Source organism: Herpetosiphon sp. NSE202, assembly GCF_042688385.1.
GTDB lineage: Bacteria > Chloroflexota > Chloroflexia > Chloroflexales > Herpetosiphonaceae > Herpetosiphon.
In genome coordinates, this window is the sequence record NZ_JBHUPY010000012.1 from 173,014 (window position 1) to 230,109 (window position 57,096).

Below are 57,096 nucleotides of genomic sequence, written 5' to 3' on the forward strand. Positions count from 1 at the left end.
GCCCCATGTTGGCTCAAGCGTCAGCTGAAGTTGCCCATGCAGCACCCGCGTTGCACCTCCATTCAAGCGATCTTCAAGCAGGCTACCTTCGCCAAATGACACTGCAAATTGACAGCTTTGAGCTGTACTGGCTGCATTCAAGGCCACCACCAGCGTTTGTTCTTTCGTCCAGCGCACAAACACCAGTTGCTCAGCCTGAACATACAATTGAGCATATTCACCATGACGCAGCGCTGAATATTCGTGGCGCAGCTGGTTAAAGCGCCGAATTGCTGGTAGCAGATCAGGTTGATTCGCAAGCACCAAATCTGGTTGGGGCAAAGCAGGCCGCAACGCCTGATCGCTCGTAGCGGTCTTTTGGCCAAGCAAAGCCCATTCGCTGCCATAATAGAGCGAGGGAATCCCAGGCATTGTGTAGAGCAACAAATGCAATGGATACAGCTGCGCAGGATTATGTAATGTACTCGCAATTCGATCCACGTCATGATTATCAACAAAGTTATACAACGGCGCAGCCCGATAGATACCACCAGCGCCAAATTGGCGATTAAGGCTGTAAGCAATTTCAAAATAATTACGATCATTCAAGCTTGAATATAAGCCCTTGTAGGCTTCATAATTGGTCACGCTATCGAGCATTCCTGCATTCGCCCATTGACGATAATCGCCATGCACAACCTCGCCAATCAGCAGAAAATCGCTGCGTAGGTTTTTGCAATGGCGGGCGAGTTCGGCCAAAAAGCCATGCTCGATCTGATCAGCAGCATCGAGCCGCAAACCATCAATCGCAAATTGCTCAACCCACAACCTGACTGCTTGAAAAAGATATGCCCGCACAGCATCATTATGCAAATTCAACTTAACTAAATCGTAGTGGCCATGCCAACCGTGATAGCCAAAGCCATCGCCATAAGGGCTACGTTGGCTAAAATCTAAGCCAGCAAACCAATCGGCATAGGCTGAATCGCGACCATGGGCTTGCACATCGCGAAAGGCCCAAAAATTGCGGCCAACATGGTTAAAAACTCCATCAAGCAGCACTCGAATGCCAGCGTTGTGCAAAGCAACAATTAACTGCTGCAAATCGTAGTTCGTGCCCAGCCGCCGATCGACGCTGAAATAATCGATCGTATCGTAGCCATGGGCGCTTGATTCAAACACCGGCCCAAGATACAGCAGATTGATGCCCAAGCTTTGTAGATGCTCAATCCAGCCATGAAGTTGATTCAGCCGCGCAACTGGCGTGCTGGTTTGATCGTTGTGGGTTGGTGCGCCACAAAGCCCCAAGGGATAGATATGATAGGCTTGTGCGTCGTTGGCCCATGGGTGCATACATCCTCCTATATACCGATCGGTATAGAACGTTAGCTAAAAAATTAGGAATAAATGCCATATGAAAATTGCTGCACGGCCTGATGGATGATTTGCGGCGTTGCCTGAACAGCACCACTTAAGCACAGGCCGATGTAGGTATTGATTGTGCCGAGCAAGGTTGCTGCATAGACCCGTTGGCGACCGCGCATATTGCCGTGAAAGCTGCTTGCACGCACGAAAAAACTTTCGAGCAAGGCCTGTTGCTGGGCTGAACTAACCGCGACAATCTGAAAGGCTTCGTTATCGGGCAAGCTAAACCACATCGCCAATTGCATGCGATAGAGCAATGGCTCGGCTTGAGCAAAATCAAAATAAAGCTGAAAAATTGCTGCCAAACTGGCGGGCACATCGTTAGCATGGCTCGTAGCCTGGGCTAATCGATCAATTAGTGGTTGAAGCCGCTCGTTGATTAATGCCTCTAGTAGGCCCCGTTTGCTGCCAAAATAGTGATACAGGGTTGGTTTGGTAATCCCTGCTTGCTCAACAATTTCTTGCACGCCGATTGCATCGTAGCCGCGTTGGGCAAATAAATGCAGCGCTTGTTCGAGCAGTTTAGCTCGATTATCCATAACGACCTTTCTCTATACCGATAAGTATAGAGAAAGGCGTTGAAGTTGTCAAGCCCTTACCATTCGCTGGTGTAAGAGACATCCTCAATTGACCATTGTTGGGCAGCATCAAGGCTTACCTTGCACGACCAAAGGAGTTCAAAGGTGGCGTTGCCACCAGAGTTGTTAAAGCGTGAAGTAACGGTAGAAACCAGCTCCCAGGCGTTTTCGCTTAGAGCATTTAAACGCACCAGATCAGGGGCAAATTCAATTAAAACATAGTCAGTAGCCTTGGCTTGAACCACTTGCTGACATTCGGCAAGTGGTAGTTGATCGATTGTTGGCAGCTCGGGCGTTGTTGGCAATTCTGGCGTTGGCACAATTTGGGTTGCGGTTGCCAAGGCAACCTCGGTTGGCACAACTTGGGTTGCGGTTGCCAAAACAACATCGGTTGGCACGAATGGCGAAGCAGTTGCCAGCGATAATGGCTTAACCGATGGTTCGGGCGTAGCGGTCGGAAACGGAATCACGCTTGGTAAAGGCGTAGCGGTCGGAAATGGGATCACAGTTGGCGTAATGCCAATTTGCAATGGGTTGCTACAACCTACAAACACAATTGTAAACAGACCAATTAACCAACGTTGGTTGCGCATACATTCTCTCCAAATGACAGTTGCCAATGGTGTAATCGTCGCAGAATTTGGGGCTGAATGAATGATGCGCAGCTGATGCAACAATCAAAATCGCCTAAAACCAGCGTGCTATAATCGAAAAGGATTTTCCTATCTGTTGCATGCCAGCAGACCAATGAGGTTGATTTGGATGAGTTATCAAGCAAAAGAGAGCCGCTATGCGACGATGCGCTACAATCGCAGTGGCAAAAGTGGTCTAAAATTATCGGTGGTGGCGTTGGGGCTGTGGCATAATTTTGGTGGCGTTGATGTGTATGAACATGCGCGCTCGATGGTGCTGCACGCCTTTGATCATGGAATTACCCATTTTGATTTGGCCAATAACTATGGGCCGCCGCCAGGCTCGGCTGAAGAGAATTTTGGCCGCATGCTCAAACACGATCTCAAACCCTATCGCGATGAAATCGTGATTTCGACCAAAGCTGGTTATTATATGTGGGCTGGCCCGTATGGCGATTGGGGTTCGCGCAAATATTTGGTTTCGAGCATCGACCAAAGCTTGAAGCGCATGGGCTTGGAGTATGTTGATATTTTCTATCATCATCGCCCAGACCCAGAAACGCCGCTTGAAGAAACCATGCAAGCGCTCGACCATATTGTGCGCAGTGGCAAGGCGCTGTATGTGGGGCTTTCGAATTATTCAGCTGAGCAAACCGCCGCCGCTAGTGCAATTTTGCGCCAACTAGGCACGCCCTGCCTGATTCACCAGCCATCGTACAATATGTTTAATCGTTGGGTTGAGGATGGGTTGTTGGCAACCTTGGCCGATCAAGGCATTGGCTGTATTGCCTTTTCGCCATTGGCCCAAGGATTGTTGACTGATCGCTATTTGCAGGGCATTCCTGGTGATTCGCGGGCCGCCAAAGCTCACGGGTTTCTCAAGCCAGCCCATATTACCGATAGTGCCTTAGCCAAAGTTGCCAAATTGAATGATTTGGCCCAAAACCGCGGCCAAACTCTCGCCCAAATGGCCTTGGCATGGGTGCTGCGCCACCCAACCATGACCTCGGTGCTGATTGGAGCCAGCAGAATTGCCCAAATCGACGATGCACTTAGCGCCTTGACTTGGTTAAGCTTCAGTGATGAGGAATTAACGACGATTGAAACTGTTTTGGCTGAGTAGGATTCCCTCACCCTCCAGCCCTCTTCTTACAAGGGTCGGTTTAAAAAAGCGTGGTGAGTAAACGTCCCCTCACCCCCCAGCCCCCTCTCCCACGAAAACGCGGGCGAGGGGGAGCACCAGCTTTTAGCGACGAATTGGGCAAGAACTAGGTATTAAAGCCCCGCGCCCGCTAAGCAGGCGAGGGGCTAACTTTCACCGATTCAAGTTGCCTCGTGGGTCTTATTCAGCTTGCCACAAAGCTGGCACAGCCTTAGGAGTCCACGTTGATAACGAAGTGTGGGATTGCAAACAGCGATAGATGCGCCCGTTGTAGCTCACTCGTTGACCAACCGTATACGCTCGCATATTGCCATCCCAGGCTGGAACGCCGCTTGGGGTGGCCGTTGCAGGTTGGGGAGTTGCGGTGGCTGGGCGTGGCGTGGCCGTTGCTGGGCGTGGCGTGGCCGTCGCTGGACGAGGTGTAGCCGTTGCTGGACGAGGTGTCGCGGTGGCTGGCCGTGGGGTCGCGGTGGCTGGGCGTGGCGTGGCCGTCGCGGGTCGTGGCGTAGCGGTTGGGCTAACGCCAGTGCGGCTTGGCGACCAATAGTTACCCGACATCAGCAGCAAACATTGCAAGGTCACTGTATCTTCAAAATAATCTTGGTGATTGCTACGCACTGCATCATACACCCGATTGAGCCATTGCTGGCTGCTTGGCACGGTCATCGCTGCAACCCCAAATGGCGCTGCAAAGAAGGTGCTGAAATAGCCACTATCGGGCAATGCCGTACCATTGAGCGTATAGCCAGCCCGAATATTACTTGCCGTACCACCAGTCGATTGCTCGATCCAGCGTGAGATTTTTTGGGCTTGGCGCAACGACGCTGCATCGCCAAAGACGACTGCATCGGCTCCTAAGCGCCAAGGCACACGCCCAGAGTTGTAGAAGTAATTGCCATCATTTTCGCTTTCCAAGAAGTTGGCAGGCGATGGCTTAGGTGTGGTATTGGCCTGCACCACAAAATCGGGCAGCAAGCCAGTATTCGGGCTATATTGGGCTTGAATACTATCAACAATGCCTTGGGTTTTGCTCAGCACTGTATCCCATGTGGTATTGCCAGTAAAAGCGCGATAATCGCGGAAGTGACTGGGCATAAAATCCGAAGGCCGTGGCGTGTATTGGCTATGCGGGCTGCCATTAGGCGAAACCCAATCGCCCAACATTGGCAAGCGGCTGCTTGGACCAATTGTCGATTCTAAAACGCCTGCCAAAACAGTATTGGCAGCGCTGGCATAATTGATGCGACCACTACTGCCCCACTGAGCATCAGCCAAAATCAGGCCATAGCCAATATCAGCATCGCCATCGAAAGCACTATCGTTGCCAGAGCCATCGCTGGGAATTCGCCAGCCCATCAGGCGCGAATCGATATTGCTTGGATTGGTACGCGAAAATTCCCATAAGCCATCAAAAATCGTTTGGGCTTCGGGATCATAGCCCGCCATCAAGGCCATAATCACCATGCCATAGCCTTGACCTTCGGAAACCGTTACATTCGGCGCACTGCTACCAAAGCTAATTCGATAGTAGGGATTGCCAGCGCTGCTCGTGCCAGCTCGCACTACATAGCGGCTTTTCCAAACATCATAAAAGGCTTTAACATCGCTATCAAGTTGGGCTTGGGTGCGATGATTCGGCTTAATCGTGCCGCTCGCATATTGCGTATGCTGAGGAAAAGGCCGCCGTGGCGTGGCAGCTGCATACGATGCCTTGCTAGTAAAGAGCGGCACAACAACTGCACAGATGGCCAAAATTAAAATGACCCGTAGCATTAAGCGAGAACCGAAAAAAGAGCGTTTATCGTTATTCATTACCTACCTCCAAGTTGCTGGAAAGTTATTCCAATGAACTTAGTAAGCAATCTAGCATAGGCCAGCAACTAAAGTCAAGAGATTTATTAATAAATATTTATTATTCTCATTATTGATCGAACTGGAAGTAGGCTGTCGGCAGCAAGCCTGAGGCTTTAATCAATCTTCTGATGGATAGGCGACTGCATAATCAGGCCTATACTAGCCCAAGCTTTAGCCTAGAAGGAGCAACCACCGTGTTAAAAGGTAAATTAGTAACGCTACGCGCGATTGAACGTGAAGATAGTAAAGCCCTGCATGCCTTAGAGAAAAACGTCGAGTTAGTGATTTTTGGCGATGGCACATGGTCGCCAACGCCCTTGGCCAGCTTCGAAAAACGCTTCGAAAAATATCTTGAACGTGACGAAAAAAACCAATTTATTATTGAAGTCGATGGGGTCGTGATTGGCTCGCTTGGCCTGCATCATAGCGATCGGGTTGCGCAATGTAGCGAATTTGGCATTGGCATCTATCACCCCGATTATGTTGGCAAAGGCTATGGAAGCGATGCGATTCAAGTTATGCTACGCTGGGCCTTCCGCATTCAAAATTATCGTCGCATCTGGCTGACGACTGGTGGCAACAACGCCCGCGCAATCGCTGCCTATGAAAAATGTGGCTTTGTGCATGAAGGCCGCTTGCGCGAGCATGTCTTTGAAAATGGCCGCTTTGTCGATCTGGTTCAAATGGGCATGTTGCGCAGCGAGTGGGAAGCAAATCAAAAAGGATGAAGGATGAATGGCGCTAGGCCATTGGCTATCGGAAGCATCATTTGGCTATGGGCATTGGGCAAGGAAGAACATAATCATACCCATCTGGGCTAATCTGTGGCAAAAAACATAGCCTTCGTGCGCTTCGCGGTTACAACCCCTGTGTAGCTCGGGTTTTAACGCAGAGGCGCAGAGAAGATATGGCTATTGGCTATTGGCTTTGGATCATGTCAATTCCAATTATTTCCGAAAGCCCACAGCCAATAGCCTGATTTCCTTCGCGATCTTCGTGGATCAATATAGATAAGGATACCAAGCATGTTAAAAGGTAAATTAGTCACCCTGCGTGCGATTGAGCGCGAAGATAGCAAGGCATTGTACGAACTAGAAAAGAATGTTGAACTCGTGCTGCATGGCAATGGCACGTGGTCGCCCATGCCCTTGGCCAGCTTCGAAAAACGCTTCGAAAAACACCTTGAGATTACTGAAAAATTGTGGTTTGTGATTGAAGTTGAGGGCGTGGTGATTGGCTCAATCGGCTTGCACCACACCGATCAAGTGAGCCGCACCAGCGAATTTGGTATCGCCGTCTATCACCCCGATTATGTTGGCAAAGGCTATGGCAGCGATGCAATTCAGGTTCTGTTACGATGGGCTTTCCGCATCCAAAATTATCGCCGTATTTGGCTCATGACCGATAGCAATAATCCCCGCGCAATCGCTGCCTATGAAAAATGTGGCTTTGTGCACGAAGGCCGCTTGCGCGAGCATGTGTTCAACAATGGCCAGTATGTCGATGTGCTGCAAATGGGCATGTTGCGCACAGAGTGGGAAGCCAAGCAAAAGGATGAGGGATGAAGGCTATAGGCTATGGGCTTTTGGAAACATAATTCAAATAATCTGTGGCTAAAGGAATGACCGTTCGTGCAATTCGTGCAATTCGTGGCTAAAACTACATCCTTCGCGATCTTCGCGCTCTTGGCGGTTACAACGCAAGCGGCATCCTAAATTGTCCGATAGCCAAAAGCCTATAGCCTAATAGCGCTTCGTGTCCTTCGCGCACTTCGCGGTTGCCTTGCTAGCCACAAAAGTTAACACAACGCTGCTAATTATGATCTTGCAATGCAACAATCGCTCGCGTACCATACGTCATAGCAGTATCAGCAACCAATCAACTTCAGCACAATTGCCATAAAACTCGGAATTGGATTTGCCGAAAGGATCGGGCTATGGAATGTTTTGAGTGTGGTCAACCAGTTAATCTCAGTTTGCGTTATTGTTTACATTGTGGCGTAGACCTTGAGGCAATGTATGCGGCTCCACCAACCATGCCGATGGATCGACTTCCCCCAATGCCGTTGTTTATGCAAGCAGCGCCTCAGCCAGTGGTTGCGGTTGCGGCCCGAGTGCAGCCAATCAGTCAGCCCCAAATCAACTTCCAATTACCAGTGATCGAGCAATTGCGTGCCAATATCAAAGACCCTAATTTCCTGATGCAAGCAATTTATTTTGTATTTATTGGCTTCTGGAGCAGCCAAATGTGGTTGGCGGCAACCTGGATTTGTGCCTTGTTTGGATTAAATATTAGCCAGCCGATGCTGAACTATTTGCCAACAATTACCTTTTTGAGCATACCCCATACCGACGGGCTGATTACCAGCCTGCGCAAGGAATTGCCACGTGGGCTATGTTTGCTGTATGGCATTTGCGTTGGCTGGTATCTCAGCATGCTGTGGATGCAGCTGATCTGGCTAGCAACCGTGAGTGTGGTTGGCTTGCCATTGGCCCAAAAAATGGGGCGCGTATTGCCCAGCGTGATGTGGCTCAAGCCCTTGCCGAAGCTAGACTAAGCGATTCGAACGCCAGATTGTATTGACGACTTCAAGCACGCTGCGCTCACGCGGAAAACTGATCTGCTCTAGGGCATCGGGCAATAAAAACCACTTGGCATCATCGATTTCTGAAAGTTGCGGTTTAAGATAGCCGCCTGTACAGCGAAATAGAAAAAACTCAACCCATTTATGCACAAAATGGCTCTCAACCCGAAACCAATATTGAATTGCCGAAAGCGAGCAGACGATTTCGCCCCGTAAGCCAGTTTCTTCGTTGATTTCACGGCGAGCTGCTTGGGCAAAGGTCTCGCGGCCTTCACGATGGCCTTTTGGCAACCCCCAGCGTGTGCTGTTGTGCGTCGCAATCAGTACAACCTCTGGCACATCATCCATCCAGCGATAGCAAACACCACCGGCTGAATAAGCAATACGACTTTTGCGACTCTGGCTCATTCATGCCTCCATCAGGTATCACGATGCGAGCCGCCCAAGGGCCGCCCGCATCATTAATTCAACACTCCTACGAATGCTGAACAAGTATTCGATTATGCTTGCTTCATCATATCACGAGACAGCGTGATCCTCGGCAAGCAGCATCAAATTGCTTGGGATACCCAATCCCTAGCGCGCAGAACGCCGTTTGAAGAAATAGGCCAAACCTGCGAGTGCTAAGGCTGCCAAAGCGCTTTTTTTATGTCGTACCATAATCGTTACTCCTTATAATCAAATAAAATCCTACAACTGTATAAGCAGGATATATGCCATGTTTTTGTTACAATAGACAGCAGTCTTTGTTACTGGGAGAACAACCATGGCCCGTGATCGTTTGTTAGCTGGGGGCGCAATTTGGACGCTTGACCCAACAGTGGGCGTGGCCGAGGCCATTGCTTTGCGCGATGGCAAGGTCGTGGCGGTTGGCACGAATGCCGAGGTTCGGGCTGCTCTTCACGCCGATTATGAGTATATCGATTTGGCTGGGCGTAGCATTATTCCTGGCATTTGCGATGCCCATATTCACTTGCTTTGGAGCGCCCTGCTGGCCGATCAAATCGATTTGCAAGAAGTAGCCTCGTTTGATCAAGCGCTTGAGATTATTCGCCAGCACGCCCAACGCTTGCCCGCCGACGCATGGGTGCTTGGCTCTGGCTGGGATCATAGCCTGTGGCAGCGCGATTGGCCAACCGCCAGCGAGCTTGATCAGGTGACTGGTGGTCGTCCAGCCTTTATTACGCGTAAGGATTTGCACTCGGCTTGGGTTAATAACGCAGCACTTAATCGCGCCAACATCAGCAAATTCAGCAGCGATCCCGATGGCGGGAGCATTGGCCGCGATGCTGCTGGTGAGCCAAATGGCATGCTGTTTGAAAATGGCCAATTGGCGGTCAAAGCCTGTATTCCTGAGCCAAGCGCTGCCCAAAAAGAGGCCAGTATTCAAGCCTTTATCAAACGCATGCACCAACGCGGCATCACCAGTATCCACGTGCCCGAAGGCCCAGATTGTTTTGCTGCGGTGCAAACCCTGTATGGGCGGGGTGCGCTCGAAATGCGGATTTTGCACCATTTGCGCATGGATTTGCTTGAGCATGCGGTTGCGATGGGGCTTAAATCGGGATTGGGCGATGCTTGGTTGCGTTTTGGCAACTTGAAAATATTTAGTGATGGCTCGCTTGGCTCCGCCACTGCGCATATGCTTGAACCATTTGATAATTTACCAGCTAATGCCCCGCATCCATATGGCATTCCGATGCACGATCGCGAGGAGCTTTTTGCCACGATCGATCGGGCGATTGCCAATGATATTAGCGTGATTGTCCATGCTATCGGCGATGCTGCCAACCGCACGGTGCTCGATGCCATTGAGACGGCGCTCAAAGCCAATCCTGAAAGCTTGCAGCCCAGCCTTGGCAAGGGTGTGCTGGCAGCTCGCATTCCCAATCGGATTGAACATGCCCAATTATTACACCCCACTGATATTCGGCGCTTTGGCCAACTCGGCGTAGTTGCTTCGATGCAGCCAATTCATGCGACCAGCGATATTAGCGTGGCTGATCGTTTTTGGGGCCAGCGTTCACAATCGGCCTATGCTTGGCGTAGTTTGCAGGCCAGCGGAGCAATTTTGGCCTTTGGCTCCGATGCGCCGGTCGAATCGTGGGACCCATGGGCTGGAATTCATGCCGCCGTTACCCGCCAACGCCCCGATAGCTCGCCTGATGGTGGTTGGTATCCAGAACAACGCTTGAGCCTTGAAGAAGCCTTGTGGGCCTACACAATCGGGCCTGCGATTACCTCTGGCGAACAAGCCTTCAAGGGTAGTTTAGGCGTTGGCAAAGTTGCCGATTTGGTAATTCTTGAAGAGGATTTAGCCCAAGTTGCGCCCCAGCAATTGGCCAAGGTGCAGGTTGCACACACGATTATTGAGGGACAAACTGTATGGGAAGGTTAATCATCGTCCTTGGCTTGCTGGTAAGTTTAATTGGGTGTGCCAAACAAAACGTTAACCCAACGACGGTAAGCTTTGCAACTATTGCGCCGACTGCCCCAACCAGCCAGCAGCCAAGCCAAGCCACCAATGTTGCGGTGGCAACTATAGCGCCAACCAGTGAACCAACGGCGACCACGCCAGTCTCGTTTACATTTAGCACCTATCGCGATCCACGCGGTGTTTTTGCGATCGATGTGCCAAGCAATTGGCGTACTGAAGCACTTAAAAGTGGCATTGGCATCAGCAGTTTTGCCTACAATGCCAGTGTTGTGGTGACGATCTCATTTAGTTGGCAAGCCACACAGCTTGATTCGACCAAAGCTGCCGAGATCATCGAAATGGTAAAATCGCAGACTTTCGAAACCTATCTCACGCGCGATGTACAATTGGATAGCACCAGTGAAGGTGCACGTTACCGTTTAGAAGGCACAGCAACCTTGAACACCCAGCCAATGTATGTGCGCTTTGAACTGAGCCAAACGGCAGGCGGCAGCATTATGTTGCAATCGTGGCTTGTGCCGCAAGCTTTATGGCCTGAGGTCGAAACGATGTTTTACAACCCAATGCAACAAAGTTTGAGCATCGATGATGAAGCTGCCGCCGCGTTGGCGCAAGAATAAGGGATTGCGATGAGCAAAATCTGGACAATTGCCCGCCATGAATATTTGACCCATCTGCGCCGGCGCGGTTTTTTGATCTCGACCTTTGGCATGCCGATTATGTTGGTGCTCCTGTTTGTGGTGGTGGTAGTGGTGTTACTGCTCTCGTCGCAAGTCAAAGCAATTGGCTATGTCGACCAAAGCGGCTTGACCGCAGGCTTAAAGCCAGAAATTGCTTGGCGCAGCAATTTGGGCGATGTGCAGATTCGCCAATATGCCAGCTTAGACGCAGCCAAAACTGCGCTCCAAGCAGAATCAATCGATGCGGCCTTCGTGGTGCCAAGCGATTTTCTGGCCAAAGGCACAATTGAGGGATACGCGCTCGAAGCCTTGCCACAACTCGCCGAAAGCCAGTTTAGCGCTTTTCTCAAGGCTGTGTTGGCAGCCCAATTGCGCGAAGAGCCAGATGTGGTGTTTCAGCCAATTCGCAAACTCGATAGCATTGTGCTCGATGCGCCACCAGCAGAGGCGCGGCGCTCTGGCTTATCGATTGTCGTACCAATTTTCTTTGGGATTTTGCTGCTTGGCTCGACATTTGGCAGTGGCTCATACCTGATGATGGCCTTGATCGAAGAAAAAGAGCAGCGGATTATGGAAATTCTGGCTAGTTCGCTCTCAACCTACCAAATTATGACTGGCAAGATTTTGGGCTTGGGAGCCTTGGCGCTGACCCAATTGAGCATCTGGGCCAGCGGCGGATTGGTGTTATTGGGTTTTGCCGCCGCCCAATTCGATCTAATTGGTGAGCAGGGCATTAGCATCGGCGTAATCGTGCTGGCGTTTATGCTGTTTTTTCCAAGCTACTTTATTATTGCCGCCACGCTGAGCGCAATCGGCGCGGCAGTTACCAGCGCGCAGCAGGGCCAGCAACTAACCGGCATTGTGACGCTCTTGTGCACAATGCCATTGTGGTTTATCGCGGTGCTGAGCAATAATCCGAATGGCGGTTTAGCACTGGGCTTTAATATCTTTCCCTATACCGCACCAATTACCCTACTACAACGGGTGATGAGCGGGAGCGTGCCAGTTTGGCAGCAAATTGCGACTGTGCTTTGGTTGTGGCTGATGGCGGCGTTAATCACCCGTTTTGCTGGGCGCGTCGTGCGCATTGGCTTGTTGCGCTATCGCCAAAGTTTGCGCATCCGCGACCTGTTTCAACTGGGCAAGCTTTAAAGTTTGGCGGCAATTTGCAAGGCGGCATACGGCGTTGGCGCAGTTCGCACCAGCCCTAAATCGATCCGTTGGCGCACAAGGGTTGTCGCCAAATCAGCGCTAATGCCACTCAAAATCACCGAACTGCCCAATAAGCGAATGGCGCTAGCCAAACGTAGCAATTGTTGGGCAGTTTGTGCATTGACCTCGCTCAAGCTCGTAATATCCAAAATAATCGCTTTGGCACGGCCTTGATTGACTGTCGCCAAAACCCGATCGGTCAATTGGGCCGCCCGTTGAGCGTCAACGTAGCCAATAATTGGCGCAAGCAATACGTGCTCGGCCACCTCAACAATCGGAGTTTCGAGCGCGGCAACGGTTGCCAACAAGCGTTGTTGCTCAGCCGATTGCGCCTCTAAACGATTGGCTCGCTCCTCTGCTTCGTGGGCATAGCGTTGGGCCGAACCATGCTCAGTTTGGATCAAGGCCAAGGCCTCGGTGTTGGCACGCTGGGTTTGCTCCAAAATCAAGCGCCCAAGCCACAAGCAGCCAGCGATAAAAGCATAGCAAATTGCATAATCGACTTTAAGATAGGGCGTATCGCTATCGGCCCGCAGCCATGTGACCAGCATTGCCGCCAGCGCCGTCAGAATCGTCGTGCGCGAATCGGTTATGACAAAGGCAATTGCCATCGGCGCAAGCAACACGGGAGAAAAGTAAATATCCTTGGCAGGATCGATCAGCAATAAAACGGTGATTGCAGTTGCCACGACAAGGCTGGCATGCGCCACCCAAGCCCAATTGCGCCACGCTCCATAGGCCAAGCAAAGGGTTAGAATTGGCAAGATGCCTAAGCCAATTAATACTTCGAGCGCACCATCATTAAAGATTAAATAGACAAAGCCCAACATGCTCATGAGCGCTTCAAAAAGCAGCAGGGTTAACAGGGCAAAACGTTGAGTAAGACGCATGCTGGTTCCTTTTGTGTGTATTAAACTTCGTCTATTTTAGCAGGATTAGGCTTATTCTCAGGGTGATTTTTCCTACCCTCCAAGGTTAACATTATTCTACCTGCTGGGCGGGGTACGCAGTAAGCCACACATCAGCGCCATACTGCTCGCTGGTGCTCCATTGCCACAGTTGAGCCTCGCTCATGCGCGCAATCCCCACGCCACCAACCGGACTGGGCGCAACGCCACCAATAATTTTGGGCGCAATCACCACTTGCAATTTTTGCACTGCCTGTGCTGCCAAAAAAGCCGCAATTGTTTCGCCACCACCCTCAACCAGCAACGAACTAATGCCACGCTGGCCTAATTCACTCAACAAAACAGCAAGCGCAACCCGCCCTTCAGAATTGCTTGGCAACTCCAGAATCTCGGCGTTGCTGATGCTGGCCCGCCATTCGGCGCTCGCAGCGGCAGTTGTAGCGATAATGGTTGTGCCAGGCACAGCATCTGCCAACATCGCCGCACTCGCAGGCATGCGGCCACGAGCATCGAGCACAATCCGCAGCGGATGCTGCACTGGTCGCCAATGCTGCTCCAAGCGTGTCGTCAGCAAGGGATCGTCGGCCAGCACCGTGTTGATGCCAACCAAAATCGCATCAATTTGGTCGCGCAAACGATGCACATTTTGGCGCGAGGCTGGGCCGCTAATCCAGCGCGCATCGCCAGTGCGGGTGGCAATTTTGCCATCAAGGCTCATGGCATATTTAACCGTGACAAACGGCTGTTTGGTCACAATCCAATGCCGAAAGGCTTCGGTTTGGGCCAGCGCCGTCGCTTCCGCAGCCTGATCAAAGCTCACCAGAATGCCTGCTGCCTGCAACACACTCGCTGCATCGTGCTCGAAACGCGGGTTAGGATCGCGTGCGGCAATCACGACCTCGCGAATGCCTGCGGCGATAATCGCATCGGTGCAGGGCGGCGTGCGGCCCCAAATCGTGCATGGCTCAAGCGTCACATACAGCGTTGCACCATGCGCCTGTTCGCCAGCCTCTCGCAAGGCCATAACTTCAGCATGGGCTTGGCCCGGCGGTTGGGTATGGCCACGCCCAACAATCTGCCCAGCTTGCACAACCACCGCGCCCACCGCCGGATTGGGACTCGTGCGGCCCAGCGCCAAATTGGCTTGTTCCAGCGCTGCCTGCATACAATTCTGATCCATCAGTATACTCATTTCAATCAGCAATTCAGCCGTATAATACAGGCGGTTTTGTGATTGCACCAACTAAGCAGCATGAGACCGATTTCAAACATTGCACGAATTCATGGGCAAAGGAGACCAGATGACCACTGTTGAAAAGCAATTTCCTAGCGATTTTCTTTGGGGCACTGCGACCTCATCATATCAAATTGAAGGGGCGGTACACGAAGATGGCCGTGGCGAATCAATTTGGGATAGATTTAGCCATACGCCAGGCAAAACCAAGTTTGGCCAAACCGGCGATATTGCCTGCGATCACTACCATCGCTACCCAGAAGATTTAGATTTGATGCGCGAGCTTGGGCTAGCTAGCTATCGTTTCTCGATTGCATGGCCCCGAATTTTCCCAGAAGGCAAGGGCAAAATCAACCAAGCAGGGCTTGATTTTTACAAACGCATTATCGAAGGCTTGCACCAACGCCAGCTTACGCCCATGGCCACACTCTACCACTGGGATTTGCCCCAAGCCCTGCAAGATGCTGGCGGCTGGATGAATCGCGATACGGCCTTGCGCTTTGCCGAATATGCTGAAGCCATGTATCGCCAATTAGGTGCGAGCGTGCCGTTCTGGATTACCCACAACGAGCCGTGGGTTGCGGCATTTGTTGGCCACTTGCAAGGCCGGCATGCGCCTGGAATCAAAGATTTGCCTAGCGCCGTCAAAGCCTCGCATCATCTGCTTTATTCGCATGGCTTGGCAACCCAATTATTCCGCGACCACAAAGTAGCAGGCCAAATTGGCATCACGCTTAATTTGACCCCTGCCTACCCAACCCACGATACCCCAGAAGATCATGCCGCTGCCTGGCGCAACGATGGCTATGGTAATCGCTGGTTCCTCGACCCCATTTTCCGTGGCAGCTACCCCGCCGATATTGTCGAATGGTTCGCGCAACACCATCAGCTTGAAATGGATTATGTGCAGGCTGGCGATTTGGCTGTCATCCAACAGCCAATTGATTTCTTGGGCATTAACTATTACTTCCCGAATCGGATTTCGGCTGCTGACGAGCGCAAATTTTTGGCACTTACTAATAGCCCAGCCATTGGCGAAACCAGTTTTCGCGGCTGGGAAGTTGTGCCCGCAGCCTTTGCCGATTTGCTCAAACGGGTGCAGCGCGATTATGGCGATACGCCGATTTATATTACCGAAAATGGCAGCGCCTTCGCCGACCTCAAACGAGCCGAGGATGGCTCGGTCAATGATGGCGATCGGCTGAGCTATTTGCACACCCACTTGGAAGCTGTGGCCGATGCAATCGAGGCAGGCGTGCCCGTCAAAGGCTACTATGCTTGGTCGATGCTCGATAATTACGAGTGGGCCGAGGGCTACGACGAGCGCTTTGGCATTATCGAAGTCGATTTTGCAACCCAAAAACGCACGCCAAAACGCACGGCCCGTTGGTATCAACAAATTGTGGCCAACAATGGCTTGCCTAGCTTGCCAAGTGAATTAGAAGCACTCGCCAATCGCTATCGCAATTGCCCAATTGGCCCACAGGAATAAGATTGAGAAGATGCCCTCACCCCAGCCTTACAAGGGTCGGTTTTGAGCGATTGGTCGGCGGTGAAGCGTTCCCTCACCCCCCAACCCCCTCTCCCACTGAACGCGGGCGAGGGGGAACCGATCGTTTTTTACCAAGGAATTGGGAGAGAACCACAGAACGAAAAAGCCCCTCGCCTGCGGGCGGGAGAGGGGTTGGGGTGAGGGAATCTTAATACCCAAAATCAGCCACTATCAAGCGCAGCAAACCCCAACATCGATTGCTAGAAAGCCAAAAATCAATAGCCTAGCTATATTGCTAGCTAGGCTATTTACTGCTACACTAGACCAATCTTTTGGCTCAACTACACGCTGGAAATTCTTCAAAAAAACACCACTGGTTGCAAGTCGCAAACTGGGTCGCCGATGGCAAAGGCAGCGGATGGTGTTTGGTGAATCAGCCATGGGATGTTGGCCATGGCTTGATGGATAGGAAAACACTATGCGAGCACGTGTTCGTCGTCGAGTTACGTGGATCATTACGCTCTCTGCATTGCTGCCATTGCTTAGTGTTTGGGTATTGGTGTTGGTAATTAGCTATCGCGCCGAGCAACAATCGGCTGAGCGCCAACAAATTGCCTTAACCGACTTGGCTGCCGAAGATTTCCGCCGTTTTTTATTCAACACCACAATTGAACTCCAAGATATTGCCGAAAACATTGCCCGCGAATCCGATCCGCAAACGATCAGCGCCCAACAACTTGCCACCATTGCCCTGTTTCGCTCAAGTTTTGTTGAAGTCGCAATTTATAGCGCCGATGGGCAACGCCAGATTGCTAGCTCGCGGTTTGACGAGCCAACCTTGCCAAGCTCACTCAATGGCTCACAGCTCTTGGCCGATCTCAGCACGCGGCGGGTATCGTTTGCCGATCCAGCAGCATTTAGTGGCACGATTGATCGAAAATTAGCGCCGCAGGAAGTGCCGCGGTTTCGGGTTGCCACCCAATTGCTGAGCTCAAGCAATCAAGTGTTATTTTTGGTTGCAGATGTTAGCATGCAACGCATCTGGACAAGCACCACCCGTATTGAAACCGCCGCCAACATGCGGGTTTTAATTTTGACCGAGCAAGGCAATTTGATCAGTGCTGCCAAAATCGAAGCCTTGGCTGAACACCCCACCATGCGCGACCTACCGCTCTTAAATCAAGCAACCGCAGTTGCAACCTATCAAAGCGTTTTTGGCGAAGAAGTGCTTGGCGTGCGCACCACAATCGAGCCTGTTGATTGGATTTTGGTGGTTGAACGGCCCTTAGATGTCATTTATGCCAACGTCGGCAGGCTGGCAGTAAGTTTATTACTTGTGATCTTCATTGCAGCGCCAATTGTGATTGCAGTTGGCTGGTATGTTGGCAAACGAATTGCTAGCCCAATTCAGAAACTTTATGCTGGAGTAACTGGATTTAGCCAAAATCCCACCACGTTTGAGCCAGTCGTGCTTGATACCCGTGATGAACTGGCCAGCCTTGCAGGAGCTTTCAATACCATGGCCAGAGGCTTAAACGCCTCACAAACACGCTTGGCCAACCTCAACGAGGAGCTTGAAGCCCAAGTTGTCAGCCGCACCAGCGAATTGCACACGGCCTTGGCCGAAGTTCAAGCCCAAAATCAAGCCCAAGAACGCTTGCTCGATACGGTGCGCCGCTTGAGCATGCCCAGCATCCCAATTACCAAACATATGGTTGTGATGCCCTTGGTTGGCGAATTTAGCGCCGATCGCGCTGGCGATATTAGCAGCACTCTGCTGATCGCCATTGAACAAGAACGCGCCAAAGTCGTGATTCTCGATATTACTGGCGTTCCCGTCGTCGATAACCTTGTGGCACGCGCAATTCTTGAGGCGGCCCAAGCTGCTCGCTTATTGGGAGCACAAGTGATTTTGGCTGGCATTCGTCCAGATATGGCCGAAACCTTGGTTAATTTACAAATCGATCTACGCACAATCGAAAGTGCAGCAACGTTGGAGCAAGCCTTCAAACGTGGCATGCACTACTTGCAGATCAATCGACTGGCCTAAAACCACAAACGGCTCAATTGAGCCGTCTGTAGAAGAGAAAGAGTGTGTGTGAGGAGGAAGGATTTGAATGTAGTATCCAATTCCCAACTTACGAGCATACTAACGATCACGCGCGTTGATACTCCTATTCTTTGGTTAGGCCATGATTGACTAATAATCAACCCCCCAAAACTCAACTCTGCGGCGCTGCGTTAAAGGTATCCGCCAACTCCTATGCTCTATGTTCTTCAAACTGAATAATTGGCTTAGCAACCAGATGCATGCCCTCACCCCCAACCCCTCTCCCACTGAACGCAGGCGAGGGGAGCACTGGGCCGCGTGGTTCCCCCTCGTCTCGTGGTCGGGAGAGGGTGCAATCGGTGGTTAACGCAATCGACCAGTACGTCTATGTTCTATGTTCTTTGCTCTATGTTCTATGCTTTATGTTCTTCAAACCGAATAATTGGATCATTGGTGTTGATTGCAAAGTGCAGCAAACTGGCCGCTTCGTGCTCCAATGCTTGGCGCTCGGCCTTGGCAATTGGCTCGAACAGCTGCAAGTGCAGGCTCGCTTCTGGCTGCTTTAGTTTCCACATGCCCACCACAAACCCATCAACCAAAATCGCACCAGGAATAAGACCATTGCTGGTAAAAAGGCGTTGGCGATAGGCTTCACTCAAAATTCTAGTTCGATTAGCGTGCGATAGCAAAATATTATCAAATTCGGCGAGCAACCTTGGCGGTGCTGGCGTTGCTGGGTCTGGGCGTGGCGCAGCAGCCAAATCATACAATTCACGGCCTTGCTCATCGCAGAAACAGATTAATTCTGCTTGCAGTTGCTTGAAAACCACGCCCAAACGGGTCAACCCCGACCATGCTTGCATATCGTTGATGCTGGCTGGCCCAAATGCCGCCAAGTAGCGCCGCACCAATTGGGCCAAATCTGGCTCACTTGCTAAAGGCTGGCCCAACCACTGCTCAGCGGTAGTATGCGCCGCTGGCCCGCTCGTAGCCCATAAACCACGCGGGGGCACTTGCACCAACGCCAACCACGTGCGCAACGCTTGGGCCAACGCTGCCGCTGGATAATCGGGCCAACGCTCGTGCAGCAACCCACCAAGCGCCTGAAAGGTTTGCGGCTGAGCTTCAACCAAACGCCGTCCATACTCCATCAGGGCTTCTTGGTCGATTCCAGGCAGTTGCTTGCCAAAATTGGATTGAAAGCCGCGCTCCAAAACTGGCTGCAATAATGGCCGCAAATTAAGGCAATCGCTGGCACTCACCAAATGAATTGTCGAACGCAGCAGCGCAATCCGCACAACCTGGCGCTGTTCAAACAGAGTTGATAATTGCTGCTGCTCAAAGCCATGCAAGCGTGACCACAAGCCAAAATAGGGTGGGTTTGGCGATTGGGCTTGCATTCCAACAAGCTGATCAATCAAGCCCAAAACTGAACCATGCACCCGCTCTAACAAATGTTGGCGCGCCAGTAAGGCCCGATTCAAGGCGCGTTGACTCAAAATCTGATGCTGCAATCGCTTGGCCATTGCTACTCCTATTCCCCAAACACACGATTTCAGTAGTCTATCAGAAGCAATTCACAGTTTGATCATTCAAGCGCTGGAATAATTTTACTAGGCTATACACCGATCCAAATTGATCATCAAGGAAATAATTTTTATGCAACGATCGGTGTTAATTATCATTATGGCAATATTCTTAACTGGATGTGCCAATAATCAAGCTCAACCAACCGTGCCGCCAACCGCAACAATTCCCCAGCCTACTCCCAGCAGCGTTAGCAGTATAAATCCTGAAAGCCTAAGCAACGTGATCGTCAATATTACGAATGCAGATCGCACAGCGCTAGAGCTGCATACAATTGATGATACAGGCCAAGCCAGTTTAAAACGTAGCTTCACCTGCCCCAAAAATTCGTGCGAACAAACCAAACTGAATGCGATTCCCAATCAACCAGCACTTGCCTTGGTCATTGGCGATAGTGGTTCGGGCGGCGAACTCTACCAGCTTGATTATACAAACTGGCAAGCAACCAAACTTGCCGCCCAAGTCGATCAGCAGAGCATTGCCATTACGCCAGATGGCAGCAAAATAGCCTTTGTCCGCCTACGCACCGATACCACGGCCCCAGTCGCTTTAGGCTCGATTTGGATGTACGATTTTGCTGCTCAAAGCACAAGCCAAATCAGTGAATGGAGCGCATTTTATACTGATTTGATCTGGCTTGATAACCAGCAACTCCTTTTTAGTAAAGCCAATGTTGGCACGCCACCCACAGATTGGCATACGTGGTTGCTCGATCTCAACGATCATGAGCAGCCTCAAGAACTGAGTGCAGGCCGCATTCAGGCAATCGTTGGCGATCAACAACTCTTTATTGAGCATGAACAAACCAGAACCGCCGATCTCAATCCATTAATTCAGCTTGAGCGCTACGATCTTGAGCAGGGCGTTAGCACGCCAATCAGCACTTGGTACGATCGTTATAGCCAAACGCTCAACATCAAAGCAGCACCCAATCAGCAAAAAGCTGCGCTGGTTGCTGGCGGCGAACCAGAAATGCTTGGAATGACCACACCGCCCCAACTAGGCGTTGAATTAAAAATCATCCAAGCTGATGGCACAACCAGTCAGACCATCTTTGTTAACTGCACTGAATGTTACCCAACTTGGAGCAGCAAGAGCCAAACAATCCTTTTCTTTGATGCAAACAGCCAGCAATTTGTGCTGGTCGATGCTGCAACTGGAACAATCAGCCATAAAACCTTGCCCACAGCATTCTATCCATACCCAAGCACGATGTTAATCATCGATAAGTGATCGTCTGAATAGCACTGTCATCAAGCTGTCATCTGCAAGGCTCGTCATGGCGGGGGCTGGCTGCTAAGCTAGATAGTAGCAAAAGCAATCAAATTCTCGCCAACAAGGGAGCCAGCAATGAAATTTATCAATATCAAAAATCACGAAGATGTCAGCGATTTTGCCGATACCGCTGTCGAATGTAAACACTGCAAACACCAAATGCGTATCTCTGGCCCGCTGCCCAAGAATGCCAAATGCAGCGCCTGCGGCTCGACCAACCTCGTGCGCAAAGCCAAATAAACAGCCAATCCCGCTTGCACTCCACGCTATGATACGTGCAATCATAGCGTGTTTGGTTTTAAATGGATTCTGCTGCGCATCAAAAAGGAGTTTCGCTTGAAATTATCAGTTCCAGAATCCGATGCTGAGGCCCTCTGGGCCTATCTTGGGCTTGGGGTTTTGACCGCAATCCAACGTCAAGCGCTTAACCCAGAGCTTGGCATTTGGACATTGGCCTTACCAAAAATTATTGCTGCGTTACCGCGCCAATCGGAACTGGCTAGGATTATCTACGCGGTATTTAGCCAAGCTGATGAACTACAGTTGCTGTCAACCCTTAATCCTGCGGCCTATCAAAGCATGGTGCAGGAGATGATTGATCAATTGAGCCATGGGCTGAGCACAAGCACAGCTGCATCGTGGATGGAGTGGCAGGTCGAGAAAGCATAATCCACTGTCATCAAGCTGTCATCTGCAAGGCTCGTCATGGCGGGGGCTGGCTGCTAAGCTCGTTAGTAGCAAACGCAATCAAATTCTCGCCAACAAGGGAGCCAGCATATGAAATTCATTACGATCAAAAATCACGAAGATGTCAGCGATTTTGCCGATACCGCAGTCGAATGTAAACACTGCAAACATCAAATGCGTATCTCTGGCCCACTGCCCAAGAACGCCAAATGCAGCGCCTGCGGCTCGACTAACCTCGTGCGCAAAGCCAAATAAGCAGCCAATCCCGCTTGCACTCCACGCTATGATCTGTGCAATCATAGCGTGTTTGGTTTTAGGAGGCTTGCTCGATGTCGCTTGCTGCATATCCGCTGATGGCAATTCATGGCTTTAAATGGCCAAAACGCCCAACCGCCCAGGCAACGGGCTATCTGCTTGGCGCTGATGCATTTGGCCATTGGCTGGGCATTGCCGCAGGCAGTCGTTGGCAACATAGTAATGGCCAACAAGGCAGGTTTGAACAAGCGTTTGTTAAATTAATTCCCCCAAATGCCTATTGGTCGGCATGTTTTAATCTCAGTGAAAAACTGATCGATGTTGATATTGTGCTGCCAAATCAGTGGAATTATCACCTTATCGAGGAAATTGATTTAGAAGTTGATCTGCTGAAACTGGCCGATGGCAGCATCGAAATTCGTGATCAGGCAGAATTTGCTGCGGTTTGCCAACGCTGGCCAATGCCGACAAGCTTAATTGAACAGGTGCATTCAACAACTGCCCAAATCTATCAGCAACTACAAGCCCAAGTCGAGCCATTTAAGCACGTTGGGGCGCGGCGTTTAGCCCAATTTTTGCAGCACGTTGCAGCTGAAAAATAAACGCTCGTTCAAAAATTCTAACACTTTCATGGCTAGACAAGGCTGATTGAATACCGTATAATGGCTAACACGTTCACGTGAGCAATCGCGTGGGCGTTTCTTTTGACTGAGAGTCCTCTCGGTTTTTTTCATTCCATAATCGAGGCAAGTACTATGACCGATAAGCCGTTTTATCTGACTAAAGAGGGTCGCGCAAAACTGGAAGCGGAAATTGAGGAACTCGAAACGACTGGCCGTATGGAAGTTGCCGAGCGGATTCGTCAAGCCAAAGAACTTGGCGATATTTCCGAAAGCGGCGAGTACGAAGATGCCAAAAACAAACAGGCTTTCCTCGAAGGGCGCATCCGCGAAATTCGCAACATCTTAAACAACGCCCAAATGATTGAAGAAGATGGTGATAATCGCGAAGTACGGCTCGGATCATCGGTCACGATTCGCTATGAAGACGGCGAAGAAGAAGAATGGATGATTGTTGGTGCCGCTGAAGCCAGCCCCCGCGATGGTAAAATCTCCAATGAATCGCCAATTGGCAGCGCTTTGATGGGTAAACGCGCGCGCCAAAAGGCCACTGCTAGCACCCCCAGCGGTGTGATGAAAATGACAGTTGTCAAAATTCGCTAGCACATCCCCCACTCAATTCAGTGTGTGAACAGCCGAAGGCGCACTGGAAAGTGCGTCTTTCGGATTAATCGCCGTGTTCTCGGCTATAATAGCCGACAGGATTCAAGCAGTAGGCCTTGTAGCCCAGCCATTTTTGTGAGCATTCCAACGGGCTGCGCTGACGCGCCTTACGCTACTATTGAGATTAGGCATGGAATTAAACGATTTACAACAGACACGGTATGGTAAATTGCAAGCGCTGCAAGCTGCTGGCATCGATCCATATCCCGCTCGCGTGCCCCAACGCACTCATACATTAACTGCCTTGCGCGAGCAGTTCGACGCACTCGCCGAGGCTGGCACAATCGTCACCATCATGGGGCGGCTGCGCCAACGGCGGGTTATGGGCAAATCGGCCTTTGCCCACTTAAACGATGATCATGGCGCGTTCCAAGTGTTTCTCAGCAAAGCCGATGTTGGCGATGAGCCATTCAAGCACTTTGTTGATCTGACTGACCTTGGCGATATTATTGCCGTGACTGGCACGCTCTTCACCACCAAAATGGGCGAGCCAAGTGTCCACGTCACCAGCTGGACGATGCTGAGCAAAGCAATCACGCCGCCACCAGACAAGCGCGAAGGCCAATTTAGCGACCAAGAAGCCCGTCAACGCCAGCGTTATGTTGACTTAGCAGCCAACCCCGAGGTGCGCGAAACCTTCCGCATTCGGGCACGCTTGATCACGGCTATGCGCCAGTATCTCGATCAACGCGGCTTTTTAGAAGTTGAAACGCCAGTGTTGCAGGCGATTTATGGTGGCGCTGCGGCTCGCCCCTTCACTACCCATCACAATCAGTTGCACCAAGATTTGTATATGCGGATCGCCACTGAATTGTATTTGAAGCGCTTGATTGTGGGCGGCTTCGATGGCGTGTATGAAATTGGCAAAAACTTCCGCAACGAGGGCGTTGATCGCACCCACAACCCAGAATTTACTATGCTTGAGGTCTATCAAGCCTACGGCGATTATGAATCGATCATGGAATTGACCGAGGGCATGATTCGCTTTGCTGCTGAACAAATTTTCAACAGCACCAGCATCGAATATCAGGGCCAGCAAATTGAGCTTGGTGGCTCGTGGCAGCGCATCACCATGCGCGATGCAATTTTCAATAAAACTGGAGTTGATATTCGCGAATGTCGCGAATTTGATACACTATGGGAAGCGATTCGCGAAGCTAGCCTGAAAATTGAGCGCAAGCCAACTTGGGCCAAGCAAGTTGATGAGTTATTCAGTGAATTTGTTGAGCCAGAATTGATTCAGCCAACTTTTATCACCGAATACCCACAGCCGCTTTCGCCCTTGGCCAAGCGCAAAGCCGATGATCCACAGTTTGTTGAGCGCTTTGAGCTGTTTATGCTTGGCGCTGAAATTGCCAATGCCTTTAGCGAATTAAACGATCCCTTCGATCAAGAGCAACGCTTCTTGGAGCAAGGCCGCGATTATGCTGCTGGCGACGACGAAGCCATGCAAATGGACGAAGATTTCCTTGAGGCGCTGCGAGTTGGCATGCCGCCAACCGGTGGCTTGGGCATCGGGATCGATCGGCTGTGTCTGTTGTTTACCAATCAAACAACCATCCGCGAAGTCATTTTCTTCCCGCACTTGCGCAAGCAGGGCGAGGAGTAACAACGAGGGGTCAGGATCAATCATTCCCTCACCCCCTAGCCCCCTCTCCCGCCCAGCAGGCGAGGGGGAACCACCAAAATTAACGCCATTACAGGAGAGGGGAACCACCAAAATTAATTCCCCTCTCCCAACAACCAAATAACAAAGGACTTAACCTATGCCACGTTCATTAGTTATCGAGCGGGAAAATCTGCCGACCGTGGTGCAAGGCTGGCTCGATGCCATCGGCCTTGAACATCACGATACCGTTGAATTGGTCTTTACTGAAGGCGAATTGGTGTTGCGCCGCCCACTCAGCCCCGAATTGCGGGCTTGGGCCAAGGGCGTTGTCGATGCCTACGATCGCGAGTTTCAATCGTTAATTGGCTTATAACCTCAGCAAACTACAGCGTTGTGGCTTGCTTACTCAGCAATGAAGTGGCCTATGCAGTATTTAAAACGCGAAGATATTTTGGATATTCACGGCTATTTGGTCGAACGCTTTGGTGGTCGGCTGGGCTTAAACAGCCTTGATCGGCTGATTGGCTTGGTTGTAAACCAAACCCAGACCTGTTTTGGCGAGGAATTGTACCCCGATTTACCAGCCAAAATAGCAGCCTTGAGTTACACATTAATTAAAAATCGCCCATTTCGATCGGGCAATAGCGCAACCGCCTTATTGGTGAGCTTGCGTTTAGCCCAAATCAATGATCAAACTATTGACGATATTGAAGGCTTGAGCCATGAATTGGCTGCTGCCGCGCGTTCGGAACGCAGCCAAGAGCAGCTGCTACAATGGTTCAACGATCATCTCATTCCTGGCAGGTTGAGCACCCAACCACGCTAGGGGCACGCAGTTTTTCTTGCCGAGGAGCCACGTTTTTTTGCATAGAGCTTCACCCACGTTCGCTGCCACGCTCTATGTGCTCACCACGGTTGTGCTCGCATTTGGCTTTTTTTGGATAAGGAGCTTTTGTGGAACGACGCACAGTGCTGATCACAGGGGCTGCTGGTCGCTGGGGACGGCGATTAGCCCGCCAACTGGCTAAATTTCCAATTGTGCGCGTAATTGGGCTGGATATTTCACCCCCAGAACGCCCAATCGATGGCGTTGAATATATCCAGGCCGATCTACGTAACCCATTGCTGGTCGAATTGCTCCGCACGGAGAAGGTCGAAGGCATTTTACACATGGTCTTTACCTCGGGCTTATCCGGCGGTCAAGGCTTGCTTTCGCCCGAAGATGCCTTTCAAACCAATGTGATGGGCGCAATGGAAGTGTTGGCGGCGGCAAATGCTGCTGAAGTCAAACAGGTAGTTATCAAAAGCACAACCATGGTGTATGGCGCGCACGTCGATAACCCCTTGTATTTGCACGAAAACGCGCCATTACGCGGCACCGATGGCAAGCCGTTGCTGCGCCATCGCTACGAAATCGAGCGCTTTATTGCCGATTTTCGCCGCAACCACGCCATGAATATCGCGGTGTTGCGCTTCCCCGGCATCGTCGGAGCCAGCGGCGCATCGTCGACGATGCGCTACCTTGGCCAACCAACACCACCAACCTTGCTAGGCTTCGACCCGTTAATGCAAATTGTCCACGAAGCAGATGTAATTGGCTCGCTGTTGCATGCCTTGGTTTCTGAGGCCAACGGGGTTTTCAATGTAGCAGCAGATGGTGTGATGCCACTCAGCCAAATGATTCGGCGAGTTGGTCGCCAACCACTGCCAATTTTCCACCCCTTTGCCTATGCAGCCGAGCGTTTTAGCCTCGTGCGCAACAATCGGCTAGCCAACAAAATTATGCCGTTTGAATTAGATTATTTGCGCTTTCCATGGATTGCCGATACGACGGCTATGCGCGGCGAATTAAATTATGAGCCACGCCATACCGCCGAGGAAGCCCTCGAAGCCTTCCGTAGCTCGCTGCGCTTGCAAAGCTATAGCGATTTGCTGCCCAAACGCAAAGCCTACGATGGAATTCAAGCCTTTTTGAATCGTCGCAGTCAGGAGGATGAAGCATGAGCGATCAACCAAAGAAACGTGGCCGTCGCGCTGCTGGCGCTACTGACGAAACCGAACAGCAAATTCCAATTGTCGAGGCCAAAGCAGCTGAAACGACCACCGAGGCGACTGTTGCCGATGAGCACGACGTTGCAGCAGAAGCGCCGATTGAAGTTATCAATCTTGATGGTGATTTGCGGCGCAGCAGTCAAACCCGCATCGATTCATTGCTCTCGGCTTTGGAATCAGAAATTCGGGCCATGCCAGCCTCGGAAGATGAACGCGAAAGCGCGATCGCCGAAGTCATTCACTTGATTCGCGAATCGCTGACCCGCTGGCCAAAAAAAGTCATCGAAATGGCGGTCAACACGCTCAAAGCCAACATCAACAGCGATTATCTTGATGCCGATTTCTGGAAAGGCATTGGCTTGGTGCTGCGCTACCAACTTGATGCCAACGCCGATATGGTCAAGCGGCGCTGGCGCGGCGATTACGCGGTCGATGAATTTGGACTCGATTATGAATTGCTTGATTTAGCCAAGCCGCTCTTGTTGTTTATGTACAAGAAATATTGGCGCGTCGAAGCAATTGGCCTCGAAAACGTGCCCGATTCTGGCCGCGCCTTGTTGGTCTGCAACCACTCTGGCGTGTTGCCATGGGATGGCGCGATGGTCGGCGCTGCCTTAAATTTCGAGCATGAAGCTGGCCGCGTGTTGCGCAATTTGCACCTCAGCTGGTTCTCGTCGCTGCCGTTTATCTCGCCATTGCTCAGCCGCTTGGGCCAAGTGCAAGCCTTGCCAGCCAATGCAGAAGCGCTGCTAGAGCGCGATGAGTTGGTTGGAGTTTTCCCAGAGGGCTTGAAGGGCGTTGGCAAATTGTATAAAGATCGCTATCGCTTGGCGCGGTTTGGGCGCGGCGGCTTTGTCAAAGTGGCGGTCAAAACTGGTGCGCCGATTATTCCGGTTTCGATCATCGGCGGCGAGGAAATTCACCCGCACTTGCATAATGCAAAGGGATTTGCAAAGCTTTTGGGCTTTCCCTACTTCCCAATTACGCCAACCTTCCCATGGTTCGGGCCATTGGGCCTAATTCCGCTACCCACAAAATGGACTATCGTCTTTGGTGAGCCAATCGATACCGAGCAATATGGCGCAAAGGGTGCAGAAGATCCATTATTGATCTCGCAATTGACTGAGCAAGTACGCACCACCATTCAAAACACCTTGCTCGATAAACTCAAAGATCGCTCAAATATTTTTGTTTAATTCCCTCACCCCCCAGCCCCCTCTCCCACGAAAACGCGGGCGAGGGGGAGCACCCGTTTTCACCACAAATCATGCCAAAACCATGCCATTAAAGCGCCACGGGAGAGGGGATCTTAAAACCGACCCTTGAAAGCCAACCCCCGCTCCCACGAAAACGCGGGCGAGGGGGAGCACCCGTTTTTACCGACGCATTACGCGAGAACCACAGCATGAATGCCCCTCGCCCGCCGCAGTGGGAGAGGGGTTGGGGTGAGGGGATCTGAAATTCCTCACGATCAAGCTACTCATTCCAATGATTGAAGCCAAAGCCCTGCTTTAGACCTAAACAATCAGCGCCAATGTTGCATACAATTGATCATGGCAAACCTTGTTTGGAGCAAATAACCATGGATCAAGCAGATCAACCAGCGCTGGTTTTTGAGCGCCCACTCTTGCGTAAGCTGTTTCGCAAAGCAGAAAATTACGAATTACCGCTGGATATTACGCTCTCGCAGCATGGCTTTTACCACTGGCTGGCTGAGCGTACCAACCGAATTTATTTTGTGTGGCACGATGGCAGCCAAACGCGGGGGATTGTATTCAACATGTCGGCCCACGCGGGCAAGCCTTTTCGCCAACGCCAATGCGATTTATGCGCCCAGTTTGTTGAAGTTGGCGATATGATTTCGGTGCGCAGCCTGCGCGGTCGCCAAGATGGCGAATATCAAGCTACCTACAGCTATATTTGCGCCGATCTAGAAGAATGTCGGGGGTTTGCGATTCCAGCGAATCAGCTAAGCCATTTTATTAGCAAACATCGGCCCAAAGCCTAGCGCTCGTGCATAAATTTACGCACCATGGCACTAATCAAGGGAATCACTTGATGGCCAAAAGTCGCTGGGGCTTGGGTTCGCGCTCGCGTTTTCCATTCTTGGGCCGCCCCATACAAGGCCCAACTCACCAAGGCTGCGCTCAGTTCGAGCGGCTGATAGCGCAGCACTTGGGCGGGAATATGCTTGCCAAACCAGCCTTGAATGTGCTTGCAAACTTGAGCCTTTATCTGCACTTCAATCACTGCCTCGAAGGTCGAAAAGGTATCTTGGCACTCAGAGCCATTAAACATCGTCAGCTGATCAGTAATCGCCAAAAATAGGCGCTCCAAATACATTTCTGGGTCATCAAGCGGCCCAACAACCCAGCGGTGCAGGGTATCAGCAAACGAAATCGCCATCATTGCATCTAAAATCGCATGTTTATCGGGGAAGTGGGCATAAAACGTTGCCCGATTAACCCCAGCTTGGCGCGCAAGATCACGCACGGTAATTTCATCGAACGATTTTTGCTGCATCAGTTGATTAAACGCATCGATTAAGCGTTGGCGCGTGCGCGTAATCCGGGGGTCGATTGAAACATTTACAGGTATCAAAACGCTTCCAATTTTGCAACTAAACAACACTTGTAGCTTTTTGTTGGTTGACGCAAGATTTTTAGCCCTCTATCATACACATGTTGTTTAGATAGTTCATGCGTGCAATCAGCGTCAGTGCTCAAAGCCAATTGGGATAGTAGCACGGCCATGGTTCGCAAGCAAGCAACGTCCAAACATAAATCATTATGTAAATTTCAGAAGGAGTGTTCAATGACCACACCACGGATCGCGATCATCATTAGCAGTACCCGCCAAGCTCGCTTGGGCGAAAAAGTTGCTCAATGGGTGTTGGAGCATTCCAAAGAACACACAGATTTAGCGTTTGAACTGGTCGATTTGCGCGAAGTGAATTTGCCATTTTTCGATGAAGTTGCCTCAAACGCTTGGGCACCTTCAACCAGCGAAGCCGCCCAAGCATGGCAAAAAACCGTTGCGAGCTTTGATGGCTTTATTTTCGTGACCGCCGAATATAACCACAGCATCACCGCTGCCTTGAAAAACGCCCTCGATTATGCCTCGCCAGAATGGAATAAAAAACCTGCTGCTGCCGTCGGCTACGGCGGAGTTGGTGGCGCTCGCGCTGTCGAGCACCTGCGCGGAATCGCAGTCGAGTTGCAAATGGCACCAACCCGCACCGGAGTGCACATCGGCGGAGCCGATTTCTTTGGAATTTGGCAACAAGGCGTGGAATTAAACGACCTTCCCCACCTCTTGCCAACCCTCAACACCTTGTTTGAAGAATTAGCTTGGTGGACGAAGGCGCTCAAAACCGCCCGCGAACAAGCCTAATTAATTGCTTCTTGCGCTGGCAAGCCTTAATCTGCTTGCCAGCACTTACTTGAGAAAAGAATTCGCTCATGGCAACCAGCACAATTGGGTTGCTTTGGACTGAACCATACCCACAGGTCATCCACGTTGGCCTTACAACCCTCAATTGGACGCTACACTGGTTTTCGAAAATAGCTGCAATTCAAGCATATTGTGCTCAAACTCCACCACAGATCCTTATCGCAAAACGTACACTTCTCACAGCTCATGATGGGCTTAGTTGGGCAGTTGCAAGTCGAAAGCATCCACAATTAGGCAAAATTCCCATTCTCGTAGGAGCGATTGATCCAGTCGGGCATCCCTATCAAACGAGTGCGTTTCAGGCCTATCAACTGGGCATTAATGGCTGTTTTGGAATTGTCTTTTCGCTCGAAGGAATTGACATTATGCTCAGAACGCTGCTTACTAATCCAAAGCACCTTGGATTAAGCGATCAATAATTCGCAGCTAGATCAAAAAATGCTTAGCCTCACATTAATTCGTAAAATTCCATTAATAATTCTAAACAAATTAAGTATGTTTTAATAAATATGCCATGCTAGGATAACCCCAAGCGCGCGTGTGGAATTGTTCGTTGTTCAGCTTCGTTGCACCTTGGGATCGATTCCAAAGCACACAACGCTCATTGTTATTCAATTGCTGTGGTTAGGAGTAATCGATGCTGCGTAGTTCAAGGCGGGCATGGCGCTTGTTGATGGTTTTGGTGTTGCTTGGGCTTGGGTGGGTGCAGACCCAAAAGCCGGTTCAAGCCCAAGCCAGTAACGCATGTTCAGTAAGTTATACCATTGTTGGCCAGTGGTATGGCGGCTTTCAGGGCGATATTGTCATTCGCAACACGGGCACTAGCTCAATCAACCATTGGTCGTTAACTTGGAATTTCAATAATCAAGTTATTTCGCAATTATGGGGTGGCACTCATAGCCAAACTGGCAACGCTGTCAGCGTGAGCAATCAGGCGTGGAATGGCACAATCGCCAGCAATGCCAGCGTTCAGCTTGGTTTTATTGCAAGCTGGGCCAGTAGTAATCCAATTCCAAGCAATTTTCAACTCAACGGCATCGCTTGTAATGGTGGCATCAGCCCAACCGCGACCAGCGTTGTGCCAACCGCAACCCGCACGCCTGCACCAACCGCAACCAGCGTTGTGCCGACCGCAACTCGTACTCCTGCACCAACCACAACCAGCGTTGTGCCAACCGCAACTCGCTCACCTGCGCCAACTGGCTGGAATCCACCAAGCAACTTGGTCACGCCATTGAACGAAGTTTGGCAGCACGTCGAATCGACCTATGGCAATTTGTATGGCTTTCGCAATTATGGCTGGGATCAAGTGATTGCCGGCAATGGCTCGATTAATTATTGTGTCCGCTGGGATTCGGATGCGCCAGTTTCAGCCGCCTTGCGCGACCAAATTCACGCTGCGCTGGCTCGCCAATTCAAAAAATGGATGGATGCGATGCTTGATAACGGCCAAGGGACGAATGGCTGGCCGTATGCCAATGTTAATGTAAAAGTCGTAGGCTGGGCCGTGCGCGAGCGTAGCACCTTGCAATGGAACGATAATTCAGTTGATATTTATGTCAACAATATTGCAGAAAATGCGCCGCAATGTGCACCGCCGTGTGGCCGCTTCTTCAACCAAGATGGCGATTATGCCGACTGTCCTGGCGGCATCGATCATCACTATGATATGTCGCTGTGGCTGACCAAGGGCATGGGCGGCGGCGCTGGTGGCGATTGGGGCCAGCGTGTCGGCAGCGAATATTTTGTCAATGCGCTCAATAGCGAGAACATTCACATCTTTCTCCACGAAGTTGGCCATACCTTTGGACTTGATGATTTTTACGATTGGAGCCCAACTGGAGTTAACGACTTTTTAATGAAAGCTGGTAGCGCCAGCCAAATCACCGAGTTCGATAAATGGATGTTGCGCGACTTCTGGCGACATCTCAAGAGCCGTTACGGCTACTAAATTAGCCTAAAATCCAACTTCAACGACCAGCACAATGCTGGTCGTTTGTGTTTTAGGGCTTGACAAGCTGTACATACTGTATATACTGTGTATATGAACATACACAGTGACTTAATTATTTCACGGGCTGATGGTCGTCCGATGTATTTGCAAATTATCGAGCAAATCAAACAACGGATTGCGCTTGGCGATTGGCCTGCGGGCAGCGAAATTCCTTCAATTCGGCAGCTGGCGATTGATTTACGGATTAGCGTAATTACGGTCAAACGCGCCTATTTTGAGCTAGAGCACGAGGGAATTATCGTAACTCAGCATGGCAAAGGCTCGTTTGTTGCCACAAATACTCAGCTTAGTCGCCAAGTATGGGAGGACGAATTGAATTCGTATCTTGAGCAGGTAGTACGTTTAGCAGCATTATTGGGATTATCGAATGAGCAATTAATTCAACGCTTGCATGCTGCGGCCTTGCACCAACAACAGGAGCTTTTATGAACAATCATGCTGTTGAATTACGCAATGTTGGCAAAGATTATAAATATTTTCGCCTAAACGATATTTCATTGAACTTGCCAACTGGCAGCATTACCGGATTTATCGGCGTTAACGGAGCTGGCAAATCGACGACGATTCGCATTTTATTGGGCTTGGTGCATCAAGATCGTGGCTCGGTGCAGGTATTGGGCCAGACCATGCCAGATCAACAGGTGCTCGCCAAGCGTGAGATTGGCTATGTTTCCGAGGATATGCGGCTCTATCCCAAGGCAAATTTGGCGTGGCATATGCAGTTTATTCAATCAATTTATCCAAATTGGGATCAAACTTATGCTGAGCAATTGCTCAAGCGCTTCGATCTACGAGCCGAACAAAAGATCAAGGGTTTATCGCATGGCCAACGGGTAAAAGCTACGTTGCTGTTGGCGTTAGCCCATCGCCCAAAGCTGTTGGTGCTCGATGAACCGACGACGGGGCTTGATCCGGTGGCGCGCCAAGAGGTGCTAAGCGCATTAATGGAAGTGCTGGCCGATGAACAACGCACAATCTTATTCTCGTCGCACAATACCTTGGATGTTGAGCAAATTTCCGATCATGTAGCTTTTATTGACCAAGGCTCAATTATCGAAGCCACATCGAAAGAAGATTTGCTTGATCTATGGCGACGCTTGCGGGTACGGATTGCACCAGGCCAAGCCTTGACCGAATTGCCATATATCGTTCAGCAACAAGGCAACGGCCAGTTACAAAGCCTAATTACCAACCGCTATAGTCCAGATTTGCACCAAACCTATCAACAAGCAGGCCTAGAAATTCAAGCAGTTGAACACTTGACCTTAGAAGAAATTTTTGTCGCTTCGATTCAAGCTCGACGTGAAGGAAAAACGTTATGAATTCGATGATTAAGCAACTTATTCGCAAGGATTGGCAAATTAATCGCACGATGATGGCTATTTATATTGGAGCAATGCTGATTGCCAACGTGATGCTCCTTGCTGATTCCGATAATATTGTTTTTGGCATGGGCGTAATTCTGATTCTGACTATTTTATTTATCTTATGTATTCACCTAACAACCAGCAATGTAATTAGCGAATATAGCCAAAAAACCTTGACTTTTATTATGAGTTTACCAGTTTCGGCCCGCCATTATGCAATTGCCAAACTTGCGGCCAATCTTTCGATGTTTTGCGTGCCCTGGCTGATGGCGTTGGTAAGTAGTTGGCTGATTATTCTGACCAGCGACAGCCTGCCAAATGGATTGACTGCTTTAGTAAGCTTGGGATTAGTTGAAATTTTATTGAGCTATTGCCTGATTATGATGTTGGGGATTGTGACTGAATCGCAACATGGCGCAATTGGCGCGATGGCGATTTCAAATTTGGGCTTTCAAGGATTTATATGGGGCATACTCAAAATTCCGGCAATTGCTCAGCATCGCGATAGTAACCAATTGGCATGGAATAGCACCGAATTGAGCATTTTGGCAATTCAATTGGTGGTGATTATTGGCTTATTAGGCACAACGCTCTTGATTCAACAACGCAAGACCAATTTTATCTAAATTAGCGCGAGCGCGCCAAGGTGGCGTAGGCCACGCCGCTCTGCAAATTGCCACGCACAATCAAGTCGTTGAGATTCACGCCCAAGCCTACCAAGGTTTGGGCAACTTCTGGTCGGATACCAGTTAAAATCACCTGGCCGCCCAGCAAGCGCACCGATTGCGCCGCTTGAATTAGCACATGCGCAACTTGGGTATCGACAATTGGCACGCCAGTAATATCCAAAATTGCAAAGCGCGTGTTCATAGTGCTAATGCCATGGAGCAAAGTTTCCAGCATCTGCTGCGCCCGCCGCGTATCAACCGCCCCGATCAGCGGCATAATCACCACACTATCAGTAATTGGAATTAATGGCGTTGAAATATCGGCCAAAGCTTCCTGTTGGCTATGGATAATCGCCTGTTGCTCAAGCATCTGGCGTTGTGCTTCGAGCACCTGTTTTTGCTCGGTAATATCGGCAACTTTGATGCACAACAGATCGCTGCTCAGCGGAATCGCCGTTAATTGCGCAATGCGTTGGCCAACCTCGGGAATATTCATCACCAACTCATTCAGATGCATGGTTTCGCCAGAATTTAAGGCTTGGTGATAGCGATTTAAGATTGCCAGCGGAATATCGGGGAAAATATCGTTGAGCAATTTGCCAATGTGCAAGCGCAGATCAATCGTGGCATTTGGCATAAGACCATTCGAAAAGATCAAGCGAAACGAGGTAGGATCATTCACATCTTCACGTTGTAACAAATCGATGCCAATTGGCAAATGCTTAACCACATTTTCAAATAAGGCAGCTTGCTGTTGGGCGTGGGCCAATTGGGCTTGTAATTCAGTAATTTGGGCCTTGAGTGCGGCGCTATCTGCTGCTGAATTGCTCATGTCAACGCTCCCTGATGGCGAATAAGGGTACAACGCTTACGACGATGCAGCGAAGAAAGGTCAGCCAAACGCGAAATCATTCAGATCTGAGGCAAATTGGATGCGAGGCTTTGGCTTAAGCATAGCATAATTTTGGCCAAAATCAGCGATAATGCAGTTAATCTGAAATTGATTATTCCAAGCACCAACTAAAGTGTGCATCACTGGGAGTATTGGCATGAAACGGGGAATTCTCTACGCAGCCGGAGCTTATGCATGTTGGGGATTCTTCCCGCTCTACTGGAAAATGCTGAGCAGTGTTCCAGCCTTGGAGATTTTGGCTCATCGTATGGCATGGTCGTTGATTTTTGTTGGCTTTTTGGTGCTGGTTCGCGGCCAAATGGGCCAGTTTTTGCAGGTCTTGCGCAATCGGCGTACGGTGTTGATCTATGCGACTAGCGCGTTTTTGTTGGGCATCAACTGGTATGTCTATATTTGGGCGGTCAATGCCAACCATGTCGTCGAAAGTAGCCTTGGCTATTTTATTAATCCGTTGGTCAATGTTGGCTTAGGGATGCTCTTTTTGGGCGAACGGGTGCGACGCTGGCAGGGGATTGCGATTGGCTTGGCAACGATCGGTGTTATCTATCTGAGCGTGGCCTTGGGTGTGTTGCCATGGATCGCCTTGGCATTAGCTTTTACCTTTGGTTTTTATGGCCTGATTCGCAAAACCGCTGCCTTGGATTCGCTGCAAGGCCTCGCCTTGGAAACGGTGGTCTTTTTTGGGCCGGCAGCGGGCTATTTGCTGTGGCTGGAAACGCAAGGCAAGGCAGCATTTGGCCATCAATCGTGGACGGTAACGCTATTGTTGGCTGGGGCAGGCATTGTTACGGCGATTCCGTTACTGCTTTTTGCAGCGGGCGCACGCCAAATTCCAATGACAACGCTTGGATTATTGCAATATATCAACCCGACGATGCAATTTAGCCTTGGAGTGTTGCTGTATCACGAGCCAATTTCTGGAGCTAGATTAATTGGATTTGCAATTATCTGGATCGCCTTAGCGTTGTATAGCCTTGAAAGTTATCTGCATCGTGGCCAGCCCATTAAACCTGCTGCGACAAATGGAACAAGTTCATAGTTCAAGCAATCGATTCGGCACCCTTCCGTGTTCAAGCAATCGATTCGCCACCCTTCCGTCCCTCCGCCGGAGGGAAACGCAGGGGGTTTTCAGCCCCCTGCACCCCCAAATGTTTCTCCGTGGAATAATATTCCGCCGCCTGCACGCCAAACTTTGTGCTCTTTCCTTTCTACTTCGCGATCTTCGCGCTCTTCGCGGTTCCGTTGCGTTTATCCTAGCGACTAGCCCTCGCTTCGTGCTCTTCGTGCTCTTCGTGGATCATACATGGTTGTTGAAATCTACTGCTTAACCTATACTGAATTAAGGGATCGAATTAGTGTGAGGTCTACCAGATGAGTGTTGATGCCGCTTTGGCATGGGTTGACGATCGCCATGATCAGCTGCTGGCTCGATTTAGCGAATTGCTACGGATTCCCTCGGTGAGTACCGACCCTGCATTTGCTGCCGATGTGCAACGCTGTGCCGATTGGCTGGTTGGCGATTTACAACGGATTGGCTTTGCAAATTGTCAGGCAATTGCGACCGCTGGACATCCGGTGGTGTATGGCGAATGGCTCAAAGCTGGGCCAAATGCGCCAACCATTTTGGTCTATGCTCATTATGATGTTCAGCCAGTCGAGCCACTGGAATTGTGGGAAACCCCGCCATTCGAGCCACGATTAGAGGATGGCAAGTTGTATGCGCGTGGCTCAATCGACGATAAATGTGGCGCGTTTGCCAATTTAATCGCCTTTGAAGCGCTGCTTGAAACCACTGGCACATTGCCGGTCAATATCAAAGTGGTTTTCGAGGGCGAAGAAGAAACTGGGTCGCCAGCAATGGAGCCATTTGTGCGTGAGCATAAAGCGTTGCTAGCAGCAGATTTGATGTTGATTTGCGATGGCGGCTCGGAGCCAGACCAACCCTTGATGTTCTATACAGCCCGCGGCATTATCGGGGCCGAAGTGAAGGTAACGGGTCCAAGCCATGATTTACATTCTGGCTTAGTTGGCGGGGCTGTGCAAAACCCAATTCATGTGGTGAGCACAATTATCGCTGCCCTCCACGACCAAATTGGGCGGATTCAAATTCCTGGCTTCTATGCTGATGTGCAAACGCCATCGGAGACCGAACAAGGCTTGATGGCGGCGCAAGAGCAAGAATTTTTCGAAATGCTCAAGAGTCAAACAGGCCGCGACAAGTTTTGGGCCAACGACCTTGGTTCATTGGTTGCGCGCACCACGGCCTTGCCAACCTGCGATGTCAACGGGGTTTGGGGCGGCTATCAAGGGGCTGGTAGCAAAACGATCATTCCAGCCGAGGCAGGCTTCAAAGTAACCATGCGTCTGGTCGCCGACCAAGATCCGCATGCAATTCTTGAGGCATTTAGCCAGTTTGCCCAGAGCTTTGCCAGCGAAACCGCCGAAGTGGTTGTGACCAAAGGTCCAACCAGCTATCCAGTCAATTTGCTCTACGATGGGCCGGTAATTGAAGCCTTGCAAGCAGCGTTTGAGGCAACCTGGGGCAAGCCTGCGACGCTCTATCGCCAAGGCGGCTCGGTGCCAATTATGGGCATGTTCCAGCGCGAACTAGGCATGAATTTGGCCACGTTAGGCTTTGGCACAGGCGAAAATGGCCATGCACCCAACGAATATCTGCTGGTTGATGAATTTTTCCGCGGCGTTGCCACCGCGATTCATTTCTACACCAATATGGGCCAGCAATCCGCTTGATAATTAAAAACGAGCGAACGCTCTTTGCCCAGAGCATTGAGCTATGGAGCGTTCGCTACAACAACCGACGAATGGCGCTTAAATTCGGGCGCTGAAGCAATTCAACCGCCCAATTAGCTGCTCAGTTTTCCGCTTGCGAGCGAGCGCAGCGACTGACGGTGGTAGACGAAACATGTGATTGCAAAGCCCAATTCGATCAGCGCGCCTGCGCTCACAGCAATCGTCGCGGCGGCTGATAAAAACACCAAGCCAATCGCGGCAGCTGCAAGGGCAAGCCCTAAAATCCAGTAGAGCCGCATTCCATAGAGCGTAGCAAATATAAGATAGCGACCGCCAATGACAATTAACATGGCACTAAAAAACCAAGCTAGATTTTCCTGCCCAAGGCCATAGGCAAGCGGGAGGCAGAAAATCAGCCAGAATGTGCTAGCTCCTGCCAGTTGGCCAAGCGGATTGCCTTTGGTATGCGTGCCACGCACGCCAAGGATTTTACAAATTACGATCGAGACGGGGAAGATGAGCATCCCACCCAACAAAAGCACCACAATTGCGCGGTTTGGCGAGCCAGCCAGCGCAACACCTGCCGCAACCGACCATGCCAGCGCCGATGCCAAGATTCCAGTAGCACCGCTGTAGTAGCCCTCACGCATATCTGCTTGGGCGGCGGAAATTGACCAATCCATGGACCAGACCTCCTTGAGACACAGCTGCGTCCTACCATTTATAACCTTCGCCACTTCAGCGTTCTCTCAGACTAAGCAGAATACCACAACCAAATCAGGTGCAAATAATAGGCTTGGTTTGGTATCGCAAAAGCAGCGGAATCGAGGATTGAATATGAAACGAGCGAATTATGCAACTCGATTATGTTTCGTTACTCTCAATTCAGCGTCAATTGATGAGCATCCCACGTGGAAGCGATCGCTTTGAGCAGTATCTTAAAACGCTCTTGGACGATCAACAACGCGAGCTAGCATTAGCGCCCTTGGTGATGATCAATCCAATGGCCAAAGATCATGTCGCTAGGATTCTCGATCAATTAATTGCCTTTGATGCAGACACGATTGGCGCACAAACCTGTCAAGCGCTTAGCCAGGCACTAACCTCAGTTCAGGGCAATTTCAAGGCGGCGTTGGTGGTCGTTGACGATGCTCATGGCGCTGGAACCAATCGTTATAGTTACGAATATGAATTGCGGTTTGGAGTTGCGCGCCTGCGCCAGCGCTCAACTCAATCGCAACGCCAAGTGTGGGTCACGGGAATTCTTTGGACAAGCGAGACAGTTGATGCCGCAGCAATTCGGGTAGCGCTTGCAAGCGCTGCCTATCGCGTAGCCTACATGCAAGCCCATGGCTATCCCCAAACTCTCGGCGAGATGCTGCGCCAAGAAGGTTGGGTCTTGGCACAAGCTGGGAGTCAACAGCCAACCCTCGATCCTGACGATTTGGAGTATACGCGGGCAATCCTTGAGCCGCAGCTTGATCAGCTTCAGGTCGATGACCTGCCCAACACGATGAGTTATGTCTTTGGCGATCAGGCAGGCCATAGCTTAGGCTATCGGGCGCAAGGGTTAAGCCCATGGGCTGGAATTGCGCTAGCATTGCATGATGCCCGCAATAAATTAGGCTAGTTTGTTGCTGCGCGAGCGCTGTCAACGCCGCCAAGCCCAATCGCCAAACAAAACCAACAGCAACGAAACGCCCATCAATGGCATGAAAATGCTCAACACTACAATTAAGGCGACCATCCATTTTGGCACAACTTGCTCGTTAACGCGGTCAGGCATACGCAATTTGCCCTTGGGTCTGCGCCACCACCACAAGAGCACGCCCGGAAATACTCATGCCAATCAAGATCAATACGGCAATAATTTTGGTTGGCCAGCCATAGATCGCGCCAGTATGAATCGGGTAGAAATACAAGGCTGCTTTGGCAGGCAAGCTCACCATATTCCAACGCAAATCAGCCAAAATTGTGCCGTCATGTTGCCATAACAATCACTGCCACCATTGCAAAATAGGCTCCCAAACGCTGTGTAGTTCGCGCAACGAAGATAGGGCTTTTGGGGACACGAATTGCCCGAATGCTTGTTTTTTAGCCACGAATTGCACGAATTCCACGAAGGGCTATAGGCTTTGGGCTATAGGCTATTGACATCTGACATCTGACTTCATCCTTCATCCTTGCCTTTGACTTTTGCTGGTCGATTTCTGATAATAGCGCCACAGCTAGCATGTCAAGGAGGACAGGATGCTTCACGGGAAAGTTGCAATTGTCACTGGCGGAGCGATTGGCATCGGGGCTGCCACAGCCAAAATCTTAGCAGCTCAAGGCGCAACCGTTGTGATTGGCGATATTAATCAGCAAGCAGCATTACAAACTGTCGAACAGATTCGCAGCGCAGATGGTCACGCTCTTTTTCAGCCTTGTGATGTGCGCAAAGAGGCCGATATTCAAGCCTTGGTGCAATTTGCCCTCGAGCAAGGTGGCTTGGATATTATGATTAACAATGCAGGCATTGGCGGCCAACCAGCACCATTGCACCTGACCGAAAATCATAATTGGCAACGCGTGCTCGACATCGATTTAACCGGAGTATTTTGGGGCCAAAAATATGCCAGCCAAGCCATGCTTGCAGGTGGCAAAGGCGGCGCGATTGTCAATGTGGCCTCGATTGCAGGCGTTGGCGGCTCGCCCAATTTGGGGCCATATGGCGTGGCCAAAGCTGGCGTGATTCAGATGAGCAAAACTGGCGCAATTGAGCTAGCTCCCGCAGGCATTCGGATTAACGCTGTTTGCCCAGGCTGGACCGAAACCGCCATTATAGAAGGCTTCGAGCCAAGCGCTCACGAACGAATGATTCGCTCGATTCCGCTCAAACGGATGGGAACGCCCCAAGAAATCGCCGAATTGATCGTCTTTTTGGCTTCACCAGCGGCAAGTTTTATCACCGGAGCCGAATATATCATCGATGGTGGCATAACCAGCATGTAGCTTGTTTAGAGCGAAAGAGGTCGCTGTGACCGAATATACGATTGAGCATCAACTTGAAGCTGGCATCGAACGCATCATCTACACTCCCCATCATCAACGCCAGCAAACGCCAATTTTGCTGGGCCATGGCATGTGGCATGGAGCGTGGTGCTGGCAACCTTGGCAAGAATTATTGGCCGAATGGGGCTGGCAGAGCATCGCATTCAGCCTGCCAGGCCATGGCAAATCACCAGCCCAGCGCCCATATCGTTTGAATACGCTTGGCTATTATTACCGCACGCTCAAAGCCGAAATTGAGCGCTTGCCAACCAAGCCAATCTACATGGGCCACAGTATGGGTGGCGCGCTGGGCCAGTGGCATCTCGCCAAAGGCGGCGCTGATTTGCCAGCGATGGTGTTGGTAGCACCATGGTTGAGCCATAGTATGCGCCCGGTATTCAGCAATGCCCAAAAACTTGATCCTTGGGGCGTATTGCTGTCGTGGCTTTCGTTCTCTGCAACGCCAACCATTCGCACGCCCAAACGCGCAGCCTTTTGGTTTCTCAGCGAAAACGCAATTATCAAGCCTAAACAACTCCACCGCCAACTTGTGCCAGAATCAGCCCTAGTGTTGTTGCAATATCGTTGGCCACTCTGGCGACCAGCCAAAAAGGTCAAAACGCCGCTCTTATGGCTAGCTGCCGAAAACGATCGTTGCATTCCCGAGGTCTATTCGCGGCCTGCGGCAGCCCATTACAACGCCGAATATTGGGTCATTCCCAAGGCCAATCACGATTTAATGTTCGAGGAGTCGTATCGCGAAACTGCCGAGTTAATCAATAATTGGTTGCAATCAATCGTCACAGGGAATCAGCATGATCACAATTCAAGCTTACAATTTCAAGCAAGCGCAAGCGAAGCGTAGCGAATTATGTCAATTATTAATTGATAGCGTTGCCCAAGGCGCGTCAATTGGCTTTTTGCCGCCGCTCAACTCTGCCGATGCAACCAGCTATTGGCAAGCGATCATCAGCGATCTTCAGGCCGAGCAGCGGGTATTGTTGGTAGCGTTGGATGCAGATCAGATCGTAGGCAGCGTCCAGCTTGATCTACCTAGCAAAGCCAATGCCAGCCATCGCGCCGAAGTGCAAAAATTATTGGTGCATTCGCAATTTCAACGCCGTGGCATTGCCCAACAATTAATGCACGAGCTAGAGGCGGTTGCCCAAACCCATGGCCGTTGGTTGTTGGTGCTCGATACGCGCCAAGGCGATAAGGCCGAATCGCTATATCGCAAATTGGGCTATCACGAGGCTGGCGTTATTCCCAATTTTGCCAGTAGCGCCGATGGCGAAACCCATGCAACAATCTTGTTCTATCGCGAATTAGCTCATTAATTAACAAAAATGCATACGCAAACCCCTCGCTCACGGCACAGGCGAGGGGCTTTATTCACTCATTAAGTATGATCGATAGCATTCAAAGAAGGCAATATGGACAGCATAGCACAGCTTAGCCATAATTTGGAAGTGGGGAATGCCGTTATTACTGCTTTCGTGCTTGAGCAAAAGCTCACTTGGTTTGTTTGCGATAAAGACCTTTGGTTTTACCCATCAGATGTGCTTGCACAGCTATTACATCTACCACCCATCGCACGTCCAGCAACCTGGCCGCAGGCAGGAATGCAGCTTAATACCGATAATATGGGCCGTTTATATCGCTGGATGCAACCCTATCGTGTGTCAATCACCCAACTTCAAGCTGCCATGCAGCCGCTCATCCCACCAAAAACAAACTGGGATTTATTTGTCTTTGAGCCGTGCTTTTATATAAATGCCGATGTTCAGCATTTTGGCTCCCATTATTCCGAGCCAATCGAATATGAGCGTTACATTCCGAAACCATGGACTGGATTGTATGCTGACATTATGCCCTTAATTCCCAGCGCAGATCGCTACTGGGCTATTGATGGATGTGATTGGATTAGCTATGGATGGAGTTTGGATCAATCAGCAGCACGCTGATTAAGCATGCATCCTCTCTACGCCGCTTCTTGTAAAAATGCTAGCACGCTTGCTTCAACCTTATCGCGGGCGGTTACCAACTCGCGGTGATTCAACTCGGCAAAGATCTGGACTGTGCCACCTGCCATGGTTAATGCTGCTTGTTGTTCGCGCACCCGATCCACGACATAGCCATCACCAGTGCTGGTGTAGAGCAAAAATGGTTGCTTCAGCTCGCTTGGGCTGAGGATTGGCCAGCTCATGCAACCACGCAGCCGCGCAAGATAGGCTGGCATATTCGTGCGCTCCACAAAGGCTTGCATACTGGGAGTGACGTTTAATTCAGCTAAGCGTCCTTGCTGTTTGGCAGTAGCTAATTCGCTAAATTGGGCGATTTGAGGCTCAATTCGTTCGGGCGTGAAAATCGGCCCTACAAAGGTTCCTGCAATTACTGCCCGTCGCACTGCGGGCATTTTCGCCAGCAATTGCAGCCCAAGCGTGCCCCCAAACGACCAACCAAAGATCTGAATAGCATCATAGCCGCATGTTTCAAGCACGCGCTGAATGTCTGATTGATACAGATCCAAGCCGTAGGCATGCGGCTCGGTCGGCATAAAGCTCGCTCCAGCGCCACGAAGGTCGACGGTTATAACAGTAAAATGAGCAGCGAGGCGCTCAACCCAGCCCGCGTTGTGCCAAAGCATGCGATCTTGGCCAAAGCCATGCAGCAAAAGCAGCGGCGAGCCAGCACCCTGTCGATCAAAAACCAGCGTTCCTCCATCGGTGGTTGCACATGTAAAAATAGGCATTGAAGTTCAACACTCCTCATTCAGCAAGCCAATAGTTTAAGGTTGATAAACCATGCAGTCTTTTATAATCAGGTGCTATCATACAAACGAACGCGCATTGGCAGCAAGTGCGAATTTGGTGCAGCATAATTGAGCAGAATCTTCTATAATGAAATCACGCGCTTGCTTCATCCTCGCCACACTACCACGTAGATTTAGCATTTAATCAGCGTCCTTGTAGGTGTGAAGGAGTTTCTATGCGACGGAGCGTTTACTATCAATTAATGATATTGTTGCTAGGATTAAGTGCATGTGGCACAACACCTGCCCAACACCCCACAACCACCAGTGTTCCCGCTGAAACTCCCGCAGTTCTCGCCGCCGCAGTTACGCCCGAAGCCCGCGATTATCCTTTATTGAGCGCCTACCAGCAAGCTGTTGATGCTGCATTGACTGCCAAGCCGCCAGTTTTGACCCTCGCTAGCCTTGATTCACAGCAAGCAATGGCCCAAATTGTGGCCCTCAACGAACCAAAGCTCCAAAGTCAATTTGTTGAGCAGAATGGTACTCCATTTCGCAATGAGGTCTTTGGGGTTGTACCTGTGCGCGAAAGCGACATCATCGAGGCAACCGCCCAATGCCTGCAAGTCAGCTGCTATCGCGTCGAGGTCTATAATTTTGCGCTCAACCTGACGTTGGCAATTACCGTCGATATTTCCAATCAAAAAGTAATTGTCGTCGAACGCCTTGCCAATAGCCAACCAGATATTCCTGAGCATTTGACGGCGGTGGCACGTGAAATTGCCAGTAACGCCGCCGAAGTTGAGCAGGCGCTTGGCTACAAACCAAGCTCCGATCAAGCAGTGATGGCCAATACCAAAACGTCGTTGAATGCCACTCGTTGCGAACGCTCGGTCCATTTATGCGTTGCGCCAACCTTTGTCGAAGGCGAACGAGCATTGTGGGCGATTGTCGATCTGACCGATACCCGCTTGGTGGGCGTGCGCTGGACTAATGTTGGGGCAACCGGCCCAGCAGTGACCGAAAAAGGCATGCAAAATGAGGCCGTACTGAAATATTGCGATCATACAATCCGTTTGGAACGCGATGGCTGGGCCTTCGATTATATGCTCACCTCATCCGATGGCCTGCGAATTTCTGAGGTCAGTTATCAAGGCAAGCCGCTGTTCAAAAGCGCCAAATTGGTCGATTGGCATGTGAGCTATAGCGAACGCGATGGTTTTGGCTATAGCGATGCGGTTGGCTGCCCCTATTTTTCGCAAGCAGCAGTCATTGCCGTCGAACCGCCGATGATCGGCGAGCTAATCGAGAATGATCAAGTGGTTGGCTTTCAATTGGTGCAGGAATTTTGGTCGGAGCTTTGGCCTGAGCCATGCAATTATTATTACGAGCAAGCGTTTCAATTCTATTTTGATGGGCGCTTTCGGCCAGCAATCGCCAGCGTTGGCCGTGGTTGCGGCGATGATGGCACCTATCGACCAGTCACGCGCATTAGTTTGGCCGATACTGGCACAATAAGCGCCTGGGATGGCACGCAATGGCAAACGTGGGAAACAGAACAATGGCAGGGCGCAGATACGCGCCAAATCCACCCCGACGGCGCAGAATATCGGCTCGATTTTGCCAATGGCGGCAGTTACACCATTGCCACCGGACGCGGCCAATTTGCTGATGGCGGGCGTGGCGATCAAGCTTTTCTCTATGCAACGCTCGATCATCCTGAACGCGACGAGGGCGAAAGCGATATGGTGACGATTGGGCCATGCTGCAATAACGACGCAAACCAAGGCCCAGAGCAATTTATCGACAATCCAGCAGAGAGCATTAGCAACCAAAACATCGTGTTGTGGTATGTGGCCCAACTTAAAAACGACGATACACCAGGCAGCCAATATTGTTGGGCCGAATCGGTGTTGCGGCGCGGAGTCTATGTGCCCGAAGAATATCCTTGTTGGTCGGGGCCGCTTTTTCGGCCAGAGCGAGGCAAATAAATGAGTCGTCGTAAAAAACGCCCGCAATCAGCCCAACCCGCCATAAAAGCAGCAAAGCCAACAGCTAAGCCCAATCAGGCCAACAATCGGCGTTCATTGTTGGCCTTGGGCAGTGTTTTGGCGATGTTCGCTGTGCTTGGATTAGGAGTGTGGTGGCTTAATCGTAGTTCAGCAACTGCCAGCAATTTTGCCCAAGGCGAAGTAACCTCGTGCAAGCAAATTCCGCCATTTGCCCAAGCCCAAGGCTTTGGGGTCAATGCAGTGCTCGATACTCAAGCCCGCCGCGTGCGTGGCATGGTGATGTACGATTTGACCAGCGAAGGCCAAGAAGCCAGCCAACCAGCGCCCTATCAACACCCTTCTTGGGCCAAGGCTGGCTATCTTAGCTCGCCAATTTTGGATCGCGATGGGGCGATTTATGTTGGCGCAGTACCGTGGGTCAGCATTTTGTATAATCCGCCAGCGGCGGCCAATAAGCTCTATCGGATTGATCCACGCACTGCCGAATTGAGCGAATTGCTCGATTTACCAACCGCTACACCTGCCAACAATACCAATCCCTATGGCATTTTGGCACTTAATTACGATTGCAACACCCACAGTTTGTATGTTTCGTCGGTGTTTGGCTCAACCAAGCAGCAACAATTTGGCCGCATTTTTCGCGTTGATTTAGCGAGCAAAAAAGCCAGCATTGTGCTCGATGGCGTAGATAGCTTTGGGCTTGGGGTTTATAACGGCAGCAGTGGCAAACGTTTATATTATGCTTTAGCACGCCAGCCCCAAATCTATTCAATTGCACTGGATGCCCAAGGCAACCCAACTGGCCAGCCGCGCCAAGAAATCGATTTTAGCGGCCAAGGCTACCATGGCGATGAGCGCGGGCGGCGAATTACCTTTGGTGATGCGACGATGCAAGTGCGGATTGTACAATTCGATTACACCCTAACAGCGGTTACCAACCCCAATGAAAGCACCCTGAGCTATCGTTACAACCCTGAAACCGATAGTTGGCAGGTAGCAGAATAACCATGCAGACTATACGACCGTAGTTCGCAGGTCGCGTTGAGCAAAACCAAAATCCCATAGCCGAATCAACCTAAAGTACCGTTTAAAGTGATGCACAAAAGCGCAAAATAGAGTGTAGTGTGTGGAGCACTATTCGCGTGCAGCTAGCACCTATTCTGCGGCGGAGGCAGCACATGCATACGATCATTTTGACTGGTGATGGCGAAGCGAGCATTCAATGCTTAAAAACCATTAGCAGCAGCTATACATTAAAACCACTCAGCCCAACCACTGGTGCTGTGCATATTGGTGAATATCGATTAACGACCACGACCAGCATTCGTTTGCTGGCGATTCCCAAAAGCACCTACGAGGAATTGGGCAGCGGCTTGATGGAGCGGGCGCTGGCCACGATTACCTTTGTCGATGGCTGCCAACCCTCAGTTGATAGCGGCTATTTTGTCAACGAGCTTGAAGAGCAGGCTTTTCGCTTGGGCAAGCCGTTAATTATTGCCGCAACCCGGGGCCAAGCCCCAAATGCGCTGAGCAGCGAAGCCATGCGCGAAGCCTTGGGCACGTCGAGCTATGCCAGCGTTGCCAGCTGCGAAATGCAACAAATTAGCACGTTGTATCGCTTGGTCGCCAACGCAATTAAGCTCGCGCCAGCAACCGCCCAACGCCATGCCCATTTGCAACAAATTCTCAATAGCTTAGTTAATGTTTCGCACTATCGCTTGCGCGGCATTGCGCTTGCAAATCACGAAGGGCTAACATCGGCACTTAGTTTTACCAAATCCAGCAGCCATCAACGAATTAGCGGCCTTTCCAAAGCCTTGTTAGATGTCTATCGCCAAATGGGCTATGCTTGTGAATTGGGCTGGGCGAGTGCCTTAATTCTGCATGCCGACGAAGGCACGTTGATTGTCGAAACCCTCGGTGATTATTTGGTTACCATGCTGTGCGATGATGATTTAGGCGATATTGAAGCCTTGCGCCGTGATCTCAGCGCCGCCTTGCAACCCCAACCAAGCGAAGCCCAACTCCACGCCGCTTAAAAAATCAACGGGCTACCAAGTTTTTGGTAGCCCGTCGATCAATTAAATTGGTTACTCAGCCATAAATTGGCGCGGACGGTCGGGATAATCAGCGCCAACCGCATCAACCCCCAAGCTCAAAATATGCTTATAATCTTGTTCGGGGCCGCCCCACGGGCTAACGAACAAATCAGCAGCATGGCAAGCATCAACTTCCTCACGGGTCAGCATTGCCCAATATGGCATCACCAAATCGGCATTGACCAACTTTGCCATTGCTGGCGCATCGGGCACACGCGAGGCGTAAATCACGCCGGTAGCCACATCGGGAGCAAGCGCTTTGAGCTGGCCCAACACAATATGATCAAACGAAATTGCCATCACTTGATCGCGCACATTCAACTCGTCGAGCAAGCGCACTAAAGCCACTTCAATATCAGGATAGAAAATTGGGCCATTTTTTAATTCGATTACCACTTTGGTGCGATCTTTGGCCCAGGTCAACACCTCGCGCAAGGTTGGCACGCGGCAATCGCTGAACGACGGATCAAACCACGAGCCAGCATCAAGCGCCTGAATTTCAGCAGCAGTGTGCTGACATACCAAGCCAGAGCCGTTGGTTGTGCGGTTGAGCGTTGGATCGTGAATCACCATCAACTCGCCATCTTTGCTCAAATTCACATCTAATTCGATTGCATCGGCACGCAAGGCCAAGCCGCGCTGAAATGCAGCCATGGTATTTTCAGGCGCATAGCCCGCAGCTCCCCGATGCCCAATCACAAATGGCCCTTTGCGTGCGCCAAATGGCTGTAACACAGCGACCTCCTTCACAAAAGCGTTTGGTTTGTGCCATTGTGCAACGCCTCAGCATGGCTGTCAATCTAGGGCTTGGGAGCGAGGGGTCAGGGGCCAGCAGCTAGGGGCCAGCGAACGGAAATGCAAAAAATCATAACGGCTGAAACCACGAAGCACGCGAAGCACGCGAAGCATAATTTCAACCCAAATTTCCTTATTTGAATTAAGGGGAAATAGAAACACAACAATAATCCACACCATAAATATTAGGGGGTACAGGGGGGATTAAAGCCCCCTGTGTCTCCCGCCTTGAGGCGGGACGGAAGGGTGGTGATTAATTAATGATAGTTAACAACCTATCCTTGTAATGATTGGCGATAGCCAATTTCATTGTGCAACGTTCACTAAACAGCAATATTGATAATATTAAAATCTTTAACTTGCAATTAAAATATTTTAATATATACTTATGCTCATCCACACATCAAATGACACCCCACTTCCAATCTCGGTTCTCATTAGCCCAACCTACCTAGGAGGATCAGCAATGCGTCTATCTGTTCGGCGGTACACACGGGTCGCGGTAGTCTTGAGCGTTTTAGGCTTAAGCTTGGCCCAGGGTGATGTTAGCTTGGCCAAGAAAGAAGTCGAAGTTGCGGTCGATCCGCATACAATTGTGGCCAGTGATGGAAAGCCGGTAGAAGTCAACACCAAAGGCATTGTCTACGATGAATTTGGTGCCTACATTGCAGGCAGCGATGGAACTGGTGTGCTAGCCGAAAGTGATCGAGCTGAGGAAGTTGATCCCAATGCCTTGCCAGCAACCCAAAGTGGCAGCCAAGAAGGCATCAGTTCAGTTATTGGGGCTGATAATCGAGTGCGGATCACCGCAACCACCTCAGATCCCTATCGCCGAATTGGCCAAATTACCTTTAGCAGTGGTGGTGGCAACTATATTTGTACTGGTTGGTTGATCAGCGCCAATACGGTGGCAACTGCTGGCCACTGTCTCTGGAGCAACAACGCTTGGGTGACCAATGTTAAGTTCTACCCAGGCCGCAATGGCAGCTCAAACCCGTATGGTGGCTGTAACGCAACCAAATTGTTCACGGTTTCGCAATGGCAAACCAGTGGCAGCGCCAACTACGATTATGGTGCATTCAAAATCAACTGTAGCGTTGGCAGCCAAACTGGGTGGTTCGGCTTGCGCGCCCCAAGCAGCACTGGCTTAGTCGGCCAAGCAACCAACATTGCTGGCTACCCAGGCGATAAAGCCTCAGGCACAATGTGGTTCCACGCCGATACCGTGCGCAGCTACACCAGCTATCGCCTCTCGTATGCTAACGATACCTACGGCGGCCAAAGTGGCTCACCAATTTGGAACAGCAGCGGCAGCTGCAGCAACTGTTCGATTGGCGTTCACACCAATGGTGGCAGCACCACCAACTCGGGTACACGGATCACCTCAACCGTGTTGAGCAACTTCAACACCTGGATCAATACCGCGCCATAAGCTAATTTTTAAGCAAAGCTAAAGACATATATCTGAACAAGGGTTTCCCAAATTTAGATAGGTTGGAAGCAACGGTAGGGAATTCTTCGTATAGGTGGGTGAAGACACATCCACCTTATACGAGGAATTCCCTACCATTTTAGCCATGAATCTCTGATGCTTTATAAACTCCACATGAGTTCGATATAAAGTATAATTATGCTGATTATTATGTTGATCTTAAGCTGTTTACCGTGGAGATAACAGGAAGGTATTATGATTATTTGGCGGGGCTGGCTGGTTGGAATCCTGATACTAGCAATGCCAGCACTTGTACAGTTGGCCGTTGATAAGTTTATAGGTTCTGGAATCTACAAACTATATTCTCGTCCGCTCTTTGCCGGAGCGTTAATTATTGTCGCGATTATCGTGTGGTTTCTTGGCCGATATCTTAATCAGCGTGATAGTCCAATGGCTCGATCAAATTTCCAAACTGCCCACTCGTTTATGTTGCTACGCATGGAATATTGGGCAATCCTCCTTGGATGCGGGGCAGTGGCGATGCTAGTGCTCTAGGCTAGTGTTAATGATTTATCCACCAACTTGCATCAATTTGGTTGTCTCGTTCCAACGATTCATAGCGGATAAGAAGGAGGGGTTGGCACTGACTTGAACAAGTAAAATCCGCTTCTACTCCTCATTTCTCAAAATGGTTGTTCCCATTCTACTCCTCATTTCCCAAAATGGTTGTTCTCAATCAAGCATAGAAGATCTTGACAGGTTTAATAAGCAACCTTAATCAGAATGCACTGTAATCCCCAAACGTTTCAACAAAGCCCGCTAGCAACTTAGCGGTTTGTTGAAACTATACAAATCAGCGCAACAAGCATTAATCTAGTGCTTTTTTTGATTTAATCCCATTCGTTTCAGTATGACTGCATCCCCCCAAGATACTAGCCCATTAATCCTAGGCATTGCTTAATCCACCGTCATGGTGAGATTGGGGTTATCGGCTTACCAAAAAAAAGCCCCTACTACGGTCTAAAGAACGAATTCTCATTGAAGTGTCATTATTCACCGTTTTGTGGTTTGGGTTAGGTTGCTTTCACGATTCGCGATCAGCGAAAGCGGTTAACCCTCAGATGTGGGAGTAGCCTGTATGATCTGGTTCATTCGCTCTCTTGTAATTGTGCTCATCGCGCTGGTGGTTATGCCAAGCCAATATTCGCAACCTGCGAATGTTGGGCCTTTGGCGTTAACCCCAACTGAGCCACCAACCCCAACCAATACGCCGACCAACACCCCAACCAATACGCCGACGAATACGCCGACAAATACCCCAACCCCAACCAATACGCCGACGAATACGGCGATTCCAAGCGATACCCCAACCAATACGGCGACGGCCACCAGCACGGCGTTGCCAACCAATACGCCGGATCTCGGCCCGCCAACAATTACACCGTTGCCAACCAGCACGCCCGATCCTGCGTTGCCAACGCGAACAGTCTTGCCAACCGATACACCAGATCCTTTGCTCCCAACCAATACGCCAACCAATACGCCCGATCCTTCGCTCCCAACCAATACGCCTGATCCTTCGCTCCCAACCAATACGCCAACCAATACGCCTGATCCTTCGCTCCCAACGAGCACGGCCTTGCCAACGAGCAGCGTGCCAACAGTTCCAGCTGGCACAGTCTCGCCAACGAGAAACGTGCCAACAACAGGGCCAGGTACGCCAACGAGTTCGGTTCCTGGGGCAACGGCAACGCCAAATCAAAGTATTCCAAGTGTGACTCCCGATCCACGGGTAACGCCTGGGCAACCAACGACAACACCGATGCCAAACACAACGCCCATGCCCGGATCAACCGTTGGGCCAAACACGCCGCAACCAAGCGCGAATCCTGTCGGATCGCCAGCAGGCGGCCAACGGCCATTGCCCCAAACGAGTAGCGCCGATAACGCCGCCTTATGGTTTATTGGCTTCTTAGGTCTCTTGGTCTGTCTGATTGGTTTTGGCATTCAACGCCGCGCTGCGTAGTGCTTATCACAGAGGTTATCGTATGAAGCAAGCATCTCCTCGATATTCATTCAGCACATTACTGGTGTGTTGTAGTTTATTGGTAGCACTCGCAATCACCATGCTGCCAAATGCTGGATCAGTGGCTTATGCCGCAGCGACCATTAGCGGGCGGGCGTATCGCGATTACAACGCCAATGGCATCATCGATAGCTTGGAGCCAGGCCTCAGTGGCGTGACGGTCACCGTCTACAATGCAAGCAATGCAGTGGTTAGCACGGCAACCACCAATGCCTCTGGCAACTATACAATTAACGATGCGACGGCCTATAGCGGGCCATATCGGGTTGAATTTACCAATGCGCCCAGCACAGTCAAATCAGGACCGATGGGCAGCAATTCAGGCTCAAGCGTCTTGTTTTTGAGTGGTGGTAGCACAACCGCCAATATGGGCTTTAACAACCCAGCCAACTACTGCCAAGATAACCCAACTTTGGTTACAAACTGTTACAGCATGGGCCATCAAGATCAAGCTCCATCAGCAGCCTTCCACTCGATTGTGGGCTTTCCCTATACCGCAGGCAGTACTGGCAATAGTCCGATCCCTGGTGTCGATAGCCCAACCCCAAGTGATTTAGCCTTTGGTGCTGAAACTGGCCCAACCTTTGGTTTGGCTTGGCAGCGCTCATCAAAAAGCTTGTTTGCCTCAGCAGTAATGAAACGTCACGTTGGCTTCGGGCCAAACGGTATCGGCGCAATTTATCGGATTACGCCTAGCCCACGCACGGTCAGCGTGTTCCTTGATTTAAATGCGTTATTTGGCGCAAACACAGCTGGGGCAAACCCGCATCCAACGGGCACTGACCTCGTACACGATTCAGCAAGTTGGGACCCAGTTGGCAAAATTTCGCTCGGCGATATGGATATTTCCGAAGATGAAACAACGCTCTGGACGGTTAACCTTGCCTCAAAACAACTGTATAAAATTCCGATTGGCTTAACGCCAACCGCTCCAACGGCAGCAGCAATTAGCCGCTACAACGTGCCAGCACCAGCCGATTGTGCTGTTGGCGATAACCGCCCCTACGCCTTGGCGGTCAATGAAGGCTTCGTCTATTTGGGCATGGTTTGTTCAGCCCAATCAACGGCCAATGCCGCCAATTTACGTGGTTATGTTTATCAATTCAACCCAACCACGACAACCTTCACCCAAGTATTGAACTTTCCATTGAACCACACCCGTGGTTGTGCGGTAGTTGCTGGCGGTTGTACCAGCGCCGTCTGGAATCCATGGCGCACCAACTTCACAGTCACGGCAACTGGCTTTGGCGGCGAGTATGTCCAACCCCAACCAATGTTGACCGACATCGAATTCGATAACGGCAACATGATTTTGGGTATCCGCGACCGCTTCAGCGATCAAATGGGTTTTAATCAAAATAACACCACCGCTGGCAGCACTCAACTCTATATTGGCGATTCAGCTGGCGACATTTTGCGTGCTTGTGGCAATGGGAGCAGCTGGACGCTCGAAGCAAACGGTTCGTGTGGTGGCACAACCACCGCTGGCGCTGGCACCAACCAAGGCCCCGGCGGCGGCGAATATTACTACCGCGACAACTATCCTGAGCACGATGAAGTATCACTCGGTGGCTTGTTGCAAATTCCAGGCAAGCCCGATGTTGTCCAAACTATTTATGATCCAATTTTCGATAATACCCAATACTTCGATGGTGGGATCATGTGGCTCAACAACAGCACTGGCAATCGCAGTCGTGCTTATCGGATTTACGATAGCAATGCCCAAACCAACACGCTGGCCAAAGCTGGCGGTTTAGGCGACCTTGAAGCATTGTGCGATGCAGCGCCGATTGAAATTGGCAACCGGATTTGGAATGATGCCAATAATAACGGGATTCAGGATGCAGGCGAGCCAGCATTAAGTGGCGTGGCCGTGCGGTTGTTTGATACCAATGGCACAACCGTGCTGGCAACTGCCACCACTGATACCAATGGCAACTATCGCTTCTCATCATTGGCAGGCACCAACACCGCTAGCACGATTTTCAATATTACTGGTTTACAACCAAACCGAACTGGCTACTCAATTCGGGTGGCTACAGCTCAAGCAGCGTTGGCCAACAAAAACCTGACGATCACCGACTTCAATAGTGGCACCAACAGCGATCTGCGCGATTCGGACGCGATGCTTAGCGGTGCCAACGCAGTAATTACCTTTAATACTGGCGTTGCTGGCGATAACAACCACAGTTATGACATTGGTTTTTATGGCTATAGCGTGGGCAACCGCGTTTGGTACGATACCAACAATAACGGTACCCTCGATCCAAGCGAACAAGGCATTGGCGGCGTAAGCGTCAGTCTGTTTGCCGATGCCGATGCCAACGGCGTTCCCGATAGCGGCACCGCCTTGGCTACCCAAAATACCACGACCAATGGCTGCTATCGTTTTGATGGCTTAACCGCTAACAGCTATGTTGTGCGGATTAATCCGACCAACTTCGGCGCAGGCAATGCCTTAGCAGGCTATCGCAGCAGCACCATCACCGCAGCCAGCGCCAATAACAATATTGAAAATGATGATAATGGCGTTGAAGGCGCAAACCTTGCCAGCGATGGGGTGTTGAGCCAAGTCATCACGCTTGGTGGCAACGAGCCAACCACCGAAACCAACTTGTGTACTAGCGATCCAGCCGAACCAGACGCAACCACCAATTTGACCGTTGATTTTGGCTTCTTCAAGCTCAGCCTTGGCAATCGCGTTTGGAACGATGTCAACAATAATGGCTTATTGGATGTTGGCGAAGCAGGCATCGACAATGTTAATGTTGCAATCTATAACGCCGCGAATGTCTTAATTGCCAGCACAACGACCAGTGGTGGCGGTAATTACAGCTTTGCAGGCTTATTGCCTGGTGATTATTATGTTCAGCTAACACCACCAGCCAATTTTGTTTCGAGCACTGGCAGCCAAGCGTTAGCGACTGGCCCATCCGAACCAGCGCCCGATCCCGACAATAATATCAATAATGACGATAATGGCACGACCAATGGTGCAGTAGTACGCAGTGCATTGATCACGCTCACGCCAGCCAGCACTGGTGCACAAAATGCGACGATTGTGAATAATGCCCTTGGTTCGACCGACGATACAACTTTGGACTTTGGCTTGTTCCAAGCTTTGGCACTTGGCAATCATGTTTGGAATGATCTCAATAACAATGGCCTCTTCGCTGCTGGCGAAACGGGCATCAGTGGTGTCGTTGTCAACCTGTATCGGGCTGGCTCAACCACAGTTCTGGCTTCAACCACGACCAACGCCACTGGCTACTATCACTTTAGCATGCTTGGGGCTGGCGATTATGAAGTGGAATTGGCTGCCAGCAACTTTAGCGGTGCAGGCGCTTTGGTTGGCTATACCAGCAGCACTGGCACATTCGGCAGCATCTCAGGCCCCTACGAAACCGCGCCCGATCCCAATACCAACATCGATAGCGATGATAATGGCGAGGTTATCGGCACGCTCGGCACAACTGGCGTAATCCGCAGTGCCTCAATCACGCTGGCAGCTGGCAGCGAACCAACTGACGAGACCAATGGTAGTAATGACCCAACAATTGATGCCAATAGCAACTTGACGCTTGATTTTGGGGTCTTCGCCAACTTAAGCCTTGGCAATCGCATTTGGAACGATGCCAACAACGATGGCTTGCGCAACAACGGCGAAACTGGCATCACCAATGTTGTTGTCGATCTCTATCTCGATCGCAATGGCAACGGTGTGATTGATGCTGCCGATGCACCAGCAGTTGCCAGCACCCAAACCAATGCAAGTGGCTACTATTTGTTCAGCAGCCTGAATCCAGGCAATTACTGTGTAGCAATCACCAGCGGCAACTTCACCGGCGCTGGCGCATTGGTTGGCTATAGCAGTAGCACTGGCGCAAGCACGGCAACTGGCCCATTCGAGCCAGCCCCCGACCCAGATAGCGATACCAACGACGATAACGACAATGGCTCAATTACTGGCATCCTCGGTAGCGGTGGCAGCGTCCAGAGCACATGTTTCAATCTCGCAGCAGGAGCCGCACCAACTGGCGAAACCGACACGAATGGAACGGGGGGCGCGATTGATGCCAACAGCAACTTGACGGTTGACTTCGGCTTCTACCAATTGCTGAGCCTTGGCAACACGGTTTGGAACGATGCCAACAACGATGGTTTATTGAATAATGGCGAAACTGGCCTTGCTGGCGTAACCGTCGAGCTGTATGCCGATGATGGCGACGGTGTGTTTGATGCAGGCGATACCTTTATTGCTCAAACCCTGACACTTGCCAATGGCATTTATGGATTCAGCAACCTCTTGCCTGGTGAGTACATCGTGGTCTTGCCAACGAGCAACTTCGGCGATACTGGCCCACTGCATAACATGACCAGCTCAACTGGTGGGGGCAGCGAACCAGCCAGCGATCCCGATAACAATATTAATAACGATGACAATGGCACGGTTATTGGCACGCTCACCACAACTGGCGTGATCGCCAGCCAAGCAATCAGCTTAAATGCTGGTAGCGAGCCAACCAACGATGGCGATACCAACGCCAATACTAACCTCAGCCTTGATTTTGGGGTCTTTGCCTTAGCAAGCATCGGGGATTTTGTCTGGTACGACAATAATGGCAATGGCCTGCAAGATGGCATTGGCGGCGGGGTTAGCGGAGTTACGGTTACGCTCTATACCCCAGGCCCAGACAACCTGCCATGTACTGCTGACGATGTATTTGTTGCCAGCCAAACAACGTC

The 57,096-nt window shown here is 50.7% G+C and carries 55 protein-coding genes (2 of these 55 cut by a window edge); 40 read left to right on the top strand and 15 right to left on the bottom strand.

All coding sequences use genetic code 11. From position 1 onward, the window contains the following. The 3 genes in view from ACFMKP_RS15210 to ACFMKP_RS15220 are tightly spaced (at most 56 nt apart) and all read right to left on the bottom strand, a layout consistent with a single transcriptional unit that may run on beyond the window. Positions 1-1,332: the 5' portion of an alpha-amylase family glycosyl hydrolase gene (locus ACFMKP_RS15210; protein WP_382292796.1), read on the bottom strand. 24 nt of this gene lie to the left of the window's left edge; only the first 1,332 of its 1,356 coding nucleotides appear in the window; it begins with the start codon at positions 1,330-1,332; its stop codon lies off the left edge, out of view. Between the two features lie 44 nt (positions 1,333-1,376). Continuing rightward, positions 1,377-1,943, bottom strand: coding sequence for a TetR/AcrR family transcriptional regulator (locus ACFMKP_RS15215; protein ID WP_382292797.1), 567 nt, complete (start codon positions 1,941-1,943; stop codon positions 1,377-1,379). Between the two features lie 56 nt (positions 1,944-1,999). Continuing rightward, positions 2,000-2,575 carry a hypothetical protein gene (locus tag ACFMKP_RS15220; protein WP_382292798.1) on the bottom strand — a complete coding sequence of 192 codons (576 nt, stop codon included), beginning with the start codon at positions 2,573-2,575 and terminating at the stop codon, positions 2,000-2,002. Between the two features lie 169 nt (positions 2,576-2,744). On the opposite strand from ACFMKP_RS15220, the gene mgrA reads away from it, so the two are divergent. Further along, the gene (gene mgrA, locus ACFMKP_RS15225; RefSeq protein ID WP_382292799.1) at positions 2,745-3,737 is read left to right on the top strand and encodes an L-glyceraldehyde 3-phosphate reductase; all 993 of its coding nucleotides are present in this window, start codon (positions 2,745-2,747) and stop codon (positions 3,735-3,737) included. A gap of 219 nt (positions 3,738-3,956) precedes the next feature. Here the strand turns inward: mgrA and ACFMKP_RS15230 are convergent, their stop codons facing one another. Then, positions 3,957-5,588 carry a glycosyl hydrolase family 8 gene (locus ACFMKP_RS15230; RefSeq protein ID WP_382292800.1) on the bottom strand — a complete coding sequence of 544 codons (1,632 nt, stop codon included), beginning with the start codon at positions 5,586-5,588 and terminating at the stop codon, positions 3,957-3,959. A 236-nt stretch (positions 5,589-5,824) separates the two neighbouring features. On the opposite strand from ACFMKP_RS15230, the gene ACFMKP_RS15235 reads away from it, so the two are divergent. The 3 genes from ACFMKP_RS15235 to ACFMKP_RS15245 all read left to right on the top strand — a co-directional run bounded on the left by ACFMKP_RS15235 (position 5,825) and on the right by ACFMKP_RS15245 (position 8,187). Then, on the top strand, positions 5,825-6,358 hold the full coding sequence (locus ACFMKP_RS15235) for a GNAT family N-acetyltransferase (RefSeq protein ID WP_382292801.1): 534 nt from the start codon (positions 5,825-5,827) through the stop codon (positions 6,356-6,358). 297 nt (positions 6,359-6,655) lie between these two features. Then, positions 6,656-7,195 (top strand): GNAT family N-acetyltransferase, encoded by a 540-nt coding sequence (locus ACFMKP_RS15240; protein WP_382292802.1) that lies wholly within the window; start codon positions 6,656-6,658, stop codon positions 7,193-7,195. A 371-nt stretch (positions 7,196-7,566) separates the two neighbouring features. Beyond that, positions 7,567-8,187 carry a hypothetical protein gene (locus ACFMKP_RS15245; protein WP_382292803.1) on the top strand — a complete coding sequence of 207 codons (621 nt, stop codon included), beginning with the start codon at positions 7,567-7,569 and terminating at the stop codon, positions 8,185-8,187. Here the strand turns inward: ACFMKP_RS15245 and ACFMKP_RS15250 are convergent. After that, on the bottom strand, positions 8,179-8,622 hold the full coding sequence (locus ACFMKP_RS15250; protein WP_110517788.1) for an NUDIX hydrolase: 444 nt from the start codon (positions 8,620-8,622) through the stop codon (positions 8,179-8,181). The two genes, ACFMKP_RS15245 and ACFMKP_RS15250, sit on opposite strands and share 9 nt — an antisense overlap. 358 nt (positions 8,623-8,980) lie before the next feature. On the opposite strand from ACFMKP_RS15250, the gene ACFMKP_RS15255 reads away from it, so the two are divergent. Genes ACFMKP_RS15255 through ACFMKP_RS15265 form a run of 3 tightly spaced genes read left to right on the top strand, consistent with a single transcriptional unit; the run spans position 8,981 to position 12,483 of the window. Beyond that, positions 8,981-10,612, top strand: coding sequence for an amidohydrolase (locus tag ACFMKP_RS15255; RefSeq protein ID WP_382292804.1), 1,632 nt, complete (start codon positions 8,981-8,983; stop codon positions 10,610-10,612). Continuing rightward, positions 10,600-11,271 (top strand): hypothetical protein, encoded by a 672-nt coding sequence (locus tag ACFMKP_RS15260; RefSeq protein WP_382292805.1) that lies wholly within the window; start codon positions 10,600-10,602, stop codon positions 11,269-11,271. The genes ACFMKP_RS15255 and ACFMKP_RS15260 overlap by 13 nt, the downstream gene beginning before the upstream one ends. 9 nt (positions 11,272-11,280) lie before the next feature. Next, on the top strand, positions 11,281-12,483 hold the full coding sequence (locus ACFMKP_RS15265; protein ID WP_382292806.1) for an ABC transporter permease: 1,203 nt from the start codon (positions 11,281-11,283) through the stop codon (positions 12,481-12,483). Here the strand turns inward: ACFMKP_RS15265 and ACFMKP_RS15270 are convergent. Together ACFMKP_RS15270 and ribD are read right to left on the bottom strand one after the other, a co-directional pair. Continuing rightward, positions 12,480-13,433, bottom strand: a complete 954-nt coding sequence (locus ACFMKP_RS15270; RefSeq protein ID WP_382292807.1) for an STAS domain-containing protein — start codon at positions 13,431-13,433, stop codon at positions 12,480-12,482. The genes ACFMKP_RS15265 and ACFMKP_RS15270 overlap by 4 nt on opposite strands. A 91-nt stretch (positions 13,434-13,524) precedes the next feature. Next, positions 13,525-14,631 (bottom strand): bifunctional diaminohydroxyphosphoribosylaminopyrimidine deaminase/5-amino-6-(5-phosphoribosylamino)uracil reductase RibD, encoded by a 1,107-nt coding sequence (gene ribD / locus ACFMKP_RS15275; protein WP_382292808.1) that lies wholly within the window; start codon positions 14,629-14,631, stop codon positions 13,525-13,527. A gap of 121 nt (positions 14,632-14,752) precedes the next feature. Between ribD and ACFMKP_RS15280 the strand changes: the two genes are divergently transcribed. Together ACFMKP_RS15280 and ACFMKP_RS15285 are read left to right on the top strand one after the other, a co-directional pair. Then, complete coding sequence (locus ACFMKP_RS15280; protein WP_382292809.1) at positions 14,753-16,177, top strand: GH1 family beta-glucosidase; 1,425 nt, start codon at positions 14,753-14,755, stop codon at positions 16,175-16,177. Positions 16,178-16,655: 478 nt separating this feature from the next. After that, a complete protein-coding gene (locus tag ACFMKP_RS15285) occupies positions 16,656-18,227 on the top strand; it encodes an STAS domain-containing protein (protein WP_382292810.1) in 1,572 nt (523 codons plus the stop codon). Positions 18,228-18,640: 413 nt separating this feature from the next. Here the strand turns inward: ACFMKP_RS15285 and ACFMKP_RS15290 are convergent, their stop codons facing one another. Then, positions 18,641-19,753 (bottom strand): winged helix DNA-binding domain-containing protein, encoded by a 1,113-nt coding sequence (locus ACFMKP_RS15290; protein ID WP_382292811.1) that lies wholly within the window; start codon positions 19,751-19,753, stop codon positions 18,641-18,643. Positions 19,754-19,886: 133 nt separating this feature from the next. Between ACFMKP_RS15290 and ACFMKP_RS15295 the strand changes: the two genes are divergently transcribed. The 12 genes from ACFMKP_RS15295 (at position 19,887) to ACFMKP_RS15350 (ending at position 28,983) form a co-directional block, all read left to right on the top strand. Next, positions 19,887-21,047: a hypothetical protein gene (locus ACFMKP_RS15295; protein WP_382292812.1), complete on the top strand. Its 1,161-nt coding sequence runs from the start codon at positions 19,887-19,889 to the stop codon at positions 21,045-21,047. Positions 21,048-21,164: 117 nt separating this feature from the next. Then, entirely contained in the window at positions 21,165-21,329 is a 165-nt protein-coding gene (locus ACFMKP_RS15300) for a zinc ribbon-containing protein (RefSeq protein ID WP_164689665.1), read from the top strand. A gap of 96 nt (positions 21,330-21,425) precedes the next feature. Next, positions 21,426-21,758 (top strand): hypothetical protein, encoded by a 333-nt coding sequence (locus ACFMKP_RS15305; protein WP_382292813.1) that lies wholly within the window; start codon positions 21,426-21,428, stop codon positions 21,756-21,758. Between the two features lie 108 nt (positions 21,759-21,866). Beyond that, positions 21,867-22,031 carry a hypothetical protein gene (locus tag ACFMKP_RS15310; RefSeq protein WP_382292814.1) on the top strand — a complete coding sequence of 55 codons (165 nt, stop codon included), beginning with the start codon at positions 21,867-21,869 and terminating at the stop codon, positions 22,029-22,031. Between the two features lie 74 nt (positions 22,032-22,105). Next, positions 22,106-22,633 (top strand): hypothetical protein, encoded by a 528-nt coding sequence (locus ACFMKP_RS15315; RefSeq protein WP_382292815.1) that lies wholly within the window; start codon positions 22,106-22,108, stop codon positions 22,631-22,633. Between the two features lie 153 nt (positions 22,634-22,786). Next, positions 22,787-23,254: a transcription elongation factor GreA gene (greA, locus tag ACFMKP_RS15320; protein WP_054533104.1), complete on the top strand. Its 468-nt coding sequence runs from the start codon at positions 22,787-22,789 to the stop codon at positions 23,252-23,254. A gap of 190 nt (positions 23,255-23,444) precedes the next feature. Further along, on the top strand, positions 23,445-24,923 hold the full coding sequence (gene lysS, locus ACFMKP_RS15325) for a lysine--tRNA ligase (protein WP_382292816.1): 1,479 nt from the start codon (positions 23,445-23,447) through the stop codon (positions 24,921-24,923). 157 nt (positions 24,924-25,080) lie between these two features. Beyond that, positions 25,081-25,296, top strand: coding sequence for a hypothetical protein (locus tag ACFMKP_RS15330; RefSeq protein WP_054533102.1), 216 nt, complete (start codon positions 25,081-25,083; stop codon positions 25,294-25,296). Between the two features lie 51 nt (positions 25,297-25,347). Then, positions 25,348-25,749, top strand: coding sequence for a type II toxin-antitoxin system death-on-curing family toxin (locus tag ACFMKP_RS15335; protein WP_382292818.1), 402 nt, complete (start codon positions 25,348-25,350; stop codon positions 25,747-25,749). A 128-nt stretch (positions 25,750-25,877) separates the two neighbouring features. Continuing rightward, on the top strand, positions 25,878-26,927 hold the full coding sequence (locus ACFMKP_RS15340; RefSeq protein WP_382292819.1) for an NAD-dependent epimerase/dehydratase family protein: 1,050 nt from the start codon (positions 25,878-25,880) through the stop codon (positions 26,925-26,927). Then, complete coding sequence (locus tag ACFMKP_RS15345; protein WP_382292821.1) at positions 26,924-28,171, top strand: lysophospholipid acyltransferase family protein; 1,248 nt, start codon at positions 26,924-26,926, stop codon at positions 28,169-28,171. Before ACFMKP_RS15340 ends, ACFMKP_RS15345 begins: the two co-directional genes overlap by 4 nt. A 386-nt stretch (positions 28,172-28,557) precedes the next feature. Beyond that, positions 28,558-28,983, top strand: a complete 426-nt coding sequence (locus ACFMKP_RS15350) for an FBP domain-containing protein (RefSeq protein WP_382292823.1) — start codon at positions 28,558-28,560, stop codon at positions 28,981-28,983. On the opposite strand, the gene ACFMKP_RS15355 is transcribed toward ACFMKP_RS15350, so the two are convergent. Then, positions 28,980-29,576 carry a TetR/AcrR family transcriptional regulator gene (locus ACFMKP_RS15355; protein WP_382292824.1) on the bottom strand — a complete coding sequence of 199 codons (597 nt, stop codon included), beginning with the start codon at positions 29,574-29,576 and terminating at the stop codon, positions 28,980-28,982. The genes ACFMKP_RS15350 and ACFMKP_RS15355 overlap by 4 nt on opposite strands. A gap of 213 nt (positions 29,577-29,789) precedes the next feature. Here ACFMKP_RS15355 and ACFMKP_RS15360 point away from each other — a divergent pair, with 213 nt between their 5' ends. The 5 genes from ACFMKP_RS15360 (at position 29,790) to ACFMKP_RS15380 (ending at position 34,435) form a co-directional block, all read left to right on the top strand. After that, positions 29,790-30,368, top strand: a complete 579-nt coding sequence (locus ACFMKP_RS15360; RefSeq protein WP_382292826.1) for an NADPH-dependent FMN reductase — start codon at positions 29,790-29,792, stop codon at positions 30,366-30,368. Between the two features lie 697 nt (positions 30,369-31,065). Next, entirely contained in the window at positions 31,066-32,379 is a 1,314-nt protein-coding gene (locus ACFMKP_RS15365; RefSeq protein WP_382292828.1) for a cellulose-binding domain-containing protein, read from the top strand. Positions 32,380-32,472: 93 nt separating this feature from the next. Continuing rightward, entirely contained in the window at positions 32,473-32,871 is a 399-nt protein-coding gene (locus ACFMKP_RS15370) for a GntR family transcriptional regulator (RefSeq protein ID WP_382292830.1), read from the top strand. After that, the gene (locus ACFMKP_RS15375; RefSeq protein ID WP_382292832.1) at positions 32,868-33,764 is read left to right on the top strand and encodes an ABC transporter ATP-binding protein; all 897 of its coding nucleotides are present in this window, start codon (positions 32,868-32,870) and stop codon (positions 33,762-33,764) included. The genes ACFMKP_RS15370 and ACFMKP_RS15375 overlap by 4 nt, the downstream gene beginning before the upstream one ends. Then, on the top strand, positions 33,761-34,435 hold the full coding sequence (locus ACFMKP_RS15380) for an ABC-2 transporter permease (RefSeq protein WP_382292834.1): 675 nt from the start codon (positions 33,761-33,763) through the stop codon (positions 34,433-34,435). Before ACFMKP_RS15375 ends, ACFMKP_RS15380 begins: the two co-directional genes overlap by 4 nt. Position 34,436: 1 nt before the next feature. On the opposite strand, the gene ACFMKP_RS15385 is transcribed toward ACFMKP_RS15380, so the two are convergent. Further along, on the bottom strand, positions 34,437-35,309 hold the full coding sequence (locus ACFMKP_RS15385) for an STAS domain-containing protein (protein WP_382292836.1): 873 nt from the start codon (positions 35,307-35,309) through the stop codon (positions 34,437-34,439). Positions 35,310-35,526: 217 nt separating this feature from the next. On the opposite strand from ACFMKP_RS15385, the gene rarD reads away from it, so the two are divergent. Both rarD and ACFMKP_RS15395 read left to right on the top strand, forming a co-directional pair. Continuing rightward, entirely contained in the window at positions 35,527-36,429 is a 903-nt protein-coding gene (rarD, locus tag ACFMKP_RS15390; protein WP_382292837.1) for an EamA family transporter RarD, read from the top strand. 332 nt (positions 36,430-36,761) lie between these two features. Continuing rightward, positions 36,762-38,141, top strand: coding sequence for a dipeptidase (locus ACFMKP_RS15395; RefSeq protein ID WP_382292839.1), 1,380 nt, complete (start codon positions 36,762-36,764; stop codon positions 38,139-38,141). Between the two features lie 113 nt (positions 38,142-38,254). Here the strand turns inward: ACFMKP_RS15395 and ACFMKP_RS15400 are convergent, their stop codons facing one another. After that, positions 38,255-38,824, bottom strand: coding sequence for a DUF7010 family protein (locus tag ACFMKP_RS15400; protein ID WP_382292841.1), 570 nt, complete (start codon positions 38,822-38,824; stop codon positions 38,255-38,257). A gap of 170 nt (positions 38,825-38,994) precedes the next feature. Between ACFMKP_RS15400 and ACFMKP_RS15405 the strand changes: the two genes are divergently transcribed. Further along, positions 38,995-39,771 (top strand): hypothetical protein, encoded by a 777-nt coding sequence (locus ACFMKP_RS15405; RefSeq protein ID WP_382292843.1) that lies wholly within the window; start codon positions 38,995-38,997, stop codon positions 39,769-39,771. Positions 39,772-39,792: 21 nt separating this feature from the next. Here ACFMKP_RS15405 and ACFMKP_RS15410 read toward each other — a convergent pair whose 3' ends face one another. Together ACFMKP_RS15410 and ACFMKP_RS15415 are read right to left on the bottom strand one after the other, a co-directional pair. Further along, on the bottom strand, positions 39,793-39,927 hold the full coding sequence (locus ACFMKP_RS15410) for a hypothetical protein (protein WP_382292844.1): 135 nt from the start codon (positions 39,925-39,927) through the stop codon (positions 39,793-39,795). Further along, a complete protein-coding gene (locus ACFMKP_RS15415; protein ID WP_382292846.1) occupies positions 39,920-40,138 on the bottom strand; it encodes a hypothetical protein in 219 nt (72 codons plus the stop codon). Before ACFMKP_RS15415 ends, ACFMKP_RS15410 begins: the two co-directional genes overlap by 8 nt. Before the next feature lie 253 nt (positions 40,139-40,391). Here ACFMKP_RS15415 and ACFMKP_RS15420 point away from each other — a divergent pair, with 253 nt between their 5' ends. The 4 genes from ACFMKP_RS15420 (at position 40,392) to ACFMKP_RS15435 (ending at position 43,138) form a co-directional block, all read left to right on the top strand. Continuing rightward, complete coding sequence (locus tag ACFMKP_RS15420) at positions 40,392-41,135, top strand: SDR family NAD(P)-dependent oxidoreductase (protein ID WP_382292848.1); 744 nt, start codon at positions 40,392-40,394, stop codon at positions 41,133-41,135. Positions 41,136-41,160: 25 nt separating this feature from the next. Then, the gene (locus ACFMKP_RS15425; protein WP_382292850.1) at positions 41,161-42,039 is read left to right on the top strand and encodes an alpha/beta hydrolase; all 879 of its coding nucleotides are present in this window, start codon (positions 41,161-41,163) and stop codon (positions 42,037-42,039) included. Further along, positions 41,990-42,511, top strand: coding sequence for a GNAT family N-acetyltransferase (locus ACFMKP_RS15430; RefSeq protein ID WP_382292852.1), 522 nt, complete (start codon positions 41,990-41,992; stop codon positions 42,509-42,511). The genes ACFMKP_RS15425 and ACFMKP_RS15430 overlap by 50 nt, the downstream gene beginning before the upstream one ends. Positions 42,512-42,607: 96 nt before the next feature. Further along, positions 42,608-43,138 (top strand): hypothetical protein, encoded by a 531-nt coding sequence (locus ACFMKP_RS15435; protein WP_382292854.1) that lies wholly within the window; start codon positions 42,608-42,610, stop codon positions 43,136-43,138. Between the two features lie 17 nt (positions 43,139-43,155). Here ACFMKP_RS15435 and ACFMKP_RS15440 read toward each other — a convergent pair whose 3' ends face one another. Next, positions 43,156-43,926, bottom strand: coding sequence for an alpha/beta fold hydrolase (locus ACFMKP_RS15440; protein WP_382292856.1), 771 nt, complete (start codon positions 43,924-43,926; stop codon positions 43,156-43,158). Positions 43,927-44,162: 236 nt separating this feature from the next. Between ACFMKP_RS15440 and ACFMKP_RS15445 the strand changes: the two genes are divergently transcribed. From ACFMKP_RS15445 to ACFMKP_RS15455, 3 genes are all read left to right on the top strand, one after another. Beyond that, positions 44,163-45,917 (top strand): hypothetical protein, encoded by a 1,755-nt coding sequence (locus tag ACFMKP_RS15445; RefSeq protein ID WP_382292857.1) that lies wholly within the window; start codon positions 44,163-44,165, stop codon positions 45,915-45,917. Next, positions 45,918-46,943: a hypothetical protein gene (locus ACFMKP_RS15450; RefSeq protein ID WP_382292859.1), complete on the top strand. Its 1,026-nt coding sequence runs from the start codon at positions 45,918-45,920 to the stop codon at positions 46,941-46,943. Positions 46,944-47,116: 173 nt separating this feature from the next. Continuing rightward, the gene (locus tag ACFMKP_RS15455; protein ID WP_382292861.1) at positions 47,117-47,977 is read left to right on the top strand and encodes a hypothetical protein; all 861 of its coding nucleotides are present in this window, start codon (positions 47,117-47,119) and stop codon (positions 47,975-47,977) included. A gap of 51 nt (positions 47,978-48,028) precedes the next feature. Here the strand turns inward: ACFMKP_RS15455 and ACFMKP_RS15460 are convergent, their stop codons facing one another. Beyond that, entirely contained in the window at positions 48,029-48,772 is a 744-nt protein-coding gene (locus ACFMKP_RS15460; RefSeq protein WP_382292863.1) for a glycerophosphodiester phosphodiesterase, read from the bottom strand. Positions 48,773-49,298: 526 nt separating this feature from the next. Between ACFMKP_RS15460 and ACFMKP_RS15465 the strand changes: the two genes are divergently transcribed. The 4 genes from ACFMKP_RS15465 to ACFMKP_RS15480 all read left to right on the top strand — a co-directional run. After that, positions 49,299-50,264, top strand: coding sequence for a trypsin-like serine peptidase (locus ACFMKP_RS15465; RefSeq protein ID WP_382292865.1), 966 nt, complete (start codon positions 49,299-49,301; stop codon positions 50,262-50,264). Between the two features lie 255 nt (positions 50,265-50,519). Next, complete coding sequence (locus tag ACFMKP_RS15470; protein ID WP_382292867.1) at positions 50,520-50,819, top strand: hypothetical protein; 300 nt, start codon at positions 50,520-50,522, stop codon at positions 50,817-50,819. A gap of 583 nt (positions 50,820-51,402) precedes the next feature. Beyond that, positions 51,403-52,290, top strand: coding sequence for a hypothetical protein (locus tag ACFMKP_RS15475; protein WP_382292869.1), 888 nt, complete (start codon positions 51,403-51,405; stop codon positions 52,288-52,290). 22 nt (positions 52,291-52,312) lie between these two features. Then, on the top strand, positions 52,313-57,096 hold the 5' portion of the coding sequence (locus ACFMKP_RS15480; RefSeq protein ID WP_382292871.1) for an SdrD B-like domain-containing protein. 4,270 nt of this gene lie beyond the right edge of the window; 4,784 of the gene's 9,054 nt are visible here — the first part of the coding sequence; the start codon lies at positions 52,313-52,315; its stop codon lies off the right edge, out of view.

Excerpts from the sequence above, each read along its gene's own strand:
- ACFMKP_RS15285 (WP_382292810.1), top strand. The coding sequence starts at position 16,656 with ATGCGAGCACGTGTTCGTCGTCGAGTTACGTGGATCATTACGCTCTCT.
- mgrA (WP_382292799.1), top strand. The coding sequence starts at position 2,745 with ATGAGTTATCAAGCAAAAGAGAGCCGCTATGCGACGATGCGCTACAAT.
- ACFMKP_RS15455 (WP_382292861.1), top strand. The coding sequence starts at position 47,117 with ATGCATACGATCATTTTGACTGGTGATGGCGAAGCGAGCATTCAATGC.
- ribD (WP_382292808.1), bottom strand. The coding sequence starts at position 14,631 with ATGGATCAGAATTGTATGCAGGCAGCGCTGGAACAAGCCAATTTGGCG.
- ACFMKP_RS15470 (WP_382292867.1), top strand. The coding sequence starts at position 50,520 with ATGATTATTTGGCGGGGCTGGCTGGTTGGAATCCTGATACTAGCAATG.
- ACFMKP_RS15280 (WP_382292809.1), top strand. The coding sequence starts at position 14,753 with ATGACCACTGTTGAAAAGCAATTTCCTAGCGATTTTCTTTGGGGCACT.
- ACFMKP_RS15215 (WP_382292797.1), bottom strand. The coding sequence starts at position 1,943 with ATGGATAATCGAGCTAAACTGCTCGAACAAGCGCTGCATTTATTTGCC.
- ACFMKP_RS15350 (WP_382292823.1), top strand. The coding sequence starts at position 28,558 with ATGGATCAAGCAGATCAACCAGCGCTGGTTTTTGAGCGCCCACTCTTG.
- ACFMKP_RS15220 (WP_382292798.1), bottom strand. The coding sequence starts at position 2,575 with ATGCGCAACCAACGTTGGTTAATTGGTCTGTTTACAATTGTGTTTGTA.
- ACFMKP_RS15315 (WP_382292815.1), top strand. The coding sequence starts at position 22,106 with ATGTCGCTTGCTGCATATCCGCTGATGGCAATTCATGGCTTTAAATGG.
- ACFMKP_RS15375 (WP_382292832.1), top strand. The coding sequence starts at position 32,868 with ATGAACAATCATGCTGTTGAATTACGCAATGTTGGCAAAGATTATAAA.
- ACFMKP_RS15400 (WP_382292841.1), bottom strand. The coding sequence starts at position 38,824 with ATGGATTGGTCAATTTCCGCCGCCCAAGCAGATATGCGTGAGGGCTAC.
- ACFMKP_RS15240 (WP_382292802.1), top strand. The coding sequence starts at position 6,656 with ATGTTAAAAGGTAAATTAGTCACCCTGCGTGCGATTGAGCGCGAAGAT.
- ACFMKP_RS15410 (WP_382292844.1), bottom strand. The coding sequence starts at position 39,927 with ATGCCTGACCGCGTTAACGAGCAAGTTGTGCCAAAATGGATGGTCGCC.
- ACFMKP_RS15290 (WP_382292811.1), bottom strand. The coding sequence starts at position 19,753 with ATGGCCAAGCGATTGCAGCATCAGATTTTGAGTCAACGCGCCTTGAAT.
- ACFMKP_RS15310 (WP_382292814.1), top strand. The coding sequence starts at position 21,867 with ATGAAATTCATTACGATCAAAAATCACGAAGATGTCAGCGATTTTGCC.
- ACFMKP_RS15435 (WP_382292854.1), top strand. The coding sequence starts at position 42,608 with ATGGACAGCATAGCACAGCTTAGCCATAATTTGGAAGTGGGGAATGCC.
- ACFMKP_RS15295 (WP_382292812.1), top strand. The coding sequence starts at position 19,887 with ATGCAACGATCGGTGTTAATTATCATTATGGCAATATTCTTAACTGGA.
- lysS (WP_382292816.1), top strand. The coding sequence starts at position 23,445 with ATGGAATTAAACGATTTACAACAGACACGGTATGGTAAATTGCAAGCG.
- ACFMKP_RS15420 (WP_382292848.1), top strand. The coding sequence starts at position 40,392 with ATGCTTCACGGGAAAGTTGCAATTGTCACTGGCGGAGCGATTGGCATC.
- ACFMKP_RS15335 (WP_382292818.1), top strand. The coding sequence starts at position 25,348 with ATGCAGTATTTAAAACGCGAAGATATTTTGGATATTCACGGCTATTTG.
- ACFMKP_RS15260 (WP_382292805.1), top strand. The coding sequence starts at position 10,600 with ATGGGAAGGTTAATCATCGTCCTTGGCTTGCTGGTAAGTTTAATTGGG.
- ACFMKP_RS15360 (WP_382292826.1), top strand. The coding sequence starts at position 29,790 with ATGACCACACCACGGATCGCGATCATCATTAGCAGTACCCGCCAAGCT.
- ACFMKP_RS15365 (WP_382292828.1), top strand. The coding sequence starts at position 31,066 with ATGCTGCGTAGTTCAAGGCGGGCATGGCGCTTGTTGATGGTTTTGGTG.
- ACFMKP_RS15230 (WP_382292800.1), bottom strand. The coding sequence starts at position 5,588 with ATGAATAACGATAAACGCTCTTTTTTCGGTTCTCGCTTAATGCTACGG.
- ACFMKP_RS15380 (WP_382292834.1), top strand. The coding sequence starts at position 33,761 with ATGAATTCGATGATTAAGCAACTTATTCGCAAGGATTGGCAAATTAAT.
- ACFMKP_RS15395 (WP_382292839.1), top strand. The coding sequence starts at position 36,762 with ATGAGTGTTGATGCCGCTTTGGCATGGGTTGACGATCGCCATGATCAG.
- ACFMKP_RS15245 (WP_382292803.1), top strand. The coding sequence starts at position 7,567 with ATGGAATGTTTTGAGTGTGGTCAACCAGTTAATCTCAGTTTGCGTTAT.
- greA (WP_054533104.1), top strand. The coding sequence starts at position 22,787 with ATGACCGATAAGCCGTTTTATCTGACTAAAGAGGGTCGCGCAAAACTG.
- ACFMKP_RS15445 (WP_382292857.1), top strand. The coding sequence starts at position 44,163 with ATGCGACGGAGCGTTTACTATCAATTAATGATATTGTTGCTAGGATTA.
- ACFMKP_RS15440 (WP_382292856.1), bottom strand. The coding sequence starts at position 43,926 with ATGCCTATTTTTACATGTGCAACCACCGATGGAGGAACGCTGGTTTTT.
- ACFMKP_RS15475 (WP_382292869.1), top strand. The coding sequence starts at position 51,403 with ATGATCTGGTTCATTCGCTCTCTTGTAATTGTGCTCATCGCGCTGGTG.
- ACFMKP_RS15385 (WP_382292836.1), bottom strand. The coding sequence starts at position 35,309 with ATGAGCAATTCAGCAGCAGATAGCGCCGCACTCAAGGCCCAAATTACT.
- ACFMKP_RS15370 (WP_382292830.1), top strand. The coding sequence starts at position 32,473 with ATGAACATACACAGTGACTTAATTATTTCACGGGCTGATGGTCGTCCG.
- ACFMKP_RS15300 (WP_164689665.1), top strand. The coding sequence starts at position 21,165 with ATGAAATTTATCAATATCAAAAATCACGAAGATGTCAGCGATTTTGCC.
- ACFMKP_RS15250 (WP_110517788.1), bottom strand. The coding sequence starts at position 8,622 with ATGAGCCAGAGTCGCAAAAGTCGTATTGCTTATTCAGCCGGTGGTGTT.
- ACFMKP_RS15270 (WP_382292807.1), bottom strand. The coding sequence starts at position 13,433 with ATGCGTCTTACTCAACGTTTTGCCCTGTTAACCCTGCTGCTTTTTGAA.
- ACFMKP_RS15265 (WP_382292806.1), top strand. The coding sequence starts at position 11,281 with ATGAGCAAAATCTGGACAATTGCCCGCCATGAATATTTGACCCATCTG.
- ACFMKP_RS15450 (WP_382292859.1), top strand. The coding sequence starts at position 45,918 with ATGAGTCGTCGTAAAAAACGCCCGCAATCAGCCCAACCCGCCATAAAA.
- ACFMKP_RS15405 (WP_382292843.1), top strand. The coding sequence starts at position 38,995 with ATGCAACTCGATTATGTTTCGTTACTCTCAATTCAGCGTCAATTGATG.
- ACFMKP_RS15465 (WP_382292865.1), top strand. The coding sequence starts at position 49,299 with ATGCGTCTATCTGTTCGGCGGTACACACGGGTCGCGGTAGTCTTGAGC.
- ACFMKP_RS15430 (WP_382292852.1), top strand. The coding sequence starts at position 41,990 with ATGATCACAATTCAAGCTTACAATTTCAAGCAAGCGCAAGCGAAGCGT.
- ACFMKP_RS15345 (WP_382292821.1), top strand. The coding sequence starts at position 26,924 with ATGAGCGATCAACCAAAGAAACGTGGCCGTCGCGCTGCTGGCGCTACT.
- ACFMKP_RS15330 (WP_054533102.1), top strand. The coding sequence starts at position 25,081 with ATGCCACGTTCATTAGTTATCGAGCGGGAAAATCTGCCGACCGTGGTG.
- rarD (WP_382292837.1), top strand. The coding sequence starts at position 35,527 with ATGAAACGGGGAATTCTCTACGCAGCCGGAGCTTATGCATGTTGGGGA.
- ACFMKP_RS15255 (WP_382292804.1), top strand. The coding sequence starts at position 8,981 with ATGGCCCGTGATCGTTTGTTAGCTGGGGGCGCAATTTGGACGCTTGAC.